This window comes from Nocardioides sambongensis (genome assembly GCF_006494815.1).
GTDB classification, from domain to species: domain Bacteria; phylum Actinomycetota; class Actinomycetes; order Propionibacteriales; family Nocardioidaceae; genus Nocardioides; species Nocardioides sambongensis.
In genome coordinates this window covers 512401-568856 of the sequence record NZ_CP041091.1, presented here as the reverse complement: position 1 = coordinate 568856, position 56456 = coordinate 512401, and the positions used below count along the sequence as shown (strand labels likewise).

Sequence of the window (56456 nt, the reverse complement as noted above, 5' to 3'; positions counted from 1 at the left end):
TCTGGGACCCCGGGCGGCGTCCGAGCTCGCGAGTATCGAGCACGAGCGGCGCTCTCGGGTCCAGGTTGCTCACGATCACTTCCAGGTCCGGGCACAACAGATCGGATCAATCGTAGTGGTGGCCCTGACCAGCAGCAAAACGAGGTGGGCCGCCCGCACGGACCGCGGCCGGCGCAGCGCTTCCGGCACCCTCACCCCTCGGCCGCGGAGCGCTCCGCGATCCGCCGGGTGAGGCGCTCGTGCACCGTCGCCGGCACCAGCCCGGAGACGTCACCGCCGAGGGTGGCGACCTCCTTGACCAGGCTCGAGGAGACGTAGCCGAGGGAGGCCGTGGTCGGCACGAAGACCGTCTCCACCCCGGTGAGATGGGCGTTCATCTGGGCCATCGGCAGCTCGTACTCGTAGTCGGTGCCGCCGCGCAGACCCTTCACGATCGCCTGGGCGTCGATCTCGCGACAGAAGTCGACGATCAGGCCGGTGAAGCCCATCACGGTCACGTTCGGCAGGTCGGCGCAGGCCTCCCGGAGCATCGCCAGCCGCTCGTCCGGGTCGAACATCCGTGACTTGGACGGGTTGGTACCCGTCGCGACGACCAGCTCGTCGAAGAGCACCGAGGTGCGGCGGAAGATGTCGAGGTGGCCGTTGGTCACCGGGTCGAAGGAACCGGGGCAGACCGCGCGCGTCATGGCGCGCAGGTTAGCGTGCCGCGTCCTGCGCCTCCCGGTCCGGCTCGGCGAACCACAGCACGGTCTCCCCGTAGGTCCGGCGCCCGTGGCGTCCCGGCAGCGGCCCCAGACCCGCCGGCCAGGACGGCTCGGGGCTGCGCGCGGAGCGCTCCAGCACGACCAGCGCATCGGCGGCAAGCCAACCGCGCCCGACCAGCAGGGCCAGGTCGCGGGCGACCCGCTCCTCAGTCAGTGGGTACGGCGGATCACTGACCACCACGTCGTACGACGCCGGGCCGGTCGGCCCGGCGGGCAGCTGCTCGGCGTCGAGGAAGGTCGGCACCGACCGCGTCACCACGGCCACCGCGGCGCCCAGGTCGCGGGCGTTGGCCCGGACCAGGTCGGCGGTGCGGCGGTCCTGCTCGACCAGCGTCACCGTGGCGGCCCCGCGCGACCACGCCTCGAGCCCGAGCGCGCCGGAGCCGGCATACAGGTCGAGCACGCGCAGCCCCTGCAGCGAGCCGTAGAGCGACTCGACCGCGGAGAAGAGCGCCTCCCGGACCCGGTCGCTGGTGGGTCGGGTCAGGTCGCCCTTCGGGGTGCGCAGGCCGCGGCCGCGGGCGGTGCCCGCGATGATCCGGGTCACGACTTCTCCACGAAGCCGGCCTGCTGGGAGGCCTCGAGGTCGGCGACGGCGCGGGCCAGGCCCGGCGCGGCGGCGAGAGCGGGGTCGCCGTCGAGCAGGTCCTCGGCCGCGCGTCGTGCGGCGACGATCGTGTCCTCGTCGCGCAGCACCCGCAGACGCTCCAGGCTGGAGCGTCTGCCGGCCTGGGAGGCGCCGAGCACGTCGCCCTCCCGCCGCTGCTCGAGGTCGACCCTGCTGAGCAGGAACCCGTCGGTGGTCGAGGCGACCGCGTCGAGCCTCTCCCGGGCCGGGGTGTAGGGCTCCGCGGCACTCACCAGGAGGCACAGCCCCGGCAGTCCGCCACGGCCGACCCGGCCGCGGAGCTGGTGCAGCTGGGAGACCCCGAAGCGGTCGGCGTCCATGATCACCATCGCCGTCGCGTTGGCGACGTCGACGCCCACCTCGATCACGGTGGTGGAGACGAGCACGTCGATGGTGCCGGCCGCGAACGCACGCATGGTGGCGTCCTTCTCCTCGGCCGGCATCCGGCCGTGCAGGGCGGCCAGCCGCAGGCCCGACAGCGGGCCGTCGCCGAGGTCGCGGACCAGGTCCTGGACCGCCGTCGCCGGCGCGGCGGCCGGGATCTCCTGACCGTCCTCGTCGAGGTCGACGCTCTCCACCTGCTCGGCCTCGGCCACGTCCCCGCTGATCCGCGGACAGACCACGTAGGCCTGGTGGCCCTTCTCGACCTCCTCGCGCAGCCGGGCCCAGACCCGGTCCACCCAGGTCGGGTGGTCGGCGGTGGGGACCAGGTTGGTCTGGATCGGGGCGCGGCCGGCCGGCAGCTCGGAGAGGGTGGAGGTCTCCAGGTCGCCGAAGACGGTCATCGCCACCGTGCGCGGGATCGGGGTCGCGGTCATCACCAGCAGGTGCGGCGGCGTCTGCCCCTTCGCGGTGAGCGCTGCGCGCTGCTCGACGCCGAACCGGTGCTGCTCGTCGACCACGACGAGACCAAGGTCGGCGAAGATGACCTTGTCCTCGAGCAGCGCGTGCGTGCCGATCACGATGCCCGACTCACCGCTGGCGAGTCGGGAGAGCGGCTCGGTGCGCTGGGACTTCGTCATCGACCCGGTGAGCAGCTCCACGCAGGTGCCGTCACCGAGGAGGCCGCCGACCGCGAGCTCACCGAGCATCGCGACGATCGAGCGGTGGTGCTGTTGAGCCAGGACCTCGGTCGGCGCCAGCAGCGCGGTCTGGCCGCCGGAGTCGACCACCCGGAGCATCGCCCGCAGCGCCACCAGCGTCTTGCCGGACCCGACCTCGCCCTGCAGCAGCCGGTTCATCGGGTGCGCGGCGGCCAGGTCCGCATCGATCTGCTCCCCCACCGACCGCTGACCGTCGGTCAGGGTGAACGGGAGCCGTTCGTCGAAGGCGCGCAGCAGCGAACCGTCGCCCCCGTCGCGGGCGGTCGCGCCGAGCGCGCGAGCGGCCCGCCGGCGCCGGCCCAGCACCAGCTGGGTCACCAGCGCCTCCTCGAACCGGAACCGGTGCAGCGCGCGTCCCACCTGGTCCCGATCGTCCGGGCGGTGCACCCAGCGGTAGGCCTGTCCGATGTCGAGCACGTGGTAGCCGTCCCGCAGCTCGTCGGGAAGGATCTCCCCGATGTCGTCGACGACGTCCAGGGCGAACCGGACCGCCCGGGCCACGTCCCAGGAGAGCACGCCCTTCGTCAGCGGGTAGATCGGATAGAGCCCGCCGATGTCCGGTGCCTCGGCGTCCTCCTCGTCGGCGACCCCGAAGACCGTCATCTGGGGGTTCACCAGCTGCCAGCGGTCCCGGAAGCGGTCGGCCTTGCCGATGAAGACGCCGCGGTTGCCGACGGCGACCCGACCCGCATGCCACTGCGCGGTGCCGGCGTTCTTGGCGAAGAAGGTCATCCCGAGCCGGGGTCCGTCCGTGGCGAGCACCGCTTCGACCCGGAACGCCGGACGGCCGCTGCGCCGGTCGGTGTACTGCTTGGTCTCGCAGGTGACGACCTCCCCGACCACGCAGAGCATCTGGCCGACCTGCAGGTCCTCGACCTTCGTCAGCGACCCGGTCTCCAGGTAGCGACGGGGGAAGTGGTGGATCAGGTCACCGACCGTGCGCAGGCCGAGGCCGGTCTCGAACTTCTTCCGCTTCGCCGGCGCCGCGCCACCGAGCACGGTGGTCAGCGGCGAGTCCAGGGTGATCAACCTCGGGGCTCCGTCCTCACTCGACGTCCTCACTCGACCGACAGCAGCAGCGGGTAGCGGTCCTGCCCGCCGTCGTACGACATCACGTCCACGTGGGGGTGGTGCTCCTCCACCCAGGCGGCCACCTGCGCGACGAGGGCGTCGCCGCCATCCTCGCCACCGACCAGGGTGACCAGCTCGCCACCGGCGGCCAGCAACCGGCGCAGCACCTCCACGGCGACCTCGCCCTGGTCGTCGCCGACCACCGCGAAGTCGCCCGCGATCACCCCGAGCACGTCCCCGGGCACGCAGGGTCCGGCCATCGTCATCGCCTCCCGCGCGGCGACCGTGACGGCGCCGTGGCGCACGTGCCGGGCCGTGGCGGTCATCTCGGTGACGTCGTGCTCGAAGCTGCTGTCCAGATCGTGTACGGCGAGTGCGGCCAGCCCCTCGACCTGGGCGTGGGTGGGGATGACTGCGACCCGGATCCCGGACGGCCCCTGGTCATCGGTCTCGGCCGTGGTCGCCGCCGCCTGCGCCGCACGGATCGTGTTGTCGTCGTTGGGCAGCACCACGACCTCCCGCGCCCCCGAGGCGGCGATCGCGGTCAGCAGCTCGCCGGTGGAGGGACGGCGGGTCGGGGTCGCGGGCACCACGACTGCGCCCGCGCTCTCGAACAGGCGGGCCAGTCCCGGACCGGCCGCGACCGCCACCACGGCCCGCGGCAGGCTCTCGGTCGGACGTTCGTGCGGCGGCCCGGCCACCTGCTCGGCGAAGTGGGTGACCCGGATCCGGCTGGGCCGCCCGATGTCCAGGGCCGCCTCGATCGCCGCACCCACGTCGTCGGTGTGCACGTGGACGTTCCAGAGCCCCTCCCTGCCGACCACGACCACCGAGTCACCGATCCGGCCCAGCTCGGTCCGCAACTGCGCCACCCGGTCGTCGTCCGTCTCCAGCAGGTACATCACCTCGTAGGCGGGCCCGTCGGCGCACAGGTCGCCCTCGGCCGGCCCGGAGCTGTCCGGCGCCGGGGTCGGCACCGGGACCGGGACCGGCGCCGTCGCTCGGCGACCGATCGACGGGGGCACACTGATCACCCGGCGGCCGGTGAAGACCCGCTCCGCGGCATCGAGGAGCACGCAGAGCCCACGGCCACCGGCGTCCACGACGCCGGCGCGGGCGAGCACCTCGAGCTGATCGGGGGTGCGCGCGAGCGCCTCACGTGCCGCGGCGGCAGCCGCGATGAAGACGTCCCGGGTGTGGCTCGACGACCGCGCACCGGCCTCCATCGCTGCGTCCGCGGCCACCCGCAGCACCGTGAGCATCGTCCCCTCGACCGGCTCGCCGACGGCGGCGTAGCACGCGGTCGTGGCCTCGGCCAGACCCTCCGCGACCACCATCGCGAACCGGTCCTCGGCGCCGGCCCGCGCGAGGCGCCGGGCCAGCGCGCCGAGCATCTCGCTGAGGATCACGCCCGAGTTGCCCCGGGCGCCGAGCAGCGCGCCCCGGGCGAACGTGGCCAGCGCCTCGTCGGCGGGCCGGTCCGCCGCGTCGCGGATCGCGTCGCGGGCGGCGGCGATCGTCAGGTACATGTTCGTGCCCGTGTCCCCGTCGGGCACCGGGTAGACGTTGAGGGCGTCGATCTCCTCGCGAGCCACGGCGAGCGCGTCCACCGCGATGTCGACGAAGCGCAGCACACTGGCCACGGCCAACCGGCCCGGCTCGGTGGCGACCCCCTGCCCCGGCGTGGACCCGGCGACGTGGTGGGCGTCCGCGCCCTCGCCCTTCGGTGCTTCCATCGGGTCAACCCTAGCCTCGTTCCGCCGGTCGGCGACGCAGCGCGGCAGCACGCGAGGTCCGCGATTTCGGCGAAGGTCACCCGGTCGGATATTCTGTTCCGGTTGTCCGGAGCAGGTTGGGTGCGCACACGTTTCGCGTCGCCCTCCCGCTCACCCGAGCACCCGCTCGGTGGGTCCCGGACGTCCGACTTGATTCAACCGTCATCCGCTAGGAGTCACCGTGGCCGCCGTGTGCGACATCTGCGACAAGAAGCCGGCGTTCGGTAACAACCGGCCGTGGTCGCGCAAGATCACGAAGCGTCGCTTCAACCCGAACATCCAGCGCGTCCGTGCCGTCGTCAACGGCACCCCCAAGCGCCTCAACGTCTGCACCGGCTGCCTCAAGGCCGGCAAGGTCAGCCGCTGAGCCGACCCCGCTGACGCCGAGTCGGCAGAGGCTCGCACGCTCGCGTGCGGGCTTCTGCCGACTCTTTTTTGCTCAGAAGTGCGTCCAGCCCGCGGGACCGTCGTAGGGGGCACCGTCCACGGTGACCACCGCACCGTCGAGCCCGGCCTCCACCACGCTGCCCACCTCCCGCCAGCCCTCGGGCAGGTCCACGGAGCTCGGGAACGTGGCCACCAGGCAGTGGTCGTCGCCGCCGCCGAGCACGAACTGGATCGGGTCCGCACCGATCGCGGCGCCGACCGCGACCAACGGCTCCGGTACGTCGAACGCCGCGGAGCGGAGGTCCAGCGCCACCCCGGACGCCTCGGCCAGGTGGGTGGCGTCGGCGACCAGCCCGTCGGAGATGTCGATCATCGCGCTCGCACCGAGCTCGGCGGCCGCCTGGCCCGCGTCGTAGGGCGGCTCGGGGCGTCGGTAGGCCTCGACCAGGACCCGCGGCGAGCGGAAGCCGCGACCGAGCACCGTGAGCCCTCCGGCCGCCCAGCCCTGACGGCCGCAGAGCGCCACGCGGTCACCGGGTTGTGCGCCGGTGCGCAACACCGGGGAGATCGTGCAGGCGCCGATCACGGTCACCGCGACCACGATCCTGTCCGACGAGGTGATGTCGCCGCCGACCACCCCCGCGCCGACGAGTGCCGCCTCCTCGGCGAACCCGCGGGTGAAGTCGAGGGCCCAGCTGGCCGGCAGGTCGGCGGGCGCCGCCAGTCCGACCGTGAGCCACTGCGCGCGGCCCCCCATGGCGTTGATGTCGGAGAGGTTCTGCGCGGCGGCGCGGCGGCCGACGTCGTACGCGTCGACCCACTCGCTGCGGAAGTGCCGCCCTTCGACGACCATGTCGGTGGAGACGACCACGTGCCCCTTGCGCACCCTCAGCACCGCGGCGTCGTCGCCGGGTCCGACCAGCACGTCCTCCCCCGGCGCGAGACGGGCGACGAGCTCGCTGATCCGCCCGATCAGGCCGAACTCGCCGAGGTCGGCCAGGGTCGCGTTCGTCGGATCGGTCGGCTCGGTCGGCACGGCGTCGTTCATGCCCCCATCCCACCAGAGCGGGCCAGCCGGGAGGCAAAACGCTGCACCCGTCCAGGGTGTCGGGCCCGGGTGGGATGCGCCACGGTCGTCGCGGCCGCCGCCGACGTGCGCGGGTTGTGCACGCCCGGACGCGCGGGGGTAGGTTGCGAGGACCGAACCATCCACGTGAGGAGCGCGCCATGGTCGTGCAGGCCTACATCCTGATCCAGACCGATGTCGGCAAGGCTGCCGAGGTCGCCCGTGAGGTCGGCCAGATCCCCGGCGTCGCTCTCGCCGAGGACGTCACCGGTCCCTACGACGTCATCGTCCGCGCGGAGGCGCGCAACGTCGACGAGCTGGGCCAGCTGGTGGTCTCGAAGGTGCAGAACCTCGAGGGCATCACCCGGACCCTCACCTGCCCTGTCGTCCACATCTGAGGCCGGCAGCGGTCGCCGGCGCTTCGCCGTCGGCCTCGGTGCCGTCGCGCTGGCCCTGACTGTCACCGGCTGCGGCGGCCCGGTCGAGATCGACGTACCCGAGATGGACGAGGCGGACGCCGCCGCCTGCGCGGCCTTCACCGACGACCTGCCCGAGACCCTCGCCGAGCAGGCGCGGGTGGAGAGCGAACCCACCGATGCGCCCGGCGCCGCCTACGGCGACCCGGCCATCGTGGTCACCTGCGGTGTCGCCGCCCCGGACGGCTTCAGCAAGGCCTCGGCCTGCGAGCTCGTCAACGACGTCGGGTGGTACATCCCCGACGAGCAGTACGGCGACGACGAGCTGGACCTCACCATCACCGCCGCCGGCTACCGGCCCCGCGTGGAGATCCAGGTCCCCGCCGAGCTGCGGCCCAACGCCGGTGCGGCCGCGATGGCGAAGCTGGCACCGCTGGTGGCCGAGCACGCCGAGCTCGTGGAGCCGTGCGGCGACGGCCTCGGCGCCTGATCCATCGCCGAGGCGTCAGTCAGGACCGTTCGAGTGGTCATCTCGTGACGCACGCCGGCCACTCGGCGATCCCCGGGTGACCTCTCGGCAGTCCCCCACCGACCTCTCGGCGGGTGGCGGGTGACCTCTCGACGAGTCAGCGCAGGCCGGTGCCGCGCTGGAGTGCCAGCTGGAGCAGGCGGTCGACGAGGGCGCCGTACTCGAGTCCGGAGGCGGCCCACATCCGCGGGAACATCGACAGCGGCGTGAAGCCGGGCATCGTGTTGAGCTCGTTGACCACCAGGCGGCCATCGGGGAGCAGGAAGAAGTCGACCCGGGCCAGACCCTCGCAGCCCACCGCGCGGAACGCCTCGGCGGCCAGCTCCCGCATCCGGGTCGCGACGTCGTCGGGCAACCTGGCCGGTACGTCGAGCTCGGTGTGCTCCTCGGGCAGGTACTTGGCCTCGAAGTCGTAGAACTCGTGGTCCCCGGAGATCCGGATCTCGGCCGGGACACTGGTCTCCACGCCACCGTCCAGCGACTCCAGCACCCCGCACTCGATCTCGCGGGCGCCCTCCGCGCTGACCTCGACCAGCACCTTCGGGTCGTGCCGCAGCGCCTCCTCGATCGCGACGGTCAGCCCGTCGCGGTCGTGGGCCTTGCCGATCCCGATGCTGGAGCCACCGCGGGCGGGCTTGACGAAGAGCGGGTAGCCGAGCGGCTCGACCCGGGTCAACGCCGCGTCGCGGTCGGTCGCCCACTCCCGTGCCGTCACGATGAAGGACGGCATCACCGGCAGGCCGGCGTCCGCGAGCACCACCTTCATGTAGGCCTTGTCCATACTCACCGCCGAGGCCAGCACGCCGGCGCCGACGTAGCGGACGCCGGCCATCTCGAGCATGCCCTGGAGGGTGCCGTCCTCGCCCCACGGCCCGTGCAGCAGCGGCAGCACCACGTCGACGTCCCCGAGCTCGCGGGGTGGCGACGACGGCTCGCTCACCACCAGCCCGGCACCGGTCTCGGTCCGGGCCAGGGTCACTCCGGCGCGACCGGCGTCGACCGCCGGCAGCTCCTGGGGGCTGCTGATCCGCAGCCGCTCCGGGTCGTCGGCCTCCAGCACCCAACGGCCGTCGGCGGCGATGCCGATCGGGATCACGTCGTACTTGTCGCGATCGAGCGCGGTCAGCACGCTCCCGGCGGTGACGCAGGAGATCGCGTGCTCGGTGGAGCGGCCGCCGAACACCACCGCCACCCGGGTGCGCTGGTCCGGTGTCGGTCCGGTGGTCTCGTTCATCGCGGTAGACCCTACCGTTGTGCCATGACCGATCCGACGCCCCACACCGCCCGGTCCGTCTCCCCCGCGACCGAGCGCGATCACGGCCTGCGGCCCAACACCGTCGCGGTCACCGCCGGCCGTCCGCGCCACGTCCCGGACCAGCCGCTGAACACCCCGATCACGATGGCGTCGACGTACGTGGCCGCCGGAGACCTGGAGTACGGGCGCTACGGCAACCCGACCTGGGACGCCTTCGAGGAGGCGCTGGGCGCGCTCGAGGGTGGCCGGGCGCTGACCTTCGGCTCGGGCATGGCGGCCGCCAGCCTGCTGCTCGACCTGGTCGGCGACGGCGGCACCGTGATCGCGCCGCGCCACGCCTACCAGGGCTCCCTGGTGGCGCTCGGGGACGCCGAGATGCGCGGCCGGCTCCGTTCGACGCTGGTCGACATCTCCGACACCGACGCGGTGATCGCCGCGATGACCGAGGACGAGGACACCGCGTTGCTGTGGATCGAGTCCCCCACCAACCCCGCGCTCGAGGTCGCCGACATCCCCCGCCTCGCCGCGGCGGCCCGTGAGCTCGGCGTACGGGTGGTCGTGGACAACACCTTCGCGACACCGCTGCTCCAGAAGCCGCTCGAGCTCGGCGCGGACATCGTGCTGCACTCGGCGACGAAGTACATCGCCGGGCACAGCGACGTCCTGCTCGGCGCGCTGGTCACCGACGACGATGAGATCTACGGCGCTCTCAAGGCACGTCGGGACATGGTCGGCAACTCGGCCGGCCCGTTCGAGGTGTGGCTCGCGCTGCGCGGGCTGCGCACGCTGCCGGTGCGACTGGAGCGTGCTCAGCAGAACGCGCAGGAGCTCGCCCGCCGGCTCGCCGATCACCCGGCGATCGAGGAGGTCCGCTACCCCGGGATGGGGGCGATCCTGGCCCCGGTGCTGGCCTCCGCCGACCATGCCGACCTGCTGGTGCGCAGCACGGCGCTGTGGGTCCACGCCACCTCACTCGGTGGCGTCGAGTCGACCTTCGAGCGCAGGCGGCGGTGGAAGACCGAGGCCTCGACCATCCCCGAGGGCCTGGTGCGGATGTCGGTCGGGATCGAGGACGTCGAGGACCTCTGGGCGGACCTGGCGCAGGCGCTGGACCAGCTGCCGCGCTGAGCGCCGACGCGGTCAGCCCAGGACCAGGATCAGCCCAGCTCGGCCTTGGTGTCGCGCGCGATGAACCGCTCCATCATCTCGCCGGTGCTCAGGCGTCCTGCGACGACGTCGTCGACGTGCTGCGCGATCGGCGCGTCGATCCCCGCCTGCTCGGCGACCGCCCGGATCGACGAGCACGACTTCGCCCCCTCGGCCACCTGGCGGGTCGAGGCGTAGATCTCCTCGACCGTCTCGCCCTTGCCCAACCGTTCGCCGAAGGTCCGGTTGCGCGACAGCGGCGAGGAGCAGGTCGCGACCAGGTCGCCGAGGCCGGCGAGTCCCATCAGGGTGAGCGGGTTGGCGCCCATCCGCATGGCCAGGCGCGCGGTCTCGGCCAGGCCCCGGGTGATCAGAGAGGCCGTGGTGTTGTCTCCGAACCCGAGTCCGACGGCCATCCCGACGCAGAGCGCCACCACGTTCTTGTAGGCGCCGCCGAGCTCGCAGCCGAGCACGTCGACGCTGGAGTAGGGACGGAAGGCCGGGGAGTGGCAGCGCCGCTGCAGCCGGACCGCGACGTCCTCGTCGGCACAGGCCACCACCGATGCGGCGGGCTCCCGGCGGGCGATCTCGCGAGCCAGGTTGGGACCGCTGACGACGGCGACGCGCTCGGGCCCGATGCCACCGACCTCCGCGATCACCTCCGACATCCGCTTGCCGGTGCCGAGCTCGATGCCCTTCATCAGTGAGACCAGCACCGCGTCGGGCTCCAGGTAGGGCACGAAGTCGGGCAGGTTGTCCCGCAGCGACTGGGAGGGGACGGCGAGGACCACCATGTCGGCCCCCTCCATCGCCCGTTGCGGGTCGTGGGTGGCGCTGATCGTGCGGGGCAGCTCGATTCCGGAGAGGTAGTCGGCGTTCTCGTGGGTGTCGTTGATCCCGGTCGCGACCTCCTCGCGACGGGCCCAGATCGTCACGTCGTTGCCCGCGTCGGCGAGCACGATCGAGAACGCGGTCCCCCAGGAGCCCGCGCCGAGCACCGCGACCTTTCCGCTCACTTTCCACCGTCCTTCTTCTTGAAGCGATCACCGTGCAGACGCATGTCGTAGCGCTCGACCGGGGCCGACTCACCCCGGATGAGCTCGAGCTGGTGGGTGATCGCGGCGAGGATCCGGTCGGTCGCCTCGTTGACGACCTCGGGGGTCCGCTCGCGCGCGGCCAGGTCCTCGAGCTGCACCGGCTCCCCCACCCGCATCCGGATGGTGTGCCGCGGCGCCACGTGCGGCCGCGTCGTGTACGGCGGCAGCACCTCGTGCGCGCCCCACTGCCCCACCGGGATCACCGGGCACCCGGTCTCCAGCGCGATTCGCGCCGCGCCGGACTTCCCGCGCATCGGCCACATGTCGGGGTCCCGGGTGATCGTGGCCTCGGGGTAGATCACCACGCACTTGCCGTCGCGGATGGCCTGCACCGCGGCCGAGTACGCCCCCACCGCGCCACGGGAGTCCCGCTCGACCGGGATCTGGCCGGCCGCGCGCAGGAAGTGCCCCAGCGCCTTGTTCTTGAACAGGCCCGACTTCGCGAGGTAGCGCGGCAGCCGTCCGTGGTCATAGACCAGGTGTGCCGCGGTCAACGGGTCCAGGTGCGAGATGTGGTTGAGGGCGAGGATGAAGCCGCCCGTCGCGGGGATCCCCTCCCCGTTGACCCACTCCCGACGGGTGGTAGCGAGCAGCACCGGCTTCACGATCGGCACGGCGACGTTGAACGTCCAGCCTCGCTTCTCCGTCAGGTCTCGTACCGTCACGAGGATGCAGGCTACCGCCCGGTGACCGACGCCACGGTGCGGCCACGCGGACTGGTCGGACAGCCGGTCCGGGAGCCTGGGAGGATGCCGGACGTGTCGCAGCGGTTCGTGGTCCTGGTCCCGGTGAAGTCCCCGGGCACCGGCAAGTCTCGCCTGGTCGGTGTGCCCGACCGCGCGGCGCTGGCGGCCGCCTTCGCCACCGACCTGGTGCGCGCCTGCCTGGTCACCGATCGGGTCGACCGGGTCCTGGTGACCACCGACGATCCGGCCTTCGCGGAGTCCCTGGCAGCGCTGGGCGCCGACACCACCGAGGATCCGGGGGCCGGGCTCAACGCCGCATTGCGCGCGGCCGCCGCCGATGCCCGCACCCGGTGGCCGATGCTCCACCCGGTGGCCGTCCTGGCCGACATCCCGTCACTGCGCCCGACCGATCTCGCCGTGGCGCTGACCGCGGTCGACGAACACCACGGGACCGCCTGCTTCCTCGCCGACGCCGACGGCACCGGCACGGTCCTGTACGCCGCACCCGCTGCCTCGTTCGCGCCCCGCTTCGGCCCCGGCTCGGCGCAGGCCCACCGGGCCGACGGATGCGAGGAGATCACGGGTGCGCTGCCCTCGTTGCGCCGCGACGTCGACGACCCCGCCTCGCTGGCCGCGGCACTCGACCTGGGAGTGGGTCCGGCGACGCGGGCGGCGCTGGCGCGCTGACGTCGTACCTGGGCGGTCGGTCCCGCCGAGACTGATCGCCCCCTGACGACAGCGAACGGGCCACCCCGTGGGGCGGCCCGTTCGTGCTGGCTGGGTCAGGACTTCTTCGCGGTCGACTTCTTGGCGGTCGACTTCTTGGCCGGTGCCTTCTTGGCTGCGGTCTTGGCGGGGGCCTTCTTCGCTGCGGTCTTGGCCGGTGCCTTCTTGGCCGGCGCCTTCTTCGCCGCGGTCTTGGCCGGCGCCTTCTTGGCGGGCGCCTTCTTCGCCGCGGTCTTGGCCGGCGCCTTCTTCGCGGGCGCCTTCTTCGCCGCGGTCTTCGCGGGCGCCTTCTTGGCCGCGGGCTTCGTCGCCGACTTGGTCGCCTTCTTCGCCGGCGCCGTGACCTTCTTGGCGGCGGCCTTGGCCGGAGCGGTCGCCGCGCTGGCGGCCTTCTTCGCGGCCTTCGGCACCGGCGGGAGCTTCTTGGCCCCGGAGATGACGTTCTTCAGATCGGCTCCGGCGGTGAACTTCGGAACGGACTTCTTCTTGGTCTTGATCCGCTCGCCGGTCTGCGGGTTGCGGACGTAGCGCGCGTTGCGGACCGCCTTCTCGAACGATCCGAACCCGGTGATCGCGACCTTCTCGCCCTTCGCGACCTGGCGGGTGATGGTGTCGAGAACAGCGTCGAGCGCATTGGCCGCGGCCTTGCGGTTCCCGTCGAAACGCTCGGCGAGCGCGTCGACCAACTGTGTCTTGTTCACTGGTTGTCCTTCCGCCGGAGCAGCGGCGCCGCCGCTCTGAGCTGTTGGCGACCGAGGCAGGAAAGCCCGTGGTCTTTCCGTGGCACGCTAGGCAGGAATGACGGTGGTCACAATCACCACGCCGCGATCCGCCCGTTTTTTCGCGGGTTTCGGGCCTTTCTGCGCATCATCCGCCCCACAGATGCACAGCGGGCCGTCCTCCGCGTGATGCGGAGAACGGCCCGTGGTAGCGGGATCCGTGGACGATCAGGCGTGCTGCGTCACCGGCTTCCAGTTCGGTCGTGTGCTCTCGTACGACGCGATGTCGGCGTCGTGCCCGAGGGTGATCCCGATGTCGTCCAGGCCCTCCAGCAGCCGCCAGCGCGTGTAGTCGTCGATGTCGAAGCTGTCCTCGACCGAGCCGTCGGCGGTGCGGACCGTCTTGGCGTCCAGGTCGACGGTGATCTCGCCGCCGGGGTTGTCCTCCAGGTAGGTCCACAGCCGCTGGACGACCTTCTCGTCGACCTGCGCCGCGACCAGACCGGCCTTGCCGGAGTTGCCCCGGAAGATGTCGGCGAACCGTGCCGAGATGACGACCTTGAAGCCGTAGTTCTGCAGCGCCCAGACCGCGTGCTCGCGCGAAGACCCGGTGCCGAAGTCCGGTCCTGCGACGAGCACGGAGCCCTGCGCATAGGTGGGGTCGTTGAGCACGAAGCCCGGGTCGTTGCGCCAGGCCGCGAAGAGTCCGTCCTCGAACCCCGTGCGGGTGACCCGCTTGAGGTAGACCGCCGGGATGATCTGGTCGGTGTCGACGTTGCTGCGCCGCAGCGGGACTCCGACGCCGGTGTGGGTGGTGAACTTGTCCATGGTCAGACTCCTGCGGGCACGAGGTCGGCGGGCGAGGACAGCGTGCCGCGGACCGCGGTCGCCGCGGCGACCGGGATCGAGACCAGGTGGGTGCGCCCACCCTTGCCCTGCCGTCCTTCGAAGTTGCGGTTGGAGGTGGAGGCGCTGCGCTCGCCGGGGGTGAGCTGGTCGGGGTTCATGCCGAGGCACATCGAGCACCCGGCTCCCCGCCACTCCGCGCCGGCGGCGAGGAAGATCTTGTCCAGACCTTCGGCCTCTGCCTGCATCCGCACCCGGACCGACCCGGGGACGACCAGCAGGCGGGTGCCCTCGGCGACCCGGTGGCCCTCGATCACCTCGGCGGCGAGCCGCAGGTCCTCGATCCGGCCGTTGGTGCACGAGCCGACGAAGACCGTGTCGACCTGGATCTCGCGCATCGGGGTGCCGGCGGTCAGACCCATGTACTCCAGGGCCTTCTCGGTGGCGAGCTGGTCGGTGGCGTCCTCGAAGTCGGCCGGGTCCGGCACGTTCGCGCCGAGCGGGACTCCCTGGCCGGGGTTGGTGCCCCAGGTGACGAAGGGGGTCATCTCGCCCGCGTCGAGCACGATCTCCTTGTCGAAGACGGCGTCGTCGTCGGTGCGCAGGCTGCGCCAGTGCTCGACGGCAGCGTCCCAGTCGGCGCCCTTCGGCGCCTCGGGCTTGCCCTCGATGTAGTCGAAGGTGGTGTCGTCGGGCGCGATCATGCCGGCCTTCGCACCCCACTCGATGGACATGTTGCACACCGTCATCCGGCCCTCCATCGAGAGCTCCTCGATGGCCTGGCCACGGTATTCGACGATGTATCCCTGCCCACCACCGGTGCCGGTGTGGGCGATCAGGGTGAGCACCAGGTCCTTCGCGGTGACGCCCTCGGGGAGGCTGCCGTTGACGGTCACGGCCATGGTCCTGGGCTTGGCCTGGGGCAGGGTCTGGGTGGCCAGCACGTGCTCCACCTCGGAGGTGCCGATGCCGAAGGCGATCGCCCCGAAGGCGCCGTGGGTGGAGGTGTGCGAGTCGCCGCACACGATCGTCATCCCGGGCTGGGTCAGGCCCAGCTGCGGGCCGACCACGTGCACGATGCCCTGCTCGACGTCGCCGAGCGGGTGCAGCCGGACGCCGAACTCCTCGGCGTTGCGCCGCAGGGTGTCGACCTGCGTCTTGCTGACCGGGTCGGCGATCGGCTTGTCCCAGTCGAGGGTCGGCACGTTGTGGTCCTCGGTGGCCAGGGTGAGGTCGGGCCGACGGACCTTGCGACCGGCCAGGCGGAGGCCGTCGAAGGCCTGCGGACTGGTCACCTCGTGGATGAGGTGGAGGTCGATGTAGAGGAGGTCCGGCTCTCCGGGGGTCGACCGGACGACGTGCTCGTCCCACACCTTCTCCGCCAGGGTCTTGCCCATGACTCGCTCCTCGTTTCGTACGTCGTTGAACCTGCGGGTTCCACTCTACCCCTTGCATCCCATGATCTGAGACGGCAGTATTGCCATATGGACAACTCGAGCGGAGTCGGAGTTCTCGACAAGGCGGCGCTGGTTCTCACCGCCCTGGAGTCGGGGCCCGCGACCCTGGCCGGCCTGGTGGCCGGCACCGGCCTGGCACGCCCGACCGCGCACCGCCTGGCGGTCGCCCTGGAGCACCACCGACTGGTCGCCCGGGACATGCAGGGACGGTTCGTCCTCGGTCCGCGACTGGCCGAGCTGTCCGCCGCCGCCGGCGAGGACCGCCTGCTGGCCACCGCCGGCCCCGTCCTGGCCCGCCTCCGCGACATCACCGGCGAGTCCGCCCAGCTGTGGCGACGCCAGGGTGACCACCGTGTCTGCGTCGCCGCCGCGGAGCGCCCGTCGGGCCTGCGCGACACCATTCCGGTCGGCTCACAGCTGACGATGCGGGCGGGCTCGGCCGCGCAGGTCCTGCTCGCCTGGGACGACCCCGAGCGGATCCACCGGGGCCTGCAGAACGCAGCGTTCTCCGCCGCCGAGCTCTCCGCGATCCGTCGCCGCGGCTGGTCGCAGTCGATCGGCGAGCGGGAGCAGGGCGTCGCGTCGGTCTCCGCCCCGGTCCGGTCGCCAGGCGGCAAGGTGATCGCCGCGGTCTCGGTCTCCGGTCCGCTGGAGCGCCTGACGCGCCAGCCCGGCCGGATGCACGCACCCGCCGTGCTGGCCGCCGCCGAGCGCCTCTCCGAGTCGCTGCGCCGCGCCGCCGCGGAGTGAGCGCCGGGTCGCCGGAGACCCCCTAGAACAGGGCGTCCTGCTCGAGCTCGAGCAGCAGCTGCTTGCGGTCGAGACCACCGGCGTAACCGGTGAGCGTGCCGTTCGCGCCGATCACCCGGTGGCACGGCACGACGATCGGGATCGGGTTCGCACCGTTGGCCAGTCCGACGGCGCGGGACGCGGCGTTCGACCGCCCCAGCCGGGCGGCGATCTGCCCGTAGGAAGCGGTCTCGCCGTATCCGATCGCACGGAGCTGGTCCCACACCGCGCGCTGCCAGTCGGTGCCGTCCGGAGCCAGCGGGAGGTCGAAGGTGGTCCGTCGGCCGGCGAAGTAGTCCGCCAGCTGCCGGACCGCCTCGACCAGCACGGCGGCCCCGTCATCACGGTCGCCGCGAGGTCGGCCGTCCCCGTCGCGGAACGGGGTGAACTCGATCGCGGTGACGGCGCCGTCGCGCGCCACGATCCGCAGGGGCCCGACCGGGCTCTCGGTCACTGTCCACATGTCGTGTTCGCCCTCTCCGTCTGGGCTCGACCCGGGTCGGGCTCGAGCGAGGTCCACAGGTGCAGCAGCGCGTAGGAGCGCCAGGGCGCCCACCGCGCGGTGTCCGACGCGCCCCCCAGCGCGGCGAGTGCGTGGCGCACGCCGACGTCGGTGGGCAGGAAGACGTCGGGGTGGCCCAGCGCGCGCAGTGCGATGTAGTCCGAGGTCCACGGCCCGATGCCGGGGAGCGCGAGCAGCGCGCGTCGTACCTCATCGCGGTCCGGGCCGCGGTCGAGCACCACGCGCCCGTCTGCCAGCGCCCCCGCCAGTCCGGTCAGTGCCCGGCCGCGCGCCCGCGGCATCGGGAGCGACGCGGGGTCCAGGTCCGCGATCGCGGCGGCATCGGGGAAGAGGTGGGTGAGCCCTTCGACCCCGCTGTCGTACGGCGTGCCCGTCTCCGCGACCAACCGACCGGCCACCGTGCGGGCGCCGGCGACGCTGACCTGTTGGCCGAGAACCGCCCGGACGGCGAGCTCGTCGCCGTCCACGTGGCCCGGCACCCGCAGTCCGGGGTGGCGAGCCAGCAGCGGCGCGAGCGCCGGGTCGCGAGCGAGGTGCTCGGCGACCGCGAGCGGGTCCGCGTCGGCGTCGACCAGACGCCGGGCACGGGAGAGCGCGGTCGCGGTGTCCCGGAGGTCGGTCAGGGTGAGCCGTACGTCGAGCTGCGCGGGCTCCCCCGCCGCCACGTCGACCAGGTCGACGCGGAGCGCGCCGGGAGCGTGCGGCAGACGCAGGGTGCGGCGGTAGACGACACGGTCCGCCGCCACCTCGACCTGCTCGACGCCGGTGACCGCCCGCACCGCCAGGAACCGACCCAGGGCGACACCGGCGAAGGGCGCGCGAACGGCCAGACGCAGCGCGATCGAACCGCTCTCGCGGCGTCTCGCTGCGCCGCGGCGGCCCCGCAGCCCGCTGGGCGTGGTCGCGTAGATCTCGCGCAGCGTGTCGTTGAACTGCCGCACGCTCCTGAAACCGCTGGCGAACGCGATGTCGGCGAACGGGAGCTCGGTCGTCTCCACCAGCACGCGGGCGGTCTGGGCGCGCTGCGTCCGGGCGAGTGCCAACGGGCCGGCGCCCAGCTCGGCGCGCAGCAGCCGCCCGAGGTGGCGGTTGCTGTAGCCCAGCCGGCCGGCGAGGCCGTCCACGCCCTCCCGGTCGACGACCCCGTCGGAGATCAGCCGCATCGCACGACCGGCGACCGTCGCCGTCACGTCCCAGTCCGGAGACCCCGGGACCGCGTCGGGCAGGCAACGCTTGCACGCGCGGTAGCCCGCCTCCTGGGCGGCCGCCGCGCTGCGATGGAAGGTCACGTTCGCCGCAGCCGGCGTGCGGGCCGGGCAGGAGGGACGGCAGTAGATCCCCGTGGTGCTGACCGCGATGTAGAAGACGCCGTCGAAGCGGCGATCCCGAGAACGCACCGCGGCGTAGCAGGCCTCGGGGTCGAGGGCCGCCGCGGTGGTCGCGAGTGAGGTCATGTCCTCCATCCTGCCGCGTCCGAGCGCGGGATTCTCGCGGGAATCGGACACGGCCCTGAGAGCACGGTCGACGACGGTGAGACACAGATCACGCGCACTCCCCTGGCAATCCACGACAATGTAGGTGAGGCTTGCCTTACCGCCGCGCGGGAGCGCAGACCCGCAGCGGCCGGCCGGTCGGGTGAGCCGCGATGCCACAGCCGCTCCCCGACCGGCCGTCTCTCGGACCGACGGCCGGGCGGCCCACCTCGCGGCAAGCCCGGCCTACGGGTAGGCGTTGCGACGCCCACCCGACATGACAGACGGTCCCCCGCGTCGGGAGGACCGCCTGTCGGTTCGGCGGCGGACTGCCGCCGGAGGTCACCCGCGGTACTCGGCGACCTCCGGGAGCACGTACTTGCGAGCGAGTACGTCGTCACCGGGCTCGTACGCACGCATCAGGAAGTTCCAGCCCTCGGAGATGTCGAGGCGGTTCGGCTTGTCCCCGACGAGCTCCTCGGAGCCGAAGTAGACGGTGAAGGTGCCGTCGTCGTTGAACGTCGTCGTCTCCGGGGACAACGTGGCGTTCATGGAGTGGAAGAACGCGTCCTCGCCGTAGACCGCGATCGACCAGAAGGCGTCGCACGGCGGGGGCGTGTACGTCCCGACGTAGGCCTTCGACGCATCCTGAGGACCCGTGTAGTTGATGTAGACGGCTTCGTCCTCGGGGAAGAGACCCCAAGCCCCGGCTGCAGCCAGGTGCCGGGTGGCGTCGTTCGCGGCGCCCCGCTTGTCCATCCAGTCGGCCGGGTACTGGGCGAAGGTCCGGAACTCCTGCTCGTACTGCGCCCGCAACGCGAACATCGAGTCCCAGTCCCAGTCCGGCGCCTCGAAGGTCTCGGCGCTGCCCGCCTCGATCTTGTACTGCTCCAGGATCCCCCTGACGTGGGCGATCTCGTCCTCGTCGCGCATGTCCTTGAGCTCGACGCGCGGCACCGCGCAGCAGTAGCGGGTCTCGGAGGTGATCTCGTGCCAGCCCGGCTCGCGGATGACGTCGAGCACGTAGTGGTCGTTGTCGATCACGAACAGCGAGGCGTAACGGTCGTCCGGGACCTCGGGCATGAAGACCCGGGCTCCGGCGGAGGTGTCGATCACGCTGCCGCCGTAGAGGGTGTCCCGGTTCATCCGGACCACCGGCTGCTCGTCGACAGGCACCGGACGCGGGATGAGGTAGAACGCGTTCACTCCCCCTGCCCGCTGCTGGAAGAGCCGGAACCGACCATCGACCTCGGCACGCACATAGGTCTCGGGCGTCACGGTCTGCGACATGGAATTTCCTTTCCTGGCCTAAACGGATGCTCGGCCATTCTCGGGGTCCTGGGTTGCCGCTGTCACCGCTGGCGCAGCACTTTCGGACGCGGCGCGCTGCGCCCGTGCGGCGACCGGCCCTCGGATCCGGGCGAGCAGTGGGAGGCCGACCAGGGTGACGCCTGCGAGCAGCACGAACGACAGCCCAGGACTGCCGAGGGTGAACCCGATCAGCCCGGTGACCACGAGCCCGCCGAGGTTCCCCATCGTCCACACCAGGCCGGAGGCGACACCTTCGGCCTCCCCGCCGTGACGTTCGATCATCTCCAGGACGATGGCGAGCATCGGCAGCAGCATCAGGCCGGCGATGCCGAGCACGACGAGACCGGTGCCGAAGCCGGGGGCGAGGGCGAGGACCAGCAGCGCAACCGCGGCCACCAGGCTGCCGGCCATCCCGACCGCGACCTCACGACGGTGCCGCGCGGCCCACACCGGGATGGTCGCGGTGCCGACGACGCCCGCTGCGACGCAGAGGGTCAGGATGACGCCGACCTCGTCGACGGAGACGCCCGCGTCGTCCAAGAGACTCTGGGTCCAGGTGGTGAGGGCGATGAAGCTGCCGAACGGGACGAACGCGAACAGGCAGAGCCTGCGGACCAGCGAGTCGCCCCAGACGGCCTTCACGCTCGCCCAGCTCTCGGCCGCGCTGGCGGCCGCGACACGATGTGCGAACGGCGGCGCCGAACGCAGCGCGAGGATCAGCAGGATCGCAGCGACCACGGCGAAGCCGGCGTGGAACCGCAGCAGCGCCGGAAGGTCGTCCGCACCGGAGAAGGCAGCGCCGACCAGGAACGCGCCGACGAAACCGACCCACACGCTGGCCGTGGCGACGGCGATGCCGACGGCGCGGTCCTTGGGCCGCAGGTAGTTCCGGCACAGTCCGGCGATGCCGGTCAGCACCAGCGGCTGCCCCAAGGAGGCGATCGTGCTGCCGAGCAGCATCCACGCGTAGGTGTCTCCGCCCAGCCTGAGGCAGGCGCCGAGGGCGGTGATGAGCGCCCCGACGATCAGCGTGCCGCGCAGGTAGCGGTCCAGCAGCATCCCGGCCGGGATCGCCAGCGGGACGAAGGTCAGCGCGAACACGTTGGCCAGCCAGCCGATCGCGGTCTCGGAGACGCCGTACCGGTCGGCGGCCACCGTGGTCACCGGCGCGAAGGTGAGCCAGGCCATCTGGGTCGCCGCCCCTGCCAGGCAGAAGGCGACGACCGCCGACCATCGTCCGCTGCGCTCGGCCGCGACGCCCGCGGCCGGACCTTCGGTGCTCACGAATCGCCCTTGACGATCTCCTGGGCAGCACGCCGACCGGACCGGATGGCGCCGTCCATGAAGTTGTTCCACTCCTCGGCCACCTCGCCGCCCGCCCAGTGCAGCCGGCCCACGGGCTCGGCGAGGGCGCGTCCGTACTGGGTCCAGACACCGGCACCGAGGCGGCCTCCGTAGCAGCCGCGGGTGAACTCCTCCTCGGCCCAGTCCGCCTCCAGGTAGTCGATCGGCTCGGCCGCCTTCTCCCCGAAGTACTTCACCAGGGTGCGGGTGACCAGGTCTCGTCGCTCCTGCGGGCTGAGGCGGTTCGCGCGGCGTGCCGCGGCGCCCTCGAAGAAGCCGACGAGGACTCCCGACGCGGCGTCGGCGGGCGAGTTGTCCATCACCACGGCGAGGTCGTCCTCGAGGCTGGTGGTGAATCCGCTGAGGCCCTCCTCGCGCCAGAACGGGGTCGGGTACTGGACCTGGACCTTGATCACCCATCCGGCCGGGATCTGCTGGGTCAGCTGGTCGCGCGACGCCGGCAGCTGGGGCTGGTAGCGGAGCCGCCCTGCCAGGGTCGGCGGAAGCGTGATGATCGCGTGCTGGGCCGAGACCGAGCCGTGGTCGTGCTCCACCCGCACCCCGTCCTGGTCGTGGTGGACGGTGTGCACCACCCGGCCGAGCTCCACGACATCGCCGAGGCCCTCCGCGAGCCGCTCGGCGATCTGGTGGCTGCCACCCTGGATCCGGGACTCCTGCGCTCCTCCGGTCGTCGCGACGATGCGGAAGAGCGATCCGCCACCCTTGACGTGGCGCAGGAAGTGCAGGAGCGACATCTCGTTGGCCTCGGCGGAGTAGAGCGCCGGGATCAGCAGCCGGAAGAACTTCAGGGCCAGCTCGTCCTGGGCGTGGCGCTCCAGCCAGGCGTCCAGGGTGACGCGGTCCAGCTCCTCGGCGTCCGGGGTCTCCCACGGCGCGTCGAGGCGCACCGTGGCCGCCGCCTGGTCCACCAGGTCCCAGAGTCGGCCGAGCTCGACAGCGCTCTCCTCGGGCAGACCGAAGGTGTCATCGGCGTAGCGGACCGCGGCGCCGTCGAAGTAGCTGATCGCCTCGCCCTCGTCGTAGCTGGGGAAGATCGTCAGGCCGAGCTCCTCGCACAGGGCGACGACGACGTCCTGGCCCGGCCCGACCCACTGGCCACCCATCTCGATCGGGGTCCCGTCTGCGAAGACTCCACCGCGGGTGCGACCACCGACGCGCTCACGGGCCTCCAGGACCCGGACCGACCGCCCCTCGTCGATGAGCTGCCGAGCAGCTGCGAGGCCCGCGAGCCCGGCTCCGACGATCACGACGTCCACATCTGTTGCCACTGCTACTCCCAAAGTTGTTCGGTTGACCGACTTATTCGGGACCGTAGCCGCGATGTGGGCCGCAACACAATGGAAAAGCAGAAAAAGTCGGCCGAGCGACCGACTTTTCTTGGCCCGCGCGCTCCGCCAGCGCCGGGCGGGCCGTCAGGCCGACTGCGCGACGGCCGTTGACGGCTGCGCGAGCCCGACCAGCATGTCCACGACGACGGCGAGGTCGCGCTCGGCGCGCTCCGGGTCCGGGTCACCGACGTACTGCAGGATCACCCCGTCCACGGCGGCGACGACCATCCGCGCCAGCACCTCGAACGGCACCGCACAGGTCTCGTCGGCCTGCTGCGCCGCCTCCTGGCACCACGCGGCGACGATCCGGCAGTAGCGCTCGAACTGCCAACGCGCGGACTGTTCCCGTCCTGGGGTTCGCAGCGCCCAGATGACGAGCTCGTACTGCATGATCTGCAGGCGCACGTCCTGCGCGACGAGTCGCTGCCAGAAGGTCGTCAGTCCCTCACGGATCGCGTGCTCGAGGCCGCGATCGGTCTCCGCGGCGGCGTGCAGCACGTCGGCGATCTCGGTCGCGACGTCCTCGATCACCGCGTGCAGCAGCTCTTCCTTGCTGGGGAAGACGTAGTGCAGCGTGCCCTGGGGGATGCCCGCCTCCCGGGCGACCAACCGCAGGGTGGTGCCGTTGACCCCCTCGCGCATCAGCACCTGCCGTGCCGCCTCGACGATCTGCCGGGACCGGTCCGCCGCCTTCACGTACGCCATCGCTGGACCACTCACTTTCTCGGTCGGTTGCCCGAATCTTCGCACACTCACGTGCGCCGAGACCGGCGAGCGCTGCGCCGGGGAAACGAAGAAGCGGTCCCGGCCGGCGTCTCCGCCGATCAGGACCGCTTCTCTGATCTGTACCCCCGACCGGATTCGAACCGGCGCTACCGCCTTGAGAGGGCGGCGTGCTAGGCCGCTACACAACGGGGGCGCTGCGATCTGCGGGTGTTTCTCCCGCCGACAGCACGTGAACTCTATGGGATCGGACCGTTCGCACCAAATCGGGCAGGCACTCGGGGTGGTGTTCGCTGGGTCACGCCTACGATGCCGGCATGACAGCTCCCCTCACCCGCACTGCGAAGCTGGTCGCCGGCGCCTTCACGGTCAGCGGGATCGTGCACCTCGTCCGTCCTCAGGTCTTCGAGCCGACGATGCCGGCCTGGGTGCCGGCGCACCGTGACGTCATCGTCTACAGCGGCGTCGCCGAACTGCTCTGTGCCGCCGGGTTGGCGTGGCCGCGCACGCGCCGCGCGGCGGGGCTGGCCAGCGCTGCGCTGCTGGTCGGCGTCTTCCCCGCCAACGCGCAGATGGCCTCCGACGCGCTGCGGACGGACAACACCGCGTTGAAGGTGGCGACGCTGGCCCGGCTGCCGCTCCAGGTCCCGATGATCAGGGCCGCGCTCGGAGCGGCACGCGGCGCCTGACCCGGCCGCGGCATCCTGACCCCGACCGGACCCGAGCGGCCGGGGCCCGGACCACCCGGAGGACCGGCGAAATGCACGAGAGCCGGGCATCTGCCCGGCTCTCCGTGTGGCTGGTCTACTAGGACTCGAACCTAGACTAACTGGACCAGAACCAGTCGTGCTGCCAATTACACCATAGACCAATGGAGGGGCCCGCAGACCTCTCCTGGGGTGGTCGGATCAGTGCCTTTTCGCACCTCCCCGGCCGACCAGGAACACTACACGCGGGCGCCCGACCGCTCCAAAACGGGCACCCTCCCGCGGTCCGCGACCCCCATCCGGCGGGCCATCCACCAGCACCCCCCGAGGTAGGCCAACGACTGGGTGAGGGTCACCGGGATGCTCCACCAGGTGCCGTCCGTCGGGGTCAGTGCCGCGGTCATGTCGCCGAACGCCAGCGCCAGGCCGAAGGCCAGGAAGTTGTTGAGCACGTGCATCGCGATGCCGGCCTCGAGCCCGCCGGTGAGCAGCACCAGGATGCCGGCGACGAGGCCGAACGCGAACCGGTCGAAGAAGATCGGCACGTCCTGGCCCAGTCCGTGCGCGCAGGCGAACAGGAACGCCGGTACGACGACCGCGCCGACCACCGCGACCCGATCGCCCAACGGTCCCAGGAGACCGCCCATCGCCTGAGTCAGGTAGCCGCGGAAGGCATACTCCTCCCCCGCCGCCTGGAGCGGAGTGAGCAGCAGGACGACGAGCACGAAGTCCCGCATCTGGGCGTTCCACTCGTTCGCGGTGCCGCTGACCTCCACCGAGGCATCGCCCTGGCTGGGCAGGAACGTCGAGACGAGCACGGTGGCGGTCAGCGCCACCACGGCCATCCCCAGGCAGGCCGCCAACCAGCGCCACCGCATCCGGCCGGCCACCGACGCCGCCCAGCCGGGCCGCAGCCGGTGGAGCAGGAAGAGCACCAGGAAGACGGCCGGGATCGCGAGGGCCCAGCCGAGGTTGACCACGGCGAGAAAGACCGGGGTGACCGGATCACCGGCCAACCGGTCGAGGGCGGTCTCGGCATCGAGACCGCCGAGCACCAGGATCACCCCGACGACGGTGGAGAGCACCAGCTGGCCGCCGAAGACCAGCACGACCAGCAGGACCACGCCGACCAGCGGGCGCCACACGCCCGGGGCCGCCAGCCCCGGGATCTGGTGGTAGCGACCAGGCTCAGACTGCACGACGCAGCCGGCCCAGGCTCCGCTCGCGTCCCAACAGCTCCATCGACTCGAAGAGCGGCGGGGAGACCCGGCGCCCGGTCGCGGCCACCCGGACCGGACCGAACGCGACCCGCGGCTTGAGCCCCAGCCCGTCGACGAGGGCGGCCTGCAGCGCGTCCTGGATCTCCGCGGTCGACCACGAGGAGACGCCCTCGAGGGCGGTCACCGCGGCGGCGACCACCTCGCGTCCCTTCTCGTCGAGCATCTTCGCGCCGTCCGCCTCGTCCACCGTGAAGTCGGCCTCGTCCACGAAGAGGAAGCCGAGCATCGCCGAGGCCTCGGTCAGCTTGTTGATCCGCTCGGCGACCAGCGGCATCGCCAGCTCGAGCAGCTGCGCGTCGGCGTCGCTGACCGGATCACCGACGACGCCGTCGCGCTTGAGGAACGGCAGCGCGCGGTGGGTGATCTCCTCGGTGGAGAGGGTGCGCAGGTGGGAGGCGTTGATCGCGTCGGCCTTCTTCTTGTCGAAGCGGGCCGGGTTGGGGTTCACGTCACCGATCTCGAAGGCGTCGATCATCTCCTCGAGCGAGAACACGTCGCGATCCGCCGCGATCGCCCAGCCGAGCAGTGCCAGGTAGTTGAGCAGCCCCTCGGGCAGGAAGCCGTCGTCGCGGTAGGCCAGCGCGTGCGCCTCGGGGTCGCGCTTGGAGAGCTTCTTGTTGCCCTCCCCCATCACGTAGGGAAGGTGGCCGAACGCCGGCGTCGCCTTGGCGATGCCGACCTCCTTCAGGGCGTCGTAGAGCGCGATCTGGCGGGGCGTGGAGGAGAGCAGGTCCTCGCCGCGGAGCACGTGGGTGATCTCCATCAGCGCGTCGTCCACCGGGTTGACCAGGGTGTAGAGGGGATCACCGTTGGCGCGACAGAGCGCGAAGTCGGGCACGAACTCGGTCTCGAAGGTGACCTCGCCGCGGACCAGGTCGTCCCAGGTGATCGATCCGTCGGGCATCCGGAACCGGACGATCGGGGTGCGGCCCTCGGCGCGGAACGCAGCGACCTGCTCGTCGGTGAGCTCCCGGCAGAAGCCGTCGTACCCCTGCACCTTGGAGCCGGCGGCCTTGCGTCGCGCGGTGGCCTCCTCGGTGGTGCAGTAGCAGTCGTAGGTGTAGCTGCTGTCGCGGAGGCGGGCGAGGGCGTCGACGTACTTCTCGGTGCGCTCGCTCTGGAAGTAGGGGCCGTGCGGGCCGCCGACCTCGGGGCCCTCGTCCCAGTCGAGACCGAGCCACCGCATCAGGTCGATGATCGCCGCGTAGGACTCGGCGGTGCTGCGCTCCTTGTCGGTGTCCTCGATCCGGAACACGAAGGTGCCACCGGCGCCGTGCCGGGCATGGTGCCGGGCGAAGGCCCAGTTGAACAGGGCGGTGCGGACCAGGCCGACGTGCGGGCTGCCGGTCGGCGACGGCGCCATCCGCACCCGGACCGGCGTGCTGGTGGGACTGGTCGGGGTACTCATGCGCGTGCTTCCACCTTGTTGGTCAGCGAGCCGAGGCCGGCGACGGACACCTCGACCTCGTCGTCGATCTGCATCGGTCCGACGCCCTCCGGCGTGCCGGTGAGGATCACGTCGCCCGGCAGCAGCGTCATCGCCGCCGACACATGCGCGATCAGGGCGGGGATGTCGTAGGTCATGTCGGCGGTCGTGCCGTCCTGCTTCAGGTCCCCGTTGAGATAGGTCTGGACCGCGCGGCCGGCGCTGAAGTCGGCCGGGTCCAGGTCGGTCTCGATCCAGGGGCCGAGCGGGCAGAAGGAGTCGAACCCCTTGGCCCGGGTGAACTGGACGTCGGAGCGTTGCAGGTCGCGGGCGGTGACGTCGTTGGCGATCGTGTAGCCGTAGATGACGTCGGTCGCCTTCTCGGCGGGGACGTCGCGGCAGATCCGCCCGATCACCACGGCGACCTCGCCCTCGAAGTCGACCTGCTGGGACTGACGCGGGTAGTAGATCGTGTCCCCCGGGCCGATCACGCTGGTGTTCGGCTTGAGGAACATCAACGGCTCGGGCGGCACCTCCGAGTCCATCTCGGCCGCGTGGGCGGCGTAGTTCTTGCCGATCCCGACGACCTTGCTGCGTGGCAGCACCGGCGCGAGCAGGCGCACCTGGTCCAGCCGGTACTCCTGCTCGAGCAGCTTGACGCCGACGTACAGGGGGTCTCCGGCGAGCGCCACGACCCGGGCGTCGTCACCGAGCTGCCCGTATTCGTCGAGCTCTCCGGTGATCACGCCGAAGGTCGGTTCTTCTCCCGTGGTGAATCTGGCGATGCGCACCCCCGCAGCCTATCGACCTACCCTGGTCGACCGTGGAGGTGCTGCAGCGCGAGGACTGGCAGGCGCGGGCCGCGTCACACGCGGCCCGGATCGACGCCTACGTCGCGCCGCACCTGGCCCGCCGGGAGGCGAGGGTCCGGCACCCGGTGCACGACTTCCTCTTCACCTACTACTCCTTCCGGCCGGCACAGCTCCGCCGCTGGCACCCCGGGTACGGCGTGGGCCTCGCCGACGCCCCCGAGTACGACGCCCTCAACGGGTACGACGCCGGCACGGTGTCCGAGGCCCACCTCGTCGACCGGCTCCGTCTGCTGCGCCAGCTGCGGAACCTGATGACGGCCACCGCCGGCCGGAGCCCGCACCTGGGCTGCTTCGGTCTGCACGAGTGGGCGATGGTCTACCGGCAGACCGCGGACCAGCTGCGGCACAACGCCTGGCCGCTGCGCCTGGGCTCGGCGGCGACCGACGAGGTGGTGGAGCGCCACCGCGTGGTGTGCTCCCACTTCGACGCCTACCGCTTCTTCACCGAGCCGGCGCGGCCGCTCAACGTCCTCGCCCCCGGCCGCGACGACCGCGCCGACTTCGAGCAGCCCGGTTGCCTGCACGCCGGGATGGACCTCTACAAGCACGCCTTCCGGCTCTCCCCGCTGGTCTCCTCCGATCTGGTGGCCGACTGCTTCGAGCTGGCCTGGGAGATCCGGACGATGGACATGCGGGCGGCGCCGTACGACCTGACCGACCTGGGTTTCGACCCGATCCGGATCGAGACCCCGACGGCAAGCAGGAGTACGTGGCGCAGCAGCGCGGGTTCGCCGAGCGCGGCGCGGTGCTGCGCGAGCGGCTGATCGGCGCCTGCGACCTGCTCCTCGCGAGTGCGGGACGGCCGCGAGGCGCCGCCGCCGGCTCAGCCTAGATTCACGCGGAGGCGGGAACGGGCGGACCTGTACGTCTCCCTTCCGGCGCGGCAGCATGGGACCGGCGGGAGAGGAGACCGGATGGCGGTGCGGATCCGACTGGCCTCCGCGCTCGCGATCGATCTCGACGAGGGCGCCGTGCGGGGGCAGGCGCTGGGCTCCCGGAAGGCGCGCACCCTGATCGCGCTGCTGGCCGCCGGGCGGGGAGCCCCGATCGGGCTGGACCGGATCGTCGAGGTGCTCTGGCCGGAGGCCGCGCCGGTGGACCCCGCGGCCAACGTCGCCACCCTGGTCAGCCGGGCGCGGCGTCGGCTGGGCCCCGGCGTACTGGTCGGCGGTGCGGGCGCCTACGGGCTGGACCCCGACGGCGGCTGGACGCTCGACCTCGACGAGGCCGAGCGGTTGCTCGCCGAGGCGGCCGGCCGGGAGGCCGCGGGTGAGCCGCTGCTCGCCGCCACCGCGGCCCGGGCCGCCCTGGACCTGCTCGGCGACCAACCGGCCCTGGTCGACGAGGAGGACGCGGCATGGGTGCAGGCGGTACGCCGGGAGGCCGACGAGCTGCGGCGCGCGGCGCGGCACCGGCTGACCGCGGCCCTGCTGCCGCTCGAGACCGGTCAGGCCGCCGCGGTCGCCGCGGACGCGGTGGCGGCGGACCCGCTCGACGAGCGCGCGGTGCGGGACCTGATCCGGGCCCTGGTCGCGGACGGCCGTCCCAGCGCCGCTCTGGCCGCGCACGACGACCTCCTCCGGCGTCTGCGCGAGGAGCTCGGCACGCTGCCGGACCAGGAGACGGCGGCATTGCACGCGGCAGTGCTGCGGGAGCAGGCACTCACCCCCGAGTCGACCGGTCGGGCACACCCGACCGGGCCAGCGCTGGTCGGGCGGGGCGATGAGCTCGCGGTCCTCGAGCGGGCATGGGCGAGTCTCGCCGATGCCGAGGCCGGACGGCTGGTGCTGGTCCGGGGCGAGGCCGGGATCGGCAAGACCCGGCTCCTGGAGGCCGCTGTCGCGCTGGCCCGCGACACCGGGGGCCTGGTCCTCGGCGGCCGCTGCCACCCGGTGGAGCGATCGCTCTTCCTGCAACCCTTCCTGGACGCGCTGCGGCCGGTGCTGACGGAGGTCCCGGCGGCTCGCCTGGTCGGTCTGGTCACCGGCCACGAGGCCGCCTGGACCGCTCTGGTCCCCGACCTCGCTCCGTTGGTCGGTCGGGGGCCGGCGCTCGCCATCGAGGCCGAGCACCAGCGGCGGCGGGCCTACGAGGCGGTGCTCGCCGCGCTGCGCCGGCTGTCGGTCGACCGTCCGGTCCTGTTGACCATCGACGACCTGCACGACGGTGGCTCGGCGACGATCGACCTGCTCGGCTACCTCGCCCGGAGGCTGGCCGGGGTCAGCGTGCTGCTCGTCGCAGCGGTGCGCGCGGAGGAGGACCACGTCGTCACCGGCCTCCTCGACCGCGCCACGGTGCTGCCGGTTGGTCCGCTCCCCCGGTCGGCGGTGGAGGCGCTGGCTGCACGCGCCGGACTGACGGTGCACGCCGACCAGGTGATGTCCCGGACGGCGGGTCACGCGTTGAGCGTCGTCGAGTCGTTGCGGGCTCTCGCCCACGGCGACACCGGTGTGCCGGCGTCCCTCGCCGCCGCCGTGCTGGCCCGGGTCGAGCGGCTCGAACCGCCGACGCGGCAGGTCGTCGAGACCGCCTCCGTGCTGCGCCGGCGGATCGACCCGGTGCAGGTCGCCGCACTCGCCGAGACCTCCGAGGTCGCCGCCACCCGCGCCTGCGAGGAGCTGGTCCGGGTCTGCCTGCTGCTGCGCAGCGACCACCAGTACGAGTTCGCCAATGACCTGATCCAGGTGTGCGTCCACGATGCGCTGCCGCCTGCCCTGGCGGTCGCCTACCACCGACGGGCCGCCGACCTGACCGCACAACAGCCGGAGGTGATGGCCGAACACGCCCACGCCGCCGGGGACGATTCGCGGGCGGCCCTCGGGTGGCTGCTCGCCGGGGAGTCCACCCTGCGCCGCGCCGCCGTGGACGACGCGCTCGAACTGCTCGACCGAGCGCTCGGCGTCCCCGCCCCGGCCTCCACCCGGGCGCGTGCCCACCTCGCGCGCAGCACGGCCCACGACGCCCAAGCGCTGTATGAACGGGTCTTGGCCGACGTCGACGCCGCACTCGACCTCGCCCGCGCCGACGGCGACCGGCGCCTGGAGATGGCCGCGCTGCGAGCGCGCGGAGGTGATGCCGCCGTCGCGCTGCGCCTACCCCCCGACGAGCTGACCGCGCCGCTGGAGGCCGGGCTGGCGATCGCGGCCGAGATCGGCGACCGGCGTGCCGAAGCCGACTTCACCGGCAGGATGGTGATCCTCGAAGCCGGCCGGTTGCACCTGGCGACCGCGCTCGCCCAGGCGGAGCGAGGTCTCGCGCGGGCGCGCGCGGCACGGTCCCGGGACGGCGTGATCCGTGCCCTGGACGGCCTCAAGACGGTGCTCTTCCATCTCGGAGACGCCGATCGGTTGCGGACCGTGGTGACCGAGCTGGAGTCGCTGGTCCGGACCAGCGGCGACCAGTGGCTGCTGCAGTGGGTCGTCTTCGAGTCCGCCTTCGTCGCCGCCGCGGAGGACCGCTGGGAGGACGCGCACGCGACGGTCGCGGAGGCGGCGCAGATCAACCGGCGCAGCGGCTACGGCGCCTACGCCGGCTACCTGCGCGCGTACGACGCCTGGTTCGCGCGCCTCGCCGGCGACCCGGACGCGGCCCGGCGCGTCGGTCGCGAAGCGCTGGCCGCGACCTCGCCCGCGCTGCACCCGTGGTGGCACGCCACGGCGGCCGGGCTGCTGGCGGCGACCCTGCTCGAGACCGGCGACCGGGAGGAGGCCGAGTCCATCGCCCGCAGCGGGCTGGCGGGGGCCGACCCGCGGATGCCGGCGGCCGGTGGCCTGGTCTGCCGCGCCGTGGTCGCCGCCGCGACCGGATCGACCGACGAGCTCGTAGCGGCGCGGGCCGGGTTGGACGCGGTGCAGTGCCCGGCGGGCGGCGCCTGGGTGATCGGGGCGGACGCCTACCTGCTCGCCCGGCACCGGCTGGACGACCTGAGCTCGGCGGTGGCCGGGTCGTGGGCGTCGATCCGGGCGCGGGCCGACCGGCTCTGAGCCGGACCGCGGGGCGGTTCGAAATGACGGCTACGGCTGCTGGTGCTGCCGCACCACGGCGAGCTCGGCGACCCCATCGCGACAAGCGGGCGGGCTGTCGGCGTGGCCCCGAGTGAAGCGGGCTCCCTCGAGCATCACGAGCACCACGGCCAGCCAGTCAGGACCCGGTCGACTGTGGAAAACAGGCTCTGACCTGCAAGAACGGTTACACAAACCTCTCGGCAGGGGTCGAACTGGTGTTCGAGTTCGCGTAGAATCAGGGCATCTGCTGCACCTGTCTCGGAAGGTTCTCCCGATGTCGCTGACCGGCACCCGCACCCCGCTGGGCGAGGCGGTCGCGGCGTGCCGAGACGCGTTGGCTGAGGTCGCGGAGCGTCAGCCCGGGTTCCTCACCATGCCCGAACGCGAGGCGCTGCTGAGCGGGTTGGTCGCGTTGGAGGCGCAGGTCGTGGAGCTGCGGATGCGGGTCCTGGCCGCGTCGGCCGATGTCGCCTCGACGCATGGGGCGCGGGATGTCGCGGGGTGGGTGGCGTTGCGGACCGGCACCGACCCCGGCCGGTTGCGTGCGGAGTCGAAGGTCGCCACCTCGATCGACGAGTCTTGGCCGCGGGTGGGGGCGGCGATGGCCCGCGGTGCACTGTCCCTGGAACAGGCGCGGGTGATCACCACCGGACTGGACGCCCTGCCGGCCCGGATCGACACCAAGGCGCGGCGGCGGGCTGAGGCCGATCTGGTGGCGTACGGCACCGGGGAACGTGAGGGCGTGCCCGAGGGTGGGTTCGGTCCGAGGGAGCTGCGCCGCCTCGCGGACCGGATCCTCGACGTCGTCGCCCCCGAGATCGCCGAAGAGGAAGACGCCAAACGCCTCGCCGCATTGGAGGCCGCCGCGCACGCCAAGACCAGCCTGCGGATCCGGTCCCTGGGCGACGGGCTGACCCGGATCACCGCCCTGGTCCCCGACCCGGTCGCGGCACGACTTGCGACCTACTTGGATGCGTTCACCTCACCCCGCCAACAAGACCCAGGCGCCGAGCGGCTGCCGCAGCACCACGCCCGCGGCCTCGCGTTCGGGGCGCTGTTGGAGCACCTCGACCCGGCGAAGCTGCCCGACCACGGTGGGGACGCCACCACCGTGGTCGTCACCATCGACCACACCCAGCTCACTCGCGACCTCGGCACGGCCGGGCTGCTCGACCCCAGCCATGACACCGACGGGGAGCAGCGGATCAGCGCCCACGCAGCCCGCCGGCTGGCCTGCACCGCCAAGATCCTCCCCGCCGTCCTCGGCGGCAAGTCCGAAGTCCTCGACCTCGGCAGATCCCGCCGGCTGTTCACCACAGCCCAACGCACCGCGCTACGGCTGCGGGACAAGACGTGTCGCGGCGAGGGTTGCACCATCCCAGCCCGCTGGTGCGAGGCCCATCATCTGGACCCCTGGTCGAAAGGCGGGAAGACCGACCTCGCCGACGGGGTGTTGCTCTGCTCCTTCCACCACCACCGCGAACACGACCCCACCTACACCACCACCCGACTCCCCAACGGCGACCACCGCTACCACCGACGAACCTGAGAGACAGGGTCGAACCCCCCAGCGAGATCGGCTCGCTCCCCGACTCGAGCCACCACCACGAGCCAACACCACTACGGCCCGGCTCACCGGGCTGCACCCGGATCCCCTCAGAGCAGCTCGGTGACCAGCCGCGCCGCGCGGTCGGCGCCGCCACTCGGCACCGGCAGGTAGTCGGTCGGCGTCCTCAGCGCAGTGGCCAGCTCGTCCGCGATCAGGCCGGGGTCAGCCGTTTGATAGTCCAGGGCGCGGCCCGCCCGGTGCCGCTCCAGCCGGTGCCGCACGTGCACCTGCTGCTCGAAGTGGTGCGCGAGCGGGAAGTAGAGGAAGGGGCGGCCTGCCGCGGTCAGCTCCATGGTCGTGCCGAGCCCGCCCTGGACCACGGCCACGTCGCAGGCGGCGTGGTGCAGGTCGAGGTCGGGCAGGAAGCCGTGGACCTCCACCCCGGGCGGGACGTCGAGCGACTCGGGCGGGATCCGCGGCCCGGTCACCACCACCATCCGCAGACCGTCGATGTGGCGCCCCGCCTCGGCGTGGGCCGCGACGACACGTCGCAGCAGCGGTGCGCCGACCCCGGAGCCACCGACGCTGACCAGGCAGACGACCTCGTCGTCGGCGTACCCGAGCCGATCCCGCAGCTCGGCGCGCCGGGAGGGGTCCGGTCTCCTGCCCATCACGTAGCCGGTGAAGTCGTAGTGCGCCTCCGTCCACTCGCGGATGCCGGGCAGCCCGGGCCCCAGGGGCAGGTCGACCACGTCGCCGGGGTCGCCGACGAAGACCGAACGGTCCCGCAGGGCGGGGAAGCGGGCCACGTGCTCCACCATCTCCGCGTTGTAGTCGGAGGTCAGGAACTCCTCGCGGTCACCGCCGTCCGCCATCGGTACCCAGCCGACGAAGTCGGTCATCCAGACGAAGGGCGCGCGCTTGAGCCCTGGATTCTCGTGCAGGAAGTGGTCCAGGTCCCAGGCCTCGTCACCGACCCAGAGGTCGAACTCCTCCCGCTCGACCAGGTCGTCGAAGACCATGAAGTTGTTGACCTGCACCTCGTCCATCCGACGCACCGCGTCGAACGCGTGGAGATCGTGCTCGCCGGCCTCCGCCTCGAAGTGGCCCGACTCGCTGGCCAGGAGCCGTGAGGCCGGGTGGACCAGCTCGCCGCGCCGTTCCAGGAAGTCCACGACCGGCGACTGGGTCAGCCACTGCACCTCCAGGTCGGGCCGCTGCTCCCGCATCGCGTCCGCGATCGCCAGGTCACGCCGAACGTGCCCCAGCCCAATCGGCGAGCTCAGGTAGAGCACCCGGGGCCGCCGGTCTCGCGGGCGGGTCCACCGCCGGGGCGGAGGCGTCGCGTGGGTGACCCGGTCCACGAAGCGCTTGATCGCACGGTTGATCACCACCGGATCGCGCGCCATCGGCAGGTGACCGGCTCCGTCGAGGACCAGGTGCTCGGCCCCGGTCAGCTCGGCCAGCCCCTGCATCCGCGCCTGCGGCTGGCAGCGGTCCTCGGTCCCCTGGATCACCAGCACCGGCCGGTCGATCTCCCGCAGCAGGGCGGCCGCCTCGTCGGGGTCCTCGGTCCACCGCGCGGCGTGGTGCTCGGCGATCATGCAGGCGGCGTCGGTCTCACACGCGAACCCGACGACGTCCTCGAGCTGCTTGGTCGAGTGCGGCTCGGGGAGCATCTGTGCGAAGAAGAACGCCGCGTACGACGGCCAGTTGTCCCGCCAGTAGTGCCGGTTCATCGTGAACCAGCCCTCGTAGGAGGCCAGCTCGTCGTCGAAGCGTTCCACCGCCGCCAGCCGATCGGGCAACGGTGGCGTCTCGTCGCGGATCCACGGAGCGACGGCGACCACTCCCAGCACCCGGTCGGGGTGCGCCGACGCCGTCAGCAGGGCCTGCCAGGCGCTGAGGCAGATCCCGACCAGCACGGCGCGCTCGACGTGCAGGGCGTCCATCACCGCCACCGTGTCGCCGACGAACGCGGCGTCGTCGTAGGCGCCCGGATCGGTGGGCCGGTCCGAGCGGCCGTTGCCGCGCGGGTCGATGGTGACCACCCGGAAGTGCTGGGCCAGGTAGGGGACCTGGGCCTTCCAGGCGCGGCTGTGCACGATCGGGTCGATCGGCGCGAACACCACCGTCGGCCCGGCGGCGCCCGCGTCGTTGAAGGTCTCGTAGCCGATCCGCAGGCCGTCGCGCTCGACGTATCCCTGCTGGTCCGGCTCCCTGGCTCGCATGGCTCCCACCTTCACCGACGTCGGTTGCAGCGCCGTTGCAATCGGCCTGCAACCGGCACCGGTCACCGTTCCCCCACCAGCATCCACCCTGGATGCCCGAGACAGGGAGACCCTGATGACCACGATCGACCACGCCGCCCAGGAGGCGGCACAGCACGACACCGAGACCCCGGCGATCGACATGGACACGCTGATGGCGTTCGTCGGCCGGTTCGTCGGCGACCTGGGCGCCACCATGGGCGCCGGCAACGTCGTCCTCGGCGACCGCCTCGGCCTCTACCGCGCCCTGGCCCGACAGCCCGGTGACGCCCGCACGGTCGCCGAGGCCACCGGCACCGACCCCCGGCACGTCGACGAGTGGCTGCGCGGCCAGGCGGCCGGCGGGTATGTCGAGTACGACGCCGCGACGTCGACGTACTCGATGACGCCGGAGCAGGCGTTCGCCCTGACCGACCCGTCCGGACCGGTCTTCCTGCCGGGCGCCTACGAGCTCGCCCTGGGTGCGTTGAAGGCGCAGCAGCAGATCGAGGACTCGTTCCGGACCGGCGCCGGCTTCGGCTGGGGTGAGCACGACGGCGACGTGTTCACCGGCTGCGAGCGGTTCTTCCGTCCCGGCTACCTGATGCACCTGCTCACCGAGTGGCTCCCCGCGCTGGAGGACGTCGAGGCCAAGCTGCGGCGCGGCGGCACCGTCGCCGACCTGGGTTGCGGTCATGGCGCCTCGACCCTGCTGATGGCCGAGGCGTTCCCGGAGAGCAGGTTCGTCGGGTCCGACCCGCACGCGGGCTCCATCGAGTCAGCCCGCGAACGCGCTGCCGACGCCGGTGTCGGCGACCGGGTCCGGTTCCAGGTGGCCAGCGCGCAGGAGCTCGCCGACCGCGAGATCGACCTGGTGACCACCTTCGACTGCCTGCACGACATGGGCGACCCGCTCACCGCGGCCCGCCGGGTCCGCGAAGGGCTCGCCGCGGACGGCACCTGGCTGATCGTGGAGCCGGCCGCCGGCGACTCGGTCACCTCGAACCTGAACCCGGTCGGGCGGGTCTTCTACAACTTCTCGACCTACCTCTGCGTTCCCAACGCGGTCTCCCAGGCGGGTGGCTACGCACTGGGTGCCCAGGCCGGGGAGGCGGCGATCCGGCAGGTGGTCACCGATGCCGGGTTCACCCGCTTCCGTCGGGTCGCCGAGACGCCGTTCAACAACGTCTACGAGGCCCGGCCCTAGAGGCTCACACCTCACCGGCGTCACCCGGAGCCCGGGCTCCGCCTCCTCGACCGCCGCCGCGTGCCGGACAACGACCAGCCTTTTCCCTGGTTCGCTGTCCGGCCACCGGCGGCGTCTGCAACAATCCGCCGCATGTGTCTCACCTCACAGGCCCGACGCCGCGCCGGCCGCCTCGTCGGCCCCCTCATGGGCCTCAGCCTCGTCGGCGCCACCATGGCGGGGGGCCTGCTCGTCATCGACGGCTCCGCCGCCTCCGCAGCGCCGCCCGGATCAGCGACGATCGAGCAGCAGTCCGGGTATCTGCACGCCGTGGTGAACGCGCCGGTCGGCGGAGGGTGGCAGGTGGAGTTCACCGACGCCGACGGCGCCGTGCTCTCCTCGGTCTCCGACGGGGCGATCGCCGTGGTCACCGAGGACGGTCGGGTGATCGCCGACCGGGTGGTCGCCGTCCAGGACGGGGCGGTGGAGCTCGGCACCGAGGACCCGGCCCTGGGAGCCACCGTGAGTGTCACCCCCGCCGGGGACGGCGTCTTCGCGCTCGCCGTGGAGACCCGGGCGAGGGGATCACCGGCGTGTCGATCGATCTCGAGGCCGGAAAGGGCGAACGTTATCTCGGCCTCGGTGAGCGGTCCGACGCCGTCGACCACCGTGGCACCCAGGTCGAGAACCGGGTCATGGACGGTCCGTACACGGCCAACCAGGCGCGCATCGTGCAGACCTTCGTCCCGGCGCCGGGCCTGGGCAGCCGGCCGGACTCGACGTACTTCCCGGTCCCGTGGGTGTTGTCCACCTCCGGCTACGGCGTGCTGGTCGACAACGACGAGGACAGCTCCTTCGAGCTCGACACCGCCGACCACCGCGGCGTGAACCGCTTCATCGTCGAGTCCGACCGCCTCGACCTCCGGGTCTTCGGCGGTCCGACGCCCGCCCGTGCGCTGGCCCGAATGAGTGCGGCGGTCGGCCGCCAGCCGGCGCCGAGCACGCCGGCGCTCTACGGCACGTGGTTCCAGCCCGCCGCGAGCGACTGGGCCGGCGAGCTGGACCGGCAGCGCGCGCAGGGCGTGCCGGTGTCGGTGATGGAGACGTCCGTGCACTACCTGCCCTGCGGGGACGACCACGGCGCCGTGAAGGAGACGGCCCGCACCACGGCGCTCCATGACCGCGGCGTGGCGGCCACGGCGTACTTCAACCCGATGGTGTGCACCAACTACCAGCCGGCGTACGACGAGGGGTCGAGGCGGGGGCCTTCAGCCGGAACCCCGACGGCTCTCCCCTGACCTACCCCTACTCCACCGCCCGCCACTTCACGATCTCCCAGGTCGACTTCTCGGGCGAGGCCGGTCGGGAGTACTTCAAGGACCTGCTCCAGGAGTCGGTCGACCACGGCTACGACGGGTGGATGGAGGACTTCGGCGAGTACTCCCCCGACTCCGCCGTCTCCGACGACGGCACGCCGGGACCGACGATGCACAACCGGTACGTCGAGCAGTACCACGCCACCGCCCGCGAGTTCGAGGAGGAGGCGCCGAGGCCGCTGCTCCGCTTCAACCGCTCCGGGTGGACCGACGCCATCAAGGAGTCCTCGATCGTCTGGGGCGGCGACCCTCGACCACCTGGGGCTTCGACGGACTGAGCTCGTCGGTCACCCAGGGTCTGACGATGGCGACGACGGGCGTCTCCGTGTGGGGCCCGGACATCGGCGGCTTCATGACCCTCCCGGGTGACCCCCAGCGCACCACCGAGCTGCTGAACCGCTGGATCCAGTACGGCGCCTTCACCGGCGTGATGCGGCTGCAGAACGGGGGCATCCAGATCGGCGTGCCCACGCCGCCCAAGGTCGACGACCCTGCCGTGGCCTCGATCTGGAAGCGCTACGCCCGGCTGCGGACGATGCTCTACCCCTACGTGGCCGGCAGCCAGGACGAGTACCAGGGTCGCGGGCTCCCCCTCATGCGGCACCTGTCGCTGGTCTACCCCGGCGACGCCAGGGCGGTCCGGACCGACGACTCCTACCTGTTCGGCCGGGCGCTCCTGGTCGCGCCGGTCACCGAGGACGGCGACCGCACCCGCAAGGTCTACCTGCCCCGCGGCCGGTGGATCGAGCTCGCCGACGCATGGCGGCTGAAGAACGACGGCAGCTTCAGGCTGACCCGGACGACCGCCACCGCCGGCCAGCGGACCGTGGTGGCCAAGGCACCGCTGAGCACCATCCCGCTCTTCCTGCGTGCCGGTGCGGTGGTGCCGATGCTCCCCCGGTCGGTGGACACCCTCAGCGAGTACGGCGAGGACGTCGAGGGTCTGGTCGACCTCACCGACGCCGAGCGCCGCGTGCTCCTCGCCGCGCCCCGGAACGGCGAGACCCGCGGCACCCTCGGCCCCGACGAGAGCTACACCTCGACGGTCTCCCGGGACGGCTGGACCCTCGGACTCGCGGCGAGCCAGGACCGGACCTACGACTTCCGGGCGACGCTGGCCGGTGTCGGCCGGACGTGGACCCCGTGCCGGGTCGAGGTCGGGGGCAAGCGGGTGCCGTTCAGCTACCGCCCGGCCCGCCGGGTCCTCCAGTTCGCCGCCACCGTCCCGGCGGACGGGGAGGTCCGGGTCACCACCTGCGACTGAACGAGGTCGGCGACCTCCGCACCCGCGAGCGCCCTGGGGTGGCTCGCAGGTGCGGAGGCCCGGTGGGCGCCTACTCCAGGGCGCGGCGCTCGATCACGTAGGACCAGGTGACCGTCGCCGCGCCCGACCCGCTGTAGCCCCAGTCGGCGTAGTCGGACCGGTACTGGTGGGTGTCGCTGCCGTCCACCCGCCACCGGCAGATCTCGTCGGTGCAGCCCTCCAGCTCAGTCGCCACCGAGGAGCGGGAGGAGCGCCGCGACTCCTCGGGCCAGCTCCACCAGTAGCCGGGGGTGAGCCACTCCAGGTTGACGTCCCACTCGTAGCTGTCGGTGCCCTCGCAGTCCCCGCCGCTCGCCCAGCTCGACCGGGCCCGGATGCGTGGGTACTCGTTGGAGAAGTCGGTGTCCCAGGCCCCGAGGGAGTACCACCAGCCCGACGTCCACTCCTCCGGGTTCTCGCTCCCCCAGTAGTAGTAGTCCCCCAGGTCGACCTGCGGCGCCTCGCTCCCGGCCTGCACCTGCACGGCGCTCTCCCAGTACGCCCCACCGAACTGGACGGGTCCGACGGTCTCGTCGGTGGAGGTCCAGCTGCAGCCGTAGCCGGACTGGCGGTGCGTCGTGGTGGCGTCCATGCTCCACGAGTCGAAGGCCATCGGCGCGGTCAGGTACGTCGGGTAGTCGTCGTACTGCGTGCCCCACTCCCCTGGATCGGCGACGTGCAGCCGCGCCGAGCTGGTCTCGCTCGAGGTGAAGGTGGAGGTGTAGTCCGGCCCGTCGTCGCACGCGCCCTGGTCGTTCGAGCACGACGCGCTCCAGCTCCAGTCCACCCCGAGGGTGCCTTCGGCGATCCGGTACTCCGCCGGTCCCCCGCACCCGGACGGCACCCGCCACGGGCTGCCGGCGTACTCGCTGCTCCCGTCGAGTCCCGGCACCGCCACCGACCGGGAGAGGTCCCAGCTGCCCAGCCAGGCGCGGGCCTCGACGACGATGTCGGCGCTGCGCGACGCCACGATCTCCAGGCAGGTCCCGCCGCCGGGATAGGGCGCCGCCGACACCTCCAGCGGCGTCAGCGTCGCGGTCAGGCCGATCACGGCGCCGGCCTTCTTGTTGCTGCTGCCGATCCCCAGGGTGGCGCTGACCCCGGCCCCCAGGGAGAGGGAGCCGCTGACGTCGCTCACCACCGGGTCGCTGAGGTCCCCGTCGGCGATCAGGTCGCCGTCGAGCTCGTCGTCGCCGATCCCCAGGTAGCCGTCGAAGGACGCGCCCAGCCGGGCGGTGAAGCCCAGGCCGCGCACGTCGAGGCTGCCGCTCACGCTGCCGCCGACGGAGGGCTCGACCAGGAACAGCATCGGCACCGGGCCGATCGCGAACGCCATCTGCACGCTGGGGAGATCGAGCTCGCAGGAGGCGCCGGCGGTGACTTGGGCCGTCGCGCTGAGCCCGAGCTCCACGCCCACCTCGGCGTCGAAGCTCATCCCCTTCGGGATCGACTTGCCGAGGACCTTGTACTTCGCGAGCTTCGCGGAGAACCGTCCGAACGGGTCGAACGTGGGGTCGATCGTGTAGCGCTCGGAGCCGCCCCCGCCGCAGGAGACGACCGCGTCGGGCGCCGCCTCCCGGCCGCGCGCCCGGCGGCCGCCGAGGGTGTCGATCCCCGCGCCCAGGTCGGGCACCTCGAGGTCGGCGTAGTCGAAGACGTCGGCGAGGCCGGCGGGGGCGAGCGTCGCCGACCTGCCGTCGGCGGCGAGCGCCACCACGGTGCCCAGGTATCCGGTGCCGATCCCGGGCGCCGGAGGAAGGATCCATGGCTGGCCGACCACCGGGGTGACCCCGGCCGGGATGGTGGTCCGCAGCCGACCGTTCAGCGCCGTCGTGCTGACCTCGCCGGGGTCGGTCACCGTGACCGTCGCGGGATTGGTCACCACCGCGGCACCCTCCTCCCCGGGGTCCCCGACGGTGTGGTCACCGTCGTCGAGACCGGTCCGACCCAGCCCCCGCTGCCCCGGCGCGCGAACACCGAGAAGGCGTAGGTCGTGTCCGGCGCCAACCCGTCGGCGGTCGCGGTGGTGCCGCTCACCGGCACCGCAGTGCCCCCGGTGACGGTGGCCGGAGGCTGCGCCCCGTCCCCCGGCGGACCAGGTACGACGCCCCGCCGGCCGGGCCGGTCCAGGTCAGGCCGACCAGCGCGGACTCGATCCGCTCGACCTGCAGCCCGGAGACCGAGGGCGCGCGCCGGAAGGTGACGGCGACCGCCGCCGTCCGCCCGGCGCGGACGCGGACCGCCCGGCGGCTGACCGTGGCCGTGTAGAGCGCGGAGTCGTCGACGACCTGGGGCGCGGTGACCGACCACCGCCCGGGCGGCAGCTTGACCTTGACCGTGCGGACGGTGCCGGCCGGCTTCTTGGTCACCGCCCGGACCTTCGTGCCCGAGCGCAGCCGGACCAGACCGGGCACGCCGGCGGGTCCCTTGACGGTGACGGTGACGGTGCCGGTCCGCGGCTTCCTGTCGTTGTCGGCGGCGTGCGCACCGACCCCTGACAACAGCACGGGCATCAGCGATGCCACCAGGACGGTGATGGTTCCGGCCCCGAGCGCCGCTCGTGGGAGGCGCATGTGTGGAGAGTGCGCCCGGTCCGGGCGCAACGGCATCGCCGAATTCGGTGAGGAGCGGCGTCACTCGCACCCGGCCCGCACCCGGCGTGGGGCCGGGTCGGCAGGGAGCCGGTCGGGGTGGGCCGGTCAGGCCAGCGAGTCCGGGTCCCGCCACTCCCGCTCGAACGGCAGCCGCCAGGCGTACGGCGCGACCAGCTGGTGGATCTGGTTCGGCCCCCAGCTGCCCTGGCGGTAGGGCCGGATCACCGGCGGGCTCTCCAGCAGCGACGCGGAGACCTCCCAGAGCCGTTCGATGCCGTCGGCGGAGGTGAAGAGCGTCTGGTCGCCGCGGGCGGCGTCGTAGATGAGCCGCTCGTAGGCCTCGAGGACCGAGCCGGCCCAGCTGGTGTCGGTCATCGCGAACTGCATGGAGAGCTTGTCCAGGCGCATCCCGGGGCCCGGCCGCTTCCCGTAGAAGGAGAGCGACATCTTCGCCTGGTCGGCCAGGTCGAAGGTCAGGTGGTCGGGACCGTGGTCACCGACCCCAGAGTGCTTCGGGAACATCGACCGCGGGGGCTCCTTGAAGGCGATCGAGATGATCCGTGCCCCCTCGGCCATCCGCTTCCCGGTGCGCAGGTAGAACGGGACGCCGGCCCAGCGCCAGTTGTCGACGTAGCACTTGAGCGCGATGAAGGTCTCGGTCTCGGAGTCGTGAGCCACGCCGGGGATGTCGCGGTAGCCCTGGTACTGCCCCCGCACCACGTCGGCCGGGTCGATCGGCACCATCGAGCGGAACACCTTGTTCTTCTCGTCGCGGATCGCGTCGGGGGTCAGCGAGGTGGGCGGCTCCATCGCGGTGAAGGCCAGCACCTGGAACAGGTGGGTGACCACCATGTCCCGGTAGGCCCCGGTCGACTCGTAGAAGTCGGCCCGCTGGTCGAGGCCGAGCTCCTCGGGCACGTCGATCTGGATGTGGTCGATGTTGTTGCGGTGCCAGATCGGCTCGAACAGGCCGTTGGCGAAGCGGAAGGCCAGGATGTTCTGGGCCGCCTCCTTGCCCAGGAAGTGGTCGATCCGGTAGATCTGCGACTCGTCGAAGACGGCGTGCAGCCGCCCGTTGAGGGCGCGGGCCGACTCCAGGTCGACGCCGAACGGCTTCTCCATCACGATCCGGCTGCCCTGGACCAGGTCCGCCTCCTGCAGCGTCTGCACCACCGACAGCGCCGCCTTCGGCGGGACGCTCAGGTAGTGCAGCCGGGTGCACGGGTCGCCGTACCCGGCCTCCGCCTTCTCCACCGCGGCCCGCAGGCCCGCAGCCCCCTCGGCGCCGGGCGCCCAGTGGAGCCGCTTGGAGAACTCCGGCCATCCGTCGATGTCGCCGTCGTCGCCGGAGAACTCGTGCACGGCCTCCGCGGCGAACCGGACGAACGACTCGTCGGTGTGCGGGTCCAGCGAGGTGCCGACGACCTGGAGGTCGCGGAGCAGGCCGGACTGGAAGAGGTGGAGCAGACCCGGCAGCAGCTTGCGGCGCGAGAGGTCTCCGGTCGCGCCGAAGAGGACCACCGTCACCGGCGTCGTCGACTTCTGGGTCATGTCGTCCACAGTGCCTCCCGGATGTTTCGAACGAGTTTACTGAGCGGCGGCTCTCGCCCCTCGGTTGCGTTGCACGGCCGTGACCAGTCCGCCCAGGACCAGCCCCAGGCCGACCGCGAAGTCGTCGGGGACCTCTGCTCCGGGCGGGGCGGCGTCGGCCCCCACGGCCCGCGACCCGTCCGCGGAGCGGGCGCGGATCTGCTCCTCGGCGACGTGGCCGAAGACGAAGTGCAGCAGCGTGCGGGCGCCCACCCGCGCCAGGTGCTCATCGGCACCGGCGCGCCGCAGGGCGTCCTCCATCCGGCGCTGCGGCTCGCGGGCGCCGCCGCCCAGGGCGTGCACCCCGGCGATCAGGATCGCGCCGTCGCGACGGCCGAGCATCGCGTCGCGCAGCTCGGTGCCGACCAGGCGCAGCTCGGCGTCCCAGGTGACCACCTCGGTGGCCCGGCGGCCGAGCTCGAGGATCCGGTCCGCGACCGCGTCGAGGAGCGCCTGCTTGCTGGCGAAGTGGTGGTAGAGGGCGCTGGGTCGCACCCCCATCTCGGCCGCGACGTTGCGCATCGAGAGGTCGTCGAGCCCCCGGTCGTCGAGCACCCCGATCGCCCGGTCGACGACGTCCACCTTGCGGTACCGCGCCACTGCCACCTCCTTGGTCGTCCTAGGCTATCTACCTGAACGCCGTTCAGGATCGAGCGGCCCGTCATTGTGAGAGGCCCCCGTGACCATCGAACCCCGCAGCACCGCGTCCAGCATCCCGTCCAGCGCACCCTCCGAGACCGCCCCCGCGGACGCCGCCCCCGATCACACCCGATCCGGCCGGAGCGTCCCGACCACCGACCTCGCCCTGATCGCCAGCTTCGCGGCGCTGATCTGCGTGTGCGCCTACATCGGCGCGATCCCGGTGGGGGCTCCGGAGTCCCGATCACGCTGCAGACCTTCGCGGTGATGCTCACCGGCTGCCTGCTCGGGCCGATCCGCGGGTTCCTCGCGGTGGCGCTCTACCTGCTGCTCGGCATCATCGGCCTGCCGGTCTTCGCCGAGCACTCCTCCGGGATCGGCGTCTTCTTCCGGGAGAGCGGCGGCTACCTGCTCTCCTTCCCCTTCGCCGCGGCCCTGGCCGGCTTCCTGGTCGCCTACGTCGCCCGGGGGGCGCGGACCCGTGCGCTCGTCGTCTTCTGCTGCTCGATCGCCGGCAGCTTCCTGGTGATCCACCCGATGGGCATCGTGGGGATGAAGCTCTACTTCGACGTCTCGTTCTCCCAGGCACTGCAGTACGACCTGCCGTTCTGGCTCGGCGACCTGGTCAAGACGACGTTCGTCGCGATCATCGCCGCCGAGGTGCACCGCGCCTTCCCCAAGCTGCTGCAGCGCCCGTAGGTCCGGCGATGGCACGGATCGAGCTGGACCGGGCAGGGGTCGTCGTACCGCTCAGCGGTGCGGCGGGGACCGGCACCAGGACCATCCTGGCGCCGACGACGCGGACCCTGACCGAGTCGCGCATCGGGGTGATCGGGGCCAACGGCTCGGGCAAGTCGACTCTGGCCCGGATGCTGAACGGACTGGTCGAGCCGACCACCGGCACCGTCCGGGTCGACGGGCTCGACGTGCGCCGCGACGCCGCGGCCGTGCGGCGCACCGTGGGGTTCTGCTTCACCGACCCGTCCTCCCAGCTGGTGATGCCGACGTGCGTGGAGGACGTGGAGCTCTCACTGCGACGCCACGAGCGCTCCACCCGACGACGCCGGGAGCGGGCGCTGGAGGTGCTCGCCGGGTTCGGTCTCGGCGACCACGCCCACGACTCGGTCCACTCGCTCTCCGGCGGACAGAAGCAGATGCTGGCGCTGGCCGGCGTGCTGGCGGTGGAGCCCTCGGTGGTGGTGGCCGACGAGCCGACCACCCTGCTCGACCTGGCCAACACCCGCCGCGTGGCGGACCGCCTGTTCGCCCTCGACCAGCAGCTGGTGCTGGTCACCCACGACCTCGACCTGGCCCGGCGGTGCGACCGGGTGCTGGTGGTGGCGGACGCCGAGGTGGTCTTCGACGGCGACGCGGACGCCGCCGTCGAGCACTACGTGGCGTCGGTCGCCGCCTGCGACCCCGACGACGTCACCCGGGCGGACCGATGAGCGACATCCTGCTCGGCGCGCACCAGCCGGGCGACACCGTGCTGCACCGGCTGCCGGTGGGGGTCAAGATCGTCGGCCTGGCGGTCTTCAGCCTGGTGGTGGTCCTGGTCCGCGACCCGTGGGCGGCTGCCGGCTTCCTGCTCGTCGCGCTCGGGCTCGCCGCGCTGGCCCGGGTCCGGGTCCGCACGCTGGCGCGAGCCACGCGTGCGGTCCTGCTGATCGCGCTCTTCGCCGGCGGCCTGCAGTGGTGGTGGTACGGGCCCGGCAAGGCGATCGAGACGCTGCTGGACCTGGTCGCGCTCTCCCTGGCCGCCGTGGTGCTGACCACGACCACCTCGGTGAACGCGATGCTGGACGCGGTGGTGCGCTGGCTGGGGCCGCTGCGCCGGATCGGCGTCCGCCCGGAGCGGGTCGCCCTGGCGATCAGTCTCGCGATCGGCGCGCTGCCCGGGACCCTGACCATCGCCCGGGAGACCCGTGACGCCGCCCGCGCCCGCGGCCTGAGCCGTCACCCGCGGGCCTACCTCTCCCCCTTCGTGATCCGGATGGTCGCCCGGTCGCTGGAGACCGGCGACGCGCTGCACGCCCGCGGCCTGGGCGACCTCGACTGAGGCGTCCCGCCCGAACCCGACCCGTCCGAACCCGACCCGTCCGGCCGGATCCCCGGCCGGTGCCCGGTCACTCGGAGCGGCGGTCCGGATGACGGGCGAGCCCGCGCGACGCCTCGCGGCGACCGCTACCCTCGGCGTACCTGAACACTGTTCAGGTACGCCGCGCCGCCGATCCGAGGGAGCACGAATGACCAGCACGTCCGACCGCCCGTTCGAAGCGCTCGCCGATCGCATCCTGGACGGGGGCCGCGCCAGCGAGGCCGACGCTCTCGCCGTGCTGCGGGCCGACGACGCCGACCTGCTCGCCGTGGTGGCCGCCGCCGGGCGGCTGCGCCGGGCCCACTTCGGCAACACGGTGAAGGTCAACTACCTGGTCAACCTGAAGTCGGGGCTCTGCCCGGAGAACTGCAACTACTGCTCCCAGGCGCTCGGCTCGCAGGCACCGATCCTGAAGTACTCCTGGCTGACGACGGAGGAGACGGTCGCGCAGGCCGGGGCCGGACTGCGCGGCGGCGCGACCCGCGTCTGCATGGTCTCCTCCGGCCGCGGCCCCTCGGACCGGGACGTCGACAAGGTCGTGCAGATGACCGAAGCACTGAAGGAGAGCTACGGCGACGTCGAGGTCTGCGCCTGCCTCGGTCTGCTCCGCGACGGCCAGGCGGAGCGGCTCGCGGCGGCCGGCGTCGACGCCTACAACCACAACATCAACACCGCCGAGTCCCACCACGACAAGATCGTCCAGACGCACACCTACGACGACCGGGTGGACACCATCGGCAGGGCCAAGGCCGCCGGCCTCTCCCCCTGCTCGGGACTGATCGCCGGCCTCGGGGAGAGCGACGAGCAGCTGGTCGAGGCGCTGTTCGCGCTGGCCGCGCTCGGCTCGGACTCGATCCCGGTCAACTTCCTGATGCCCTTCGACGGGACTCCCTACGAGAACACCTGGGAGCTCTCCCCCCTGCGGTGCGTGAAGATCCTGGCGATGGCGCGCTTCGTCTGCCCGGACAAGGAGGTCCGGATCGCCGGCGGCCGCGAGATGCACCTGCGCTCGCTGCAGGCGCTGGCGCTGCAGGTGGCCAACTCGCTCTTCCTCGGCGACTACCTGACCTTGGAGGGTCAGGCGGCCGAGGCGGACCTGGCGATGATCCGCGACAACGGGTTCGTGGTGCTCGGCACCGACACCGTCCCACCCGCCGGTTCGTCCACCGCCCCACCCGCCGGTACGACGCCGCCCGCACCTTCCGAGCAGCCGGCGATCCGGCGGCGGGGCGCCGGCACGTCGCTGTCGGCGAACGCCTGACCGATGTCCGCCCATCCCGCGCCGGCAACCAGCGCAGCGCCCGCCACCGCCGACGAGGACCTGCTCGCCTTCGACCGGGCGCATCTGTGGCATCCCTACACGTCGATGACCGACCCGGCGCCGGTGCGTCTGGTCACCGGGGCGAGCGGCGCCCGGCTGGAGCTGGCCGACGGCCGCGAGGTGGTCGACGCGATGTCGTCGTGGTGGGCCGCGATCCACGGCTACCGGCACCCGGTGCTGGACCGGGCACTGGCCGAGCAGGCCGGCCGGTTCAGCCACGTGATGTTCGGCGGGCTGACCCACGGACCCGCCGTCGAGCTGGGACGTCGTCTGGTCGCGATCACCCCCGACCCGCTGGAGCGGGTCTTCCTGGCCGACTCCGGTTCGGTGGCGGTCGAGGTGGCGCTGAAGATGGTGCTGCAGTATCAGCGGGGCCTCGCCCGCCCCGAGCGCACCCGGATGCTGACCGTGCGCGGCGGCTATCACGGCGACACGTTCGACTGCATGTCGGTGACCGACCCGGTCGGCGGGATGCACAGCATGTGGTCCGCGGTGCTGCCGCAGCAGGTGTTCGGGCCGCAGCCGCCACGCCACGATGCCGACGCGGCGACCGTGGCCGGGTGGGACGCGGCGTTCCGCACCCTCGCCGCGCGTCATGCCCACGAGCTGGCCGGGATCGTCGTCGAGCCGCTGCTCCAGGGGGCCGGCGGCATGCACCCCTACCCGCCGGCCTGTCTGCGGACGTTCCGCGAGGTGGCCGACGAGCACGGGCTGCTGCTCGTCTTCGACGAGATCGCCACCGGCTTCGGTCGCACCGGCCGGCTCTTCGCCGCCGACCTGGTCCTCCCCGACCTGCTCTGTGTCGGGAAGGCCCTGACCGGCGGCTACCTCACCCTCGCCGCGGTGCTCACCACCGACGCCGTGGCGCACGGCATCGCCGGCAGCGACTCCGGCGTGGTGATGCACGGGCCGACCTTCATGGCCAACCCGCTCGCCTGCGCGGTGGCGAGCGCATCGGTCGACCTGCTCATCGCCGACGACTGGGCCGGGCGCGTGGGGCGGATCGGCGATCGCCTCGCCACCGGCCTCGCCCCGCTCCGGGACCTCCCCGGCGTGCGGGACGTGCGCACCCTGGGCGCTGTCGGCGTGGTCCAGCTCGACCATCCGGTCGACGTCCCCGCAGCGACCGAGGCGGCACTCGACGCCGGGGTCTGGCTGCGCCCGTTCCGGGACCTGGTCTACGCGATGCCGCCCTACGTGGTCTCCGAGACCGAGCTGGACCTGCTCACCGGCGGCATCGCCGCCGCGGTGCGTGCCGGGTGAGCCGCTGGCAGCGGTGGCTGGCGCAGCAGGCCGACGATCGGGAGCGAGCCGGACTGACCCGTCGGCTGCGACCGCGCGCCGCCGAGGAGCCCTTGGTCGACCTGGCCGGCAACGACTACCTCGGCCTCGCGCGCGACCCGTCGGTGCGCGCAGCGGCGTCCCGGGCGGCGCTGACCTGGGGCGGCGGCGCGGGCGCGTCGCGACTCGTCACCGGCAGCCTCACCCTGCACGCCGAGCTCGAGCACGAGCTGGCCACGGCGACGGGTCAGCCGGCCGCACTGGTGCTGTCCACCGGCTATCACGCCAACCTCGCCGTGGTCGCCGCGCTGGCCGACCGGGACACCCGGATCATCTCCGACGCCCACGTGCACGCCTCCCTGGTCGACGGGTGCCGGCTCTCCCGCGCAGGCCTGACGGTGGTCCCGCACAGCGACGTCGACGCCGTCCGTGCCGCCCTGGCCGCGGCCGACCGCGCCGGCGAGCGGGCCCTGGTGCTGGTCGAGTCGGTCTACTCCGTGCTCGGCGACGCGGCGCCGCTGTCGGAACTGGCCTCGGTCTGCGCGGAGCACGACGCCCTGCTGGTCGTCGACGAGGCGCACGGCCTCGGCGTGCACGGGCCCGGGCTGGTGGCCCGCCACGGCCTGGCCGGCCTCCCCCACGTGCTGCTCACCGCGACCCTCTCCAAGTCGCTGGCCAGCCAGGGCGGTGCCGTGCTCGGCCCGTCGGCGGTCCGCGAGCACCTGGTCAACCGGGCCCGCCCGTTCGTCTTCGACACCGGGCTGGCGCCGCCGGCGGCCGCGGCGGCGCGGGAGGCGCTGCGGCAGATGACCGCCCGCCCCGACCTGGGCGCGACAGTACGACGCCGGGTGGAGCAGGTGGCGGAGGCGGTCGGCGTCGGCGTACCGGCGGGGGCGGTGCTGTCGGTGCCGATGGCCTCGCCGGGCGCCGCGGTCGCTGCGCAGGCCGCCGCGCTGGATGCCGGCCTCCGGGTCGGCTGCTTCCGGCCGCCCTCGGTGCCCGACGGCATCTCCCGGCTGCGGATCACCGCGAGCGCCGGCGTGCCCGAGGACGAGTGGCAGTGCGCGGTCCGGACGCTGCGCGGTCTGGTCGAGGAGCACCGGTGACCCGGATCGTGCTGGTGACCGGGACCGACACGGGCGTCGGCAAGACGGTCACCACGGCCGCGCTCGCCGCCGCCGAGCTCGCCCGCGGCGCACGGACCGCGGTGGTCAAGCCGGTGCAGACCGGCATCGGTGCGGGCCCAGGCGGGCCCGGCGCAGCGGCCGGTGCGGTGCCGGAGACGCCGGACGTGGAGGAGGTCGCCCGGCTGGCCGGCTGCTCGGTGCACGAGTGGACCCGGCTCGCCGCGCCGCTCGCCCCGGACACCGCCGCCCGACTGGAGCGAGTCGCGCTGCCTCCGATCGCCCAGCACGCCGCCCGACTCCTGGCGATGGCCACCGACCACGACACCCTGCTGGTGGAGGGGGCCGGCGGCCTGCTGGTGCGCCTGGATGACGCCGGCGGCACCCTGCTCGACCTGGCCCGTCACCTGCGCGACGCCGAGGCCGAGCCGTCCGTCGTCGTGGTCTGCCGGGCGGGCCTCGGCACCCTGAACCACGCGACGCTGACCGTCGCGACCCTGCGTGCTGCGGGGTTCGAGCCGGCCGGCCTGGTGATCGGGGCGTGGCCCGCATCCCCCGGCCTCGCCGAGCGGTGCAACCTCGAGGACCTGCCACGGGTCACCGGGACACCGCTCCTGACCCGGATCCCGGAAGGCGCGGGCGCCTGGGATCCGGACCGGTTCCGGACTGCCGCAGCGTCCTGGTTCGCCGCCCGGTGATCCACGCCGCCACCAGCAGCAGCGCGGCGCCGGCGACGAGCAGCCACGTCGGCAGCGCGTCGGGGATGCCGAGGAAGGTGGTGATGCCGAGGATCCGCGCCATCCCCCACGGCAGCAGCGCGAGCTCGTCGTTCCAGCGGGCCAGCCCGGCCTCCAGGCCGACGGTCGCCAACAGCGCGCCGACGCCGACCAGGACCGCACCGACGACGGCAAGCAGCAACGCGCACGCGCGGCGGACGCCGAGACCGGCCGACGCGGCCCACACCAGGCTGGCCAGGACCCACCCGAAGAGCACGAACGAGACGACGACGTAGGCCGTGCGCCACCCCGGCTCGGTCCAGAACACGAACCAGTAGCCCCCCGGCCCCGCCAGGCCAGCACCGCGAGGAGCAGCACCGAGCGCAGCACCACCGCGCCGGCGACCACCGTCGCGACCCCCACGAGCGCGTCACCAGCACGGCGGCCGCGAGCGCCACCCACCCGATCCCGACCAGGAGCAGGTGGGACGGCGCGAGGAACCAGGTCAGCACCAGCCGGCTCCACAGCACCGCGGCGAGCGGGAGCAGCGCCACCAGCCAACGGTTCACCGGGCCCGGGTCACACCACGGGGTCGCCACCGCGCGTGCCATCCGCCGACCGGTCGCGGTCAGCGCGACGGCGCCCACCAACACCAGCAGGCCCCACCGCGCCAGCCATGCCATCGGCAGGTCGCGCTCGGCGCGCTGCTCCCCGATCCGCGCGGCGGTCAGGTTGTACGCCGGCAGCCGGACGTCGTCGCCGTACCGCTCCTCGTGGTGCGCGGCGGCCCGGTCGAAGGCGTCCCGCGCCAACGCCCAGAGGTCGCGGCCCTCGCCGGTGTCGAGCCACTGCGCGTGGCGCAGCACCATCGCCCGGTAGGCGCCGAGCACGGTGAACAGGTCGACCTGGTAGTCGAGCGCCTCGAGGAGCTGGCTGCGCAGCGCAGGGTCGCGGTAGCGCGCCGGGTCCGTGCCCGCGATCAGCTCCCGCATCCGAGCGGCGGTCCGCACCGCCCGGTCGCCGTCCGCGATCGCCGCGGCGACACCGGCCGGGCCGGAGTCGCGGACGATCGCATAGATCACGTCGAGCACCGCGCTGTCACCGGTGAGGATGTCCCACTCGAAGATCCACATCTGCGGCGGCGGCTCCAGGCCCAGGGCGAACCCCCGGACCTCGGCGAACCGGTCGATGTAGAGACCGTGGGTGACCGCCTCCCGGGAGAGCGCCATGGTCTCGCCGATCGCCCGCACCGTGGCCGGATCGGTGGAGAACCAGCGGCGTGCCCAGTCGGCGGTCAGCTCCGCCGGATCGGCGTCGGGGTCGCGGGCCAGCCGCGCGGTGGTGGCCGAGTTGAGGTCGTAGAGCTGCCAGAACCCGTCGGTGAGCATCAGCGACATCGGCCCGGCCCGCCAAGGTCCGCCGTCCTGGGTCCAGGTCCACACGCCCTCGATCCGCGGGTTCGCGGCCAGGAACCGCTGCAGCGCCGCCCGGTGCAGCACCGCGAGATCGTTGGGGACGGCGCCGAACGCCTCGAACTCACGCCGGCTCTGGAACTCCACGATGCGCCGCTGATCGCCGATCTCGAGTGTCTCGTTCAGCGGCAACCAGCTGTAGTAGTCGCCGAGGCTGTACTTCGTGGAGACCACCAGGTTCGGGGAGTCCACCCCGTCCAGCACCTCCCGGTAGGAGTCGGGGTCGGTGTGCATCGCGCCGACCGCGCCCACGCCGACGCTCCAGGTGCGGAAGATCACGGTCGTCGAGGACCGCTCGGCCTGCTCGGTGAAGGCGGTCAGCATCGCCCGGACCGCCTCCGGCGTGGTCACCGTGATCTCGGAGTAGTAGTCCCACCCGGGCAGGTTGTAGATGTCGCCGCCCTCCCCGATCCGCAGCACCACGCCGGCCAGGTGGGGCATCCGGTCGTAGAGCTCGTCGAGCCCGGCCCGGTAGACGTCCCAGAGCCGCTCGTCCTCGGCGTCGAGCCCGAACCGCTCGGTCAGGTACTCCTCCAGCGGGCCGCTCAGGATCAGCATGTCGGTGCGCAGGTAGACCTTCATCCCGAGCCGGTCGACCTGCTCCCAGATCGGTCCGAACGCCGCACGCATCGCCTCGGCCCGGGCGACGTGCTCGGGATGGTCGGCGTAGATCTCGGGCACCTCGGTGAACGTCAGGTACTCCAGGAACCCGGGCACCGCGAGCGCGTTGTACCCCGCGGCCAGCTCGTGGCGGACGTAGCGCAGCACGCTGCGTCGGGCTGCGGGGAGCGCCGCCCGGTCGACGTACGGCGCCTCCGGCAGGATCACGTCCTCGAAGGCGCGTGAGTAGTGGGAGTAGTCGGTCCCGCCGCGCCACTGCTCGGGGTCGGCGTCGACGCCGGCCGCCCCGAGATCGACCATCCGGAACGAGAGGCGTGAGGTCACCCGCTCGCCGAGGCGCTCGGTGAGTGGTCGGCGCTCGCGTGCCGCGGCGGCGAGGTCGTAGAGCCCGCGGACGGCGCCGGTCTCACTCGGCGCGAGGACCCGGAGCCGGGCCGCGGTGCCGCCCAGCCGGTAGCTGTCGTCGTCGGGGTCGCCGTCCCCGAAGCGGACGGTGACGTCGGCACGTCCGCGGGTCCGTTCGGCCGAGGCGACCGCCGACCTCAGCTCGGCGACCGCGGTCCGCGTCCGCAGCGTCCGTACGACGTCCACGCCGGTGATCCGAGGTGGCGGCACCGCCGCTCGGGGCGGCGCGGCCCGGAGCTGCTCGACCGGCACCTCCTTGGCCTCGGTCCGGATGCCCAGCGCGGAGGAGATCCCGGTGGCGAGCAGTCCCCGAGCAACGCCAGCGAAAGCAGCACCGCGGCCACCTGGAGACTCCGGCGTGCCGTCACGAGGCAGCACCCTAGACCCGACCGCACCCGGCCGGGCCGCACTCACCACAGCGGCGGGTGCCGGTCCTTCCACGGCAGGGCCGCCTCGATCTGCGCCGCCAGGGAGACCAGCAGCTCCTCCTCGGCCGGTCTCGCGGCCAGCATCATCCCGATCGGCAGCCCCTCCGGCGAGGTGTGCAGCGGCAGCGAGACCGCGGGCATCCCGGTGACGTTCCAGGCCGAGGTCCACGGCGTGAACCGCTTCTGCGCGGCGAAGTCGGCAGCCGGGTCGGCGTCGTCGCGGATGGCGCCGACCGGCAGCGGCACGGTGGCCAGCGTCGGCGTCAGCACCGCGTCGTAGGGCGCGAGCGCGACGAGCGCCTCGGCCGCGAACCGGCGCAGCCGGCCGATGGCCAGGCCGAACTCGGGGCGGGCACCGCCTCGCCGAGCTCGCCGAGCCAGCGGGTCAGCGGGCGCAGCAGCGCGCGCTGCTCCGCGGCGAGCGGCGTGGTGGAGAGCGCGGTCAGCACCGCCCAGCAGGTCTCGAAGTCGCCCACGGCGTCCCGTGGGATCGGCACCGGGACCCCTTCCACCGCGTGGCCGAGGGAGCCGAGCAGGGCACAGGTCTCCTCGAACGCGGCGGTGACCGCGGGGTCGACGTCCACGTCGGCGATGACCGGGGTGTCGAAGACGGCGATCCGCAGCCGTCCGGGCTCGCGCCCCGCCGCGTCGAGGAAGGTGCCCGACGGCTCCGGCGCCCAGGACGGGTCGCCGGCGCGGCGCCCGGCCAGCACGTCGAGCAGGGCCGCGGCGTCGGCCACGCTCCGCGCGATCGTCCCGGAGGTGGACAGTCCGACCGGGTCGCCGTACATCGGGAAGCCGCTGATCCGGCCGCGGGTGGGCTTGAGCCCGACCAGGCCGCAGCAGGCGGCGGGGATCCGGATCGAGCCACCGCCGTCGGAGCCGTGGGCGACCGGGACCAGGCCCGCGGCGACCGCGGCGGCCGCGCCGCCGGAGGAGCCGCCCGCCATCCGGGTGGTGTCCCACGGGGTCACCGCCGGCGGGCGGCCCTCGGGCTCGGTGTAGCAGGGGGACCCGAACTCGGGCGTGGCGGTCTTGCCGAGGCTGACCAGCCCCGCCTCCTCGATGGCGAGGGTGACCGCGTCGGAGACGGCGGGGACGTGGCCGGCGAAGACCGGCGAGCCGAAGGCGGTCGGGGTGCCGGCGGTGAGGTTGAGGTCCTTGATCGCCGTGGGCACCCCGGCCAGCGGTGAGGCCCCGTCGCCGACCGGACCGACCGCGGCGACCTCGCGCGCGCGTCGACGGGCGCCGTCGTCGTCCCGGAAGGCGAACGCGCCGTCGACGTACTCCTGCGGGAGACGCGCGGCGCGTTCGAGGTAGTGCTCGGTGAGCTCGACCGGGTCGAGCTCACCGGAGCGGATCAGGGCGCCCTGCTCCAGGGCGGTCAGGTCGTGCAGGTCGGCCACGGTCCGACCGTACCCGGCGGCACCGGACGCCCCGATCCGGCCAGGACCTGGTCAGGCGGCCGGGACCTGCGCCGGCGCCTCGACCAGCGTGGTCAGCGCGGCGACAAGCTTCACCCGGACCTCGGGGTCCGTGGTCGGGTCGACCTCGAGCGCGGACTGGGAGACGGTGACGTCCTCGACGACCCTCGCGCCGGCGATGCCCGCGGAGCGGACGGTGTCGGCGTGCGCCCACTTGCCGCCGTAGGGGTCGGGGTGGCACCGACGACGCCGAACGGCTTGCCCACCAGGGCGCCGGCGCCGTAGGGGCGGGAGAGCCAGTCGATCGCGTTGTTGAGGACCGCCGGCATGGTGCCGTTGTACTCCGGGGTCACCGCGAGCACGCGGTCGGACGCGGCGATCCGGGTGCGCAGCTCGGCGGCCGCCTCCGGAGCGCTGCCCGCGTCCAGGTCCTCGTTGTAGAACGGGATCCGGTCGAGCAGACCGTCGATGATGTCGACCTCGACACCCTCGGGAGCGTTGTCGCGCAGCACCTCGGCGATGCGACGGTTGAGGGAGTCGGTGCGGAGGCTGCCGACCAGGACGGCGACGCGGGTGGTGTCAGTCATGCCGATCGAAACGGACCGCGGTCCGTTTCTATTCCGGTCGTTCCCCCGAGTTCGTCGCCACTAGGGTGATCTGCGTCATGTCCGACCTCGAGGCCACCCCGCTGCCCCTGATCTCCTCGGCCCCTGCGGTGCGCCGCGACGCCGCCCGCAACCGCGAGGCGCTGCTCACCGCCGCGGCCGCACTCGTCGCCGAGCGTGGCGTGGAGGCGGTCACCATGGATGCCATCGCCACCCGGGCCGGGGTCGGCAAGGGCACGGTCTTCCGTCGGTTCGGCAGTCGCGAGGGCATGATGGCCTCGCTGCTGGACCACGCCGAGACCACCTGGCAGGAGGCGGTGATCTCCGGCCCGCCGCCGCTCGGGCCGGGCGCCGACCCGTGGGACCGGCTGGTCGCCTTCGGCGAGTCCCGGATGCGGACCAACCTCACTCAGGCGGCGCTGATCGAGGCGGCCGGCCAGACCTGGGCGACGAACCGTGCGGTGCTCGGCTTCTCCACCATGCACCTGCGCTTCCTGCTCGGCAGGATGGGCGTCGCCGGCGACCTGCAGTATCTGGCGATGGCGCTGATGGCGCCGCTCACCGTGCCCGCGCTGCGTCAGCTGATCGAGCACGACCGGCGCACCGTCGACCAGCTCGCCGCCAGCTGGACGGACTTCGCGCGCCGCGTGGTCACCGCGGCACCCGCACCGGCTCCGGCTCCGTGAGCAGCGCGGGGCGACGTCAGACCGGACACACTCCCCCGCTCGCCGGTGCGGGTCCCCGGAACAGAGGCCGCGGCCGGTTACGGTCGCGCCCATGCATCGACCCCGGGGCGCTCTCCCCCGCCTCCCTCGGGCCCTCCTGCTCCTGATCGGCCTGGTCACGCTCGCCCTCGGCGCCGCCGTGCTCACCGCCGCCGGGACCAGCGCGGCGCCCGGCACGGCGCCCCGGCCCACCGCGGACCCTGCGGCGCCCGGCGACGGTGCGGGCGGTCGTCGTACCGATGACGACGGGAACCTGTGGGACCGCCGCCACGACGTGGG

The 56456-nt window shown here is 72.8% G+C and carries 54 protein-coding genes and 2 tRNA genes (2 of these 56 only partly in view); 24 read left to right on the top strand and 32 right to left on the bottom strand.

Annotation, left to right across the window (positions count from 1 at the left end; genetic code table 11):
• From FIV43_RS02605 to FIV43_RS02585, 5 genes are all read right to left on the bottom strand, one after another.
• Positions 1-97 carry the start of a YceD family protein gene (locus tag FIV43_RS02605; RefSeq protein ID WP_231123642.1) on the bottom strand. 506 nt of this gene lie to the left of the window's left edge, so only the first 97 of its 603 coding nucleotides appear in the window; its start codon is at positions 95-97; its stop codon lies beyond the left edge, outside the window.
• 94 nt (positions 98-191) lie between these two features.
• Positions 192-686 carry a pantetheine-phosphate adenylyltransferase gene (coaD, locus tag FIV43_RS02600; protein WP_141012866.1) on the bottom strand — a complete coding sequence of 165 codons (495 nt, stop codon included), beginning with the start codon at positions 684-686 and terminating at the stop codon, positions 192-194.
• A 10-nt stretch (positions 687-696) separates the two neighbouring features.
• Positions 697-1311, bottom strand: a complete 615-nt coding sequence (gene rsmD, locus FIV43_RS02595) for a 16S rRNA (guanine(966)-N(2))-methyltransferase RsmD (RefSeq protein WP_141012865.1) — start codon at positions 1309-1311, stop codon at positions 697-699.
• A complete protein-coding gene (locus FIV43_RS02590; protein WP_141012864.1) occupies positions 1308-3524 on the bottom strand; it encodes an ATP-dependent DNA helicase RecG in 2217 nt (738 codons plus the stop codon). Before FIV43_RS02590 ends, rsmD begins: the two co-directional genes overlap by 4 nt.
• A gap of 29 nt (positions 3525-3553) precedes the next feature.
• Positions 3554-5302 (bottom strand): DAK2 domain-containing protein, encoded by a 1749-nt coding sequence (locus FIV43_RS02585; protein ID WP_141012863.1) that lies wholly within the window; start codon positions 5300-5302, stop codon positions 3554-3556.
• Positions 5303-5522: 220 nt separating this feature from the next.
• Between FIV43_RS02585 and rpmB the strand changes: the two genes are divergently transcribed.
• The gene (gene rpmB, locus FIV43_RS02580) at positions 5523-5708 is read left to right on the top strand and encodes a 50S ribosomal protein L28 (RefSeq protein WP_141012862.1); all 186 of its coding nucleotides are present in this window, start codon (positions 5523-5525) and stop codon (positions 5706-5708) included.
• Between the two features lie 72 nt (positions 5709-5780).
• Here rpmB and FIV43_RS02575 read toward each other — a convergent pair whose 3' ends face one another.
• Positions 5781-6776: a thiamine-phosphate kinase gene (locus tag FIV43_RS02575; protein ID WP_141012861.1), complete on the bottom strand. Its 996-nt coding sequence runs from the start codon at positions 6774-6776 to the stop codon at positions 5781-5783.
• 179 nt (positions 6777-6955) lie between these two features.
• Here FIV43_RS02575 and FIV43_RS02570 point away from each other — a divergent pair, with 179 nt between their 5' ends.
• Complete coding sequence (locus FIV43_RS02570; protein ID WP_141012860.1) at positions 6956-7192, top strand: Lrp/AsnC family transcriptional regulator; 237 nt, start codon at positions 6956-6958, stop codon at positions 7190-7192.
• Complete coding sequence (locus FIV43_RS02565) at positions 7176-7700, top strand: DUF3515 family protein (protein WP_269204078.1); 525 nt, start codon at positions 7176-7178, stop codon at positions 7698-7700. The genes FIV43_RS02570 and FIV43_RS02565 overlap by 17 nt, the downstream gene beginning before the upstream one ends.
• Before the next feature lie 136 nt (positions 7701-7836).
• Here FIV43_RS02565 and FIV43_RS02560 read toward each other — a convergent pair whose 3' ends face one another.
• On the bottom strand, positions 7837-8973 hold the full coding sequence (locus tag FIV43_RS02560; protein ID WP_141012858.1) for a D-alanine--D-alanine ligase family protein: 1137 nt from the start codon (positions 8971-8973) through the stop codon (positions 7837-7839).
• 24 nt (positions 8974-8997) lie between these two features.
• Between FIV43_RS02560 and FIV43_RS02555 the strand changes: the two genes are divergently transcribed.
• Positions 8998-10122: a trans-sulfuration enzyme family protein gene (locus FIV43_RS02555; RefSeq protein WP_141012857.1), complete on the top strand. Its 1125-nt coding sequence runs from the start codon at positions 8998-9000 to the stop codon at positions 10120-10122.
• A 29-nt stretch (positions 10123-10151) separates the two neighbouring features.
• On the opposite strand, the gene FIV43_RS02550 is transcribed toward FIV43_RS02555, so the two are convergent.
• Entirely contained in the window at positions 10152-11156 is a 1005-nt protein-coding gene (locus tag FIV43_RS02550; protein ID WP_141012856.1) for an NAD(P)H-dependent glycerol-3-phosphate dehydrogenase, read from the bottom strand.
• The gene (locus FIV43_RS02545; RefSeq protein WP_141012855.1) at positions 11153-11902 is read right to left on the bottom strand and encodes a lysophospholipid acyltransferase family protein; all 750 of its coding nucleotides are present in this window, start codon (positions 11900-11902) and stop codon (positions 11153-11155) included. The genes FIV43_RS02550 and FIV43_RS02545 overlap by 4 nt, the downstream gene beginning before the upstream one ends.
• A gap of 93 nt (positions 11903-11995) precedes the next feature.
• Here FIV43_RS02545 and cofC point away from each other — a divergent pair, with 93 nt between their 5' ends.
• Complete coding sequence (gene cofC / locus FIV43_RS02540; protein WP_407938864.1) at positions 11996-12610, top strand: 2-phospho-L-lactate guanylyltransferase; 615 nt, start codon at positions 11996-11998, stop codon at positions 12608-12610.
• A gap of 95 nt (positions 12611-12705) precedes the next feature.
• On the opposite strand, the gene FIV43_RS02535 is transcribed toward cofC, so the two are convergent.
• The 3 genes from FIV43_RS02535 to leuC form a co-directional block, all read right to left on the bottom strand.
• The gene (locus FIV43_RS02535) at positions 12706-13350 is read right to left on the bottom strand and encodes an HU family DNA-binding protein (protein ID WP_141012853.1); all 645 of its coding nucleotides are present in this window, start codon (positions 13348-13350) and stop codon (positions 12706-12708) included.
• Between the two features lie 246 nt (positions 13351-13596).
• The gene (gene leuD, locus FIV43_RS02530; protein ID WP_141012852.1) at positions 13597-14196 is read right to left on the bottom strand and encodes a 3-isopropylmalate dehydratase small subunit; all 600 of its coding nucleotides are present in this window, start codon (positions 14194-14196) and stop codon (positions 13597-13599) included.
• 2 nt (positions 14197-14198) lie between these two features.
• A complete protein-coding gene (gene leuC, locus FIV43_RS02525) occupies positions 14199-15611 on the bottom strand; it encodes a 3-isopropylmalate dehydratase large subunit (RefSeq protein ID WP_141012851.1) in 1413 nt (470 codons plus the stop codon).
• Positions 15612-15698: 87 nt separating this feature from the next.
• On the opposite strand from leuC, the gene FIV43_RS02520 reads away from it, so the two are divergent.
• Complete coding sequence (locus FIV43_RS02520; protein WP_141012850.1) at positions 15699-16421, top strand: IclR family transcriptional regulator; 723 nt, start codon at positions 15699-15701, stop codon at positions 16419-16421.
• A 22-nt stretch (positions 16422-16443) separates the two neighbouring features.
• Here the strand turns inward: FIV43_RS02520 and FIV43_RS02515 are convergent, their stop codons facing one another.
• From FIV43_RS02515 to FIV43_RS02485, 7 genes are all read right to left on the bottom strand, one after another.
• Positions 16444-16923: a methylated-DNA--[protein]-cysteine S-methyltransferase gene (locus tag FIV43_RS02515; protein WP_141012849.1), complete on the bottom strand. Its 480-nt coding sequence runs from the start codon at positions 16921-16923 to the stop codon at positions 16444-16446.
• Positions 16911-18437 (bottom strand): AlkA N-terminal domain-containing protein, encoded by a 1527-nt coding sequence (locus FIV43_RS02510; protein ID WP_141012848.1) that lies wholly within the window; start codon positions 18435-18437, stop codon positions 16911-16913. Before FIV43_RS02510 ends, FIV43_RS02515 begins: the two co-directional genes overlap by 13 nt.
• 360 nt (positions 18438-18797) lie before the next feature.
• Entirely contained in the window at positions 18798-19745 is a 948-nt protein-coding gene (locus tag FIV43_RS02505; RefSeq protein ID WP_141012847.1) for a DUF1214 domain-containing protein, read from the bottom strand.
• Positions 19746-19763: 18 nt separating this feature from the next.
• Positions 19764-21050: an MFS transporter gene (locus FIV43_RS02500; protein ID WP_231123641.1), complete on the bottom strand. Its 1287-nt coding sequence runs from the start codon at positions 21048-21050 to the stop codon at positions 19764-19766.
• A complete protein-coding gene (locus tag FIV43_RS02495) occupies positions 21047-22399 on the bottom strand; it encodes a flavin monoamine oxidase family protein (RefSeq protein WP_141012846.1) in 1353 nt (450 codons plus the stop codon). Before FIV43_RS02495 ends, FIV43_RS02500 begins: the two co-directional genes overlap by 4 nt.
• Positions 22400-22543: 144 nt before the next feature.
• Positions 22544-23164 (bottom strand): TetR/AcrR family transcriptional regulator, encoded by a 621-nt coding sequence (locus FIV43_RS02490; protein ID WP_181407654.1) that lies wholly within the window; start codon positions 23162-23164, stop codon positions 22544-22546.
• Positions 23165-23305: 141 nt separating this feature from the next.
• A tRNA-Glu gene (locus FIV43_RS02485) sits at positions 23306-23378 on the bottom strand.
• 121 nt (positions 23379-23499) lie between these two features.
• Between FIV43_RS02485 and FIV43_RS02480 the strand changes: the two genes are divergently transcribed.
• A complete protein-coding gene (locus tag FIV43_RS02480; protein ID WP_141012845.1) occupies positions 23500-23871 on the top strand; it encodes a DoxX family protein in 372 nt (123 codons plus the stop codon).
• Positions 23872-23978: 107 nt separating this feature from the next.
• Here the strand turns inward: FIV43_RS02480 and FIV43_RS02475 are convergent.
• The 4 genes from FIV43_RS02475 to FIV43_RS02460 all read right to left on the bottom strand — a co-directional run bounded on the left by FIV43_RS02475 (position 23979) and on the right by FIV43_RS02460 (position 27386).
• Positions 23979-24053, bottom strand: a tRNA-Gln gene (locus FIV43_RS02475).
• 75 nt (positions 24054-24128) lie between these two features.
• Complete coding sequence (locus tag FIV43_RS02470) at positions 24129-25088, bottom strand: CPBP family intramembrane glutamic endopeptidase (RefSeq protein ID WP_141012844.1); 960 nt, start codon at positions 25086-25088, stop codon at positions 24129-24131.
• Positions 25078-26577, bottom strand: coding sequence for a glutamate--tRNA ligase (gene gltX / locus FIV43_RS02465; protein ID WP_141012843.1), 1500 nt, complete (start codon positions 26575-26577; stop codon positions 25078-25080). The genes FIV43_RS02470 and gltX overlap by 11 nt, the downstream gene beginning before the upstream one ends.
• The gene (locus FIV43_RS02460; RefSeq protein ID WP_141012842.1) at positions 26574-27386 is read right to left on the bottom strand and encodes a fumarylacetoacetate hydrolase family protein; all 813 of its coding nucleotides are present in this window, start codon (positions 27384-27386) and stop codon (positions 26574-26576) included. Before FIV43_RS02460 ends, gltX begins: the two co-directional genes overlap by 4 nt.
• Positions 27387-27418: 32 nt before the next feature.
• On the opposite strand from FIV43_RS02460, the gene FIV43_RS02455 reads away from it, so the two are divergent.
• From FIV43_RS02455 to FIV43_RS02445, 3 genes are all read left to right on the top strand, one after another.
• Complete coding sequence (locus tag FIV43_RS02455) at positions 27419-28231, top strand: 3-methyladenine DNA glycosylase (protein ID WP_231123640.1); 813 nt, start codon at positions 27419-27421, stop codon at positions 28229-28231.
• Positions 28232-28381: 150 nt separating this feature from the next.
• Complete coding sequence (locus tag FIV43_RS02450) at positions 28382-31450, top strand: ATP-binding protein (protein ID WP_141012841.1); 3069 nt, start codon at positions 28382-28384, stop codon at positions 31448-31450.
• A 295-nt stretch (positions 31451-31745) separates the two neighbouring features.
• Positions 31746-33020 (top strand): HNH endonuclease signature motif containing protein, encoded by a 1275-nt coding sequence (locus tag FIV43_RS02445; RefSeq protein WP_141012840.1) that lies wholly within the window; start codon positions 31746-31748, stop codon positions 33018-33020.
• Positions 33021-33127: 107 nt separating this feature from the next.
• On the opposite strand, the gene FIV43_RS02440 is transcribed toward FIV43_RS02445, so the two are convergent.
• Positions 33128-35251 carry an alpha/beta hydrolase gene (locus tag FIV43_RS02440; protein ID WP_141012839.1) on the bottom strand — a complete coding sequence of 708 codons (2124 nt, stop codon included), beginning with the start codon at positions 35249-35251 and terminating at the stop codon, positions 33128-33130.
• Positions 35252-35366: 115 nt separating this feature from the next.
• Here FIV43_RS02440 and FIV43_RS02435 point away from each other — a divergent pair, with 115 nt between their 5' ends.
• From FIV43_RS02435 to FIV43_RS02420, 4 genes are all read left to right on the top strand, one after another.
• Positions 35367-36476 (top strand): class I SAM-dependent methyltransferase, encoded by a 1110-nt coding sequence (locus FIV43_RS02435; protein WP_181407653.1) that lies wholly within the window; start codon positions 35367-35369, stop codon positions 36474-36476.
• A gap of 572 nt (positions 36477-37048) precedes the next feature.
• The gene (locus FIV43_RS20765; RefSeq protein WP_181407652.1) at positions 37049-37753 is read left to right on the top strand and encodes a hypothetical protein; all 705 of its coding nucleotides are present in this window, start codon (positions 37049-37051) and stop codon (positions 37751-37753) included.
• Positions 37675-38109: a TIM-barrel domain-containing protein gene (locus FIV43_RS02425; protein WP_141012838.1), complete on the top strand. Its 435-nt coding sequence runs from the start codon at positions 37675-37677 to the stop codon at positions 38107-38109. Before FIV43_RS20765 ends, FIV43_RS02425 begins: the two co-directional genes overlap by 79 nt.
• Positions 38110-38135: 26 nt before the next feature.
• Positions 38136-39095, top strand: coding sequence for a TIM-barrel domain-containing protein (locus tag FIV43_RS02420; protein WP_141012837.1), 960 nt, complete (start codon positions 38136-38138; stop codon positions 39093-39095).
• 70 nt (positions 39096-39165) lie between these two features.
• Here the strand turns inward: FIV43_RS02420 and FIV43_RS02415 are convergent, their stop codons facing one another.
• The 5 genes from FIV43_RS02415 to FIV43_RS02400 all read right to left on the bottom strand — a co-directional run bounded on the left by FIV43_RS02415 (position 39166) and on the right by FIV43_RS02400 (position 43918).
• Complete coding sequence (locus FIV43_RS02415; protein WP_141012836.1) at positions 39166-41019, bottom strand: hypothetical protein; 1854 nt, start codon at positions 41017-41019, stop codon at positions 39166-39168.
• Positions 41013-41171 carry a hypothetical protein gene (locus FIV43_RS20760; RefSeq protein ID WP_181407651.1) on the bottom strand — a complete coding sequence of 53 codons (159 nt, stop codon included), beginning with the start codon at positions 41169-41171 and terminating at the stop codon, positions 41013-41015. Before FIV43_RS20760 ends, FIV43_RS02415 begins: the two co-directional genes overlap by 7 nt.
• Positions 41168-41707 carry a hypothetical protein gene (locus FIV43_RS02410; protein ID WP_141012835.1) on the bottom strand — a complete coding sequence of 180 codons (540 nt, stop codon included), beginning with the start codon at positions 41705-41707 and terminating at the stop codon, positions 41168-41170. Before FIV43_RS02410 ends, FIV43_RS20760 begins: the two co-directional genes overlap by 4 nt.
• A 126-nt stretch (positions 41708-41833) precedes the next feature.
• The gene (gene zwf / locus FIV43_RS02405) at positions 41834-43279 is read right to left on the bottom strand and encodes a glucose-6-phosphate dehydrogenase (RefSeq protein ID WP_141012834.1); all 1446 of its coding nucleotides are present in this window, start codon (positions 43277-43279) and stop codon (positions 41834-41836) included.
• Between the two features lie 36 nt (positions 43280-43315).
• Entirely contained in the window at positions 43316-43918 is a 603-nt protein-coding gene (locus tag FIV43_RS02400) for a TetR family transcriptional regulator (RefSeq protein ID WP_231123639.1), read from the bottom strand.
• A gap of 79 nt (positions 43919-43997) precedes the next feature.
• Here FIV43_RS02400 and FIV43_RS21860 point away from each other — a divergent pair, with 79 nt between their 5' ends.
• From FIV43_RS21860 to bioD, 8 genes are all read left to right on the top strand, one after another.
• On the top strand, positions 43998-44225 hold the full coding sequence (locus FIV43_RS21860) for a hypothetical protein (protein ID WP_231123638.1): 228 nt from the start codon (positions 43998-44000) through the stop codon (positions 44223-44225).
• Positions 44225-44656, top strand: a complete 432-nt coding sequence (locus tag FIV43_RS02395; RefSeq protein WP_231123637.1) for a biotin transporter BioY — start codon at positions 44225-44227, stop codon at positions 44654-44656. Before FIV43_RS21860 ends, FIV43_RS02395 begins: the two co-directional genes overlap by 1 nt.
• Positions 44657-44664: 8 nt before the next feature.
• Positions 44665-45405, top strand: coding sequence for an energy-coupling factor ABC transporter ATP-binding protein (locus FIV43_RS02390; RefSeq protein ID WP_141012833.1), 741 nt, complete (start codon positions 44665-44667; stop codon positions 45403-45405).
• Positions 45402-46016 (top strand): energy-coupling factor transporter transmembrane component T family protein, encoded by a 615-nt coding sequence (locus FIV43_RS02385; RefSeq protein WP_141012832.1) that lies wholly within the window; start codon positions 45402-45404, stop codon positions 46014-46016. Before FIV43_RS02390 ends, FIV43_RS02385 begins: the two co-directional genes overlap by 4 nt.
• A gap of 187 nt (positions 46017-46203) precedes the next feature.
• Entirely contained in the window at positions 46204-47316 is a 1113-nt protein-coding gene (gene bioB, locus FIV43_RS02380; RefSeq protein WP_141012831.1) for a biotin synthase BioB, read from the top strand.
• Positions 47317-47319: 3 nt separating this feature from the next.
• Positions 47320-48639: an adenosylmethionine--8-amino-7-oxononanoate transaminase gene (locus FIV43_RS02375; protein ID WP_141012830.1), complete on the top strand. Its 1320-nt coding sequence runs from the start codon at positions 47320-47322 to the stop codon at positions 48637-48639.
• Complete coding sequence (locus FIV43_RS02370; RefSeq protein WP_141012829.1) at positions 48636-49763, top strand: aminotransferase class I/II-fold pyridoxal phosphate-dependent enzyme; 1128 nt, start codon at positions 48636-48638, stop codon at positions 49761-49763. The genes FIV43_RS02375 and FIV43_RS02370 overlap by 4 nt, the downstream gene beginning before the upstream one ends.
• Entirely contained in the window at positions 49760-50479 is a 720-nt protein-coding gene (gene bioD / locus FIV43_RS02365; protein WP_141012828.1) for a dethiobiotin synthase, read from the top strand. Before FIV43_RS02370 ends, bioD begins: the two co-directional genes overlap by 4 nt.
• Positions 50480-53405: 2926 nt before the next feature.
• On the opposite strand, the gene FIV43_RS21855 is transcribed toward bioD, so the two are convergent.
• The 3 genes from FIV43_RS21855 to FIV43_RS02355 all read right to left on the bottom strand — a co-directional run bounded on the left by FIV43_RS21855 (position 53406) and on the right by FIV43_RS02355 (position 55434).
• Positions 53406-53693, bottom strand: coding sequence for an amidase family protein (locus FIV43_RS21855; protein WP_231123636.1), 288 nt, complete (start codon positions 53691-53693; stop codon positions 53406-53408).
• Entirely contained in the window at positions 53687-54829 is a 1143-nt protein-coding gene (locus tag FIV43_RS21850; RefSeq protein ID WP_231123635.1) for an amidase, read from the bottom strand. Before FIV43_RS21850 ends, FIV43_RS21855 begins: the two co-directional genes overlap by 7 nt.
• 110 nt (positions 54830-54939) lie before the next feature.
• Positions 54940-55434 (bottom strand): NADPH-dependent FMN reductase, encoded by a 495-nt coding sequence (locus tag FIV43_RS02355; protein ID WP_231123634.1) that lies wholly within the window; start codon positions 55432-55434, stop codon positions 54940-54942.
• A gap of 77 nt (positions 55435-55511) precedes the next feature.
• Between FIV43_RS02355 and FIV43_RS02350 the strand changes: the two genes are divergently transcribed.
• Positions 55512-56138: a TetR/AcrR family transcriptional regulator gene (locus FIV43_RS02350; RefSeq protein ID WP_141012827.1), complete on the top strand. Its 627-nt coding sequence runs from the start codon at positions 55512-55514 to the stop codon at positions 56136-56138.
• A gap of 91 nt (positions 56139-56229) precedes the next feature.
• Positions 56230-56456: the 5' end (the start) of a baseplate J/gp47 family protein gene (locus FIV43_RS02345; protein ID WP_141012826.1), read on the top strand. It continues 1780 nt past the right edge of the window; only the first 227 of its 2007 coding nucleotides appear in the window; its start codon is at positions 56230-56232; its stop codon lies off the right edge, out of view.

Bases quoted from the DNA above. Each gene is read 5' to 3' on its own strand.
- FIV43_RS02420 (WP_141012837.1), top strand. From the start codon at position 38,136: ATGGCGACGACGGGCGTCTCCGTGTGGGGCCCGGACATCGGCGGCTTC.
- FIV43_RS02440 (WP_141012839.1), bottom strand. From the start codon at position 35,251: ATGCGAGCCAGGGAGCCGGACCAGCAGGGATACGTCGAGCGCGACGGC.
- FIV43_RS02435 (WP_181407653.1), top strand. From the start codon at position 35,367: ATGACCACGATCGACCACGCCGCCCAGGAGGCGGCACAGCACGACACC.
- FIV43_RS02570 (WP_141012860.1), top strand. From the start codon at position 6,956: ATGGTCGTGCAGGCCTACATCCTGATCCAGACCGATGTCGGCAAGGCT.
- leuC (WP_141012851.1), bottom strand. From the start codon at position 15,611: ATGGGCAAGACCCTGGCGGAGAAGGTGTGGGACGAGCACGTCGTCCGG.
- FIV43_RS02510 (WP_141012848.1), bottom strand. From the start codon at position 18,437: ATGACCTCACTCGCGACCACCGCGGCGGCCCTCGACCCCGAGGCCTGC.
- FIV43_RS02355 (WP_231123634.1), bottom strand. From the start codon at position 55,434: ATGACTGACACCACCCGCGTCGCCGTCCTGGTCGGCAGCCTCCGCACC.
- FIV43_RS02375 (WP_141012830.1), top strand. From the start codon at position 47,320: ATGTCCGCCCATCCCGCGCCGGCAACCAGCGCAGCGCCCGCCACCGCC.
- FIV43_RS02480 (WP_141012845.1), top strand. From the start codon at position 23,500: ATGACAGCTCCCCTCACCCGCACTGCGAAGCTGGTCGCCGGCGCCTTC.
- bioB (WP_141012831.1), top strand. From the start codon at position 46,204: ATGACCAGCACGTCCGACCGCCCGTTCGAAGCGCTCGCCGATCGCATC.
- FIV43_RS02385 (WP_141012832.1), top strand. From the start codon at position 45,402: ATGAGCGACATCCTGCTCGGCGCGCACCAGCCGGGCGACACCGTGCTG.
- leuD (WP_141012852.1), bottom strand. From the start codon at position 14,196: ATGGACAAGTTCACCACCCACACCGGCGTCGGAGTCCCGCTGCGGCGC.
- FIV43_RS02560 (WP_141012858.1), bottom strand. From the start codon at position 8,973: ATGAACGAGACCACCGGACCGACACCGGACCAGCGCACCCGGGTGGCG.
- FIV43_RS02410 (WP_141012835.1), bottom strand. From the start codon at position 41,707: ATGCGCCTCCCACGAGCGGCGCTCGGGGCCGGAACCATCACCGTCCTG.
- FIV43_RS02575 (WP_141012861.1), bottom strand. From the start codon at position 6,776: ATGAACGACGCCGTGCCGACCGAGCCGACCGATCCGACGAACGCGACC.
- FIV43_RS02505 (WP_141012847.1), bottom strand. From the start codon at position 19,745: ATGTCGCAGACCGTGACGCCCGAGACCTATGTGCGTGCCGAGGTCGAT.
- zwf (WP_141012834.1), bottom strand. From the start codon at position 43,279: ATGACCCAGAAGTCGACGACGCCGGTGACGGTGGTCCTCTTCGGCGCG.
- FIV43_RS02445 (WP_141012840.1), top strand. From the start codon at position 31,746: ATGTCGCTGACCGGCACCCGCACCCCGCTGGGCGAGGCGGTCGCGGCG.
- FIV43_RS02350 (WP_141012827.1), top strand. From the start codon at position 55,512: ATGTCCGACCTCGAGGCCACCCCGCTGCCCCTGATCTCCTCGGCCCCT.
- FIV43_RS02520 (WP_141012850.1), top strand. From the start codon at position 15,699: ATGGACAACTCGAGCGGAGTCGGAGTTCTCGACAAGGCGGCGCTGGTT.
- coaD (WP_141012866.1), bottom strand. From the start codon at position 686: ATGACGCGCGCGGTCTGCCCCGGTTCCTTCGACCCGGTGACCAACGGC.
- FIV43_RS02390 (WP_141012833.1), top strand. From the start codon at position 44,665: ATGGCACGGATCGAGCTGGACCGGGCAGGGGTCGTCGTACCGCTCAGC.
- FIV43_RS02490 (WP_181407654.1), bottom strand. From the start codon at position 23,164: ATGGCGTACGTGAAGGCGGCGGACCGGTCCCGGCAGATCGTCGAGGCG.
- FIV43_RS02555 (WP_141012857.1), top strand. From the start codon at position 8,998: ATGACCGATCCGACGCCCCACACCGCCCGGTCCGTCTCCCCCGCGACC.
- gltX (WP_141012843.1), bottom strand. From the start codon at position 26,577: ATGAGTACCCCGACCAGTCCCACCAGCACGCCGGTCCGGGTGCGGATG.
- FIV43_RS02395 (WP_231123637.1), top strand. From the start codon at position 44,225: ATGCTCACCGGCTGCCTGCTCGGGCCGATCCGCGGGTTCCTCGCGGTG.
- FIV43_RS02585 (WP_141012863.1), bottom strand. From the start codon at position 5,302: ATGGAAGCACCGAAGGGCGAGGGCGCGGACGCCCACCACGTCGCCGGG.
- FIV43_RS02515 (WP_141012849.1), bottom strand. From the start codon at position 16,923: ATGTGGACAGTGACCGAGAGCCCGGTCGGGCCCCTGCGGATCGTGGCG.
- FIV43_RS02450 (WP_141012841.1), top strand. From the start codon at position 28,382: ATGGCGGTGCGGATCCGACTGGCCTCCGCGCTCGCGATCGATCTCGAC.